Here is a 57,671-nt window from a genome sequence, read left to right on the forward strand (position 1 = left end):
CGCCGACGCGCCGGTCGAACAGGCGCAGCCCCTCGTGATCGACATCCGCGCTCTCGGCGGGCAGTTCGAGGGGAATCTCGTGCGCCGGAGGCGGCGCGACGGATGCGGGCGCCGGCAGCGGAGCCGGGGCGGGTGCGTTCGTGTCGCTGACAAGCTTCAGGACCGTCTCTGCCATTTTCGTATCGCCTTTGATCTCTCAGCTGAACGATAGCATCGGAGCCACGCCGCAGGGGGTGTTCTAACGGCGAGGCACCCTCCCGGTCGGCGGTGGACGGCTCCGCGCGCCGCCCGTGCCTCCCGGTCCGCGCCTGCCGGAACGCCCGAAACGCGGCAGCAGATCGCTGCCCGGTCGATCCTTCGCAGCCGCCCGCAACCTAGCGGCGACGCGTGCACCGCAACAGCCTCGGAAACTACGTAAGCAAGATTTACATGCCGGCTAAGTGCTTGCCGATGCAGGCCTGCCGCCCCGCGCTGCGCTCTCGTATGGGCAGGCCGCGCGGGCCGGGCGCCGCGCTGCGCAGCGGTCAAATCGCGCCAAAATCCCGCTGCCGGCGCCGGACCCGAAACGGCGGGTGGAACTTGGCCGTAGTTTCGGACTTGATACCTCTTGGCGGCGTGACACATGGATGTGCAAGAATGCGCCGATACAGACTTCCCGGGCGCCCACATCTGCCCCTGCCCGCCCCCGCCGCCGGAAATGCGCGCCGCTCGCCCGGGCGGCACGGCGGGAGCACCGCCTTCCCCACGCGAGGCCCGGCTCGGCCGCGCCTCAGATTCCAGGAGCTGTCACATGAGTGATCCCAAGTCGCAGGCGCCGAAATCCAAGAAGGCGAAGACCGAAGCCAGGGCCGAAACCAAGACCGAGGGAAAGCTCGACGCGAAGTCGCGCGTGACCGCCGCCTTGCAGACCCGCAGCAATTATTCCTCCAACGCGGTGCAGGACATCGCCGGCGCGCTGAACGGCCTGCTGGCCGATGTGTTCGTGCTTTACCTGAAGACCAAGAACTTCCATTGGCACATGTCCGGCCCGCACTTCCGCGACTATCACCTGCTGCTGGACGAGCAGAGCGACCAGATCTTCGCCATGACCGATCCGATCGCCGAGCGCGTGCGCAAGATCGGCGGTCCCACGATCAAATCCATCGGCCAGATCGCCCGCCAGCAGCGCCTGCTGGACAATGACGCCGACTATGTCACCCCCCAGGACATGCTGAGCGAATTGCGCGACGACAATGTGCAGCTCGTCGCGTCCATGCGCGAGGTGCACGATTTGTGCGACGAGAACCAGGACGTGGCCACCGCCAGCCTGCTGGAAAACTGGATCGACGAGACCGAGCGCCGCGCCTGGTTCCTGTTCGAGACCACCCGCCGCGAAGCCTGATCGCGCCCGCCCCCACAGGCCCGAGGGCCGGCCCCGGCCGCCCTCGGGCCGCGATGCGCGGCGCCCTCGGCACGCCCGCCCTCAGATCCGCCGGCCTCACGTCCGCCGCCCTCACATCCGCCGCCCTCACGCCGCCGCCCTGCCCTCGCCCGCATCCAATCCCGGGGACGCCCCATGAAGCCCAGCCTGCCCGCTATTCTCAGCCTGAACGGCGGCTATGTGGACACCGCCGGCTTCCTGGCGCTCCAGGGCTTGTTCACCGCCCATGTCACCGGCAACTTCGTCACCTTCGGCGCCGCCATGGTGCACGGCACCTCGGGCGCCTGGGCGAAGCTGCTGGCGCTGCCGGTGTTCTGCATCGTGGTGATGCTGGTGCGCCTGCTGGGCTACGGGCTCGCCGCGCGCGGCCTGCCGCAGATGCGCACCCTGCTCGGGCTGAAGGTGGTGCTGCTCGCCGCCGCCGCCATCATGGCGGTGAGGTTCGGGCCGTTCGCCGATTCCGACGCCTGGCGCGCCATGCTCACCGGCATGACCCTGGTATCCGCGATGGCGATCCAGAACGCCATTCATCGCATCCATCTCGCCAGCGCGCCGCCCACCACGCTGATGACCGGCACCACCACCCAGGTCATGATCGACCTCGTGGACCTGGCGCGCGGCCTGCCGCCGGACCAGGCGGCGACCGCGCGCGGGCGGCTCGGGCGCATGTCGGGCGCGGTCGCCGCGTTCGCGCTCGGCTGCGGGCTCGCGGCGCTGCTGTTCGTGTTCATCGGCATGTGGTGCTTCGCGGTGCCGCCCCTGCTCGCCCTCCTCGCCGCCTGGGCCGGGGCGGAGCCGGCGGCCCGCTGAGCGCGGATCTTCAAAACCATGCGGCGCCGTGCGCTCCGCCCGGTGCGCTGTCAGGCGAAGCGCGGGCCGGTGCGCCGCAATGAAACGCGGGCGCGCGCGGCGGGGCAGCCCATTCCCGTTTCCCGGGCCCCGGGAAACGGCGCCTCAAGTTCGGCCCGCGCGGCCGGGGAGCGATGATGGACCGGATCGATGCCATGCGGGTGTTCGTCACCGTGCTCGACGAAGGCAGCCTTGCCGGCGCCGGCCGCCGGCTCGGCCATTCGCCCGCGGCGGTCACCCGCGCCATCGCCTTCCTGGAAGCCCATGTGGGGGTCCAGCTGCTGCATCGCACCACCCGTTCGCTGCGCCTGAGCGAGGCCGGCGCGCGCTATGCCTCCGCCTGCCGGCGCATGCTCACCGATCTTGAGGAAGCCGACATGCTGGCCGCCGGCGAGCGGGCGGCGCCGCGCGGCACGCTGACCCTCACCGCGCCACTGGTGAGCGGCGCCAAGGTGCTGCGCCCGATTCTCGATGCCTTCCTTGACGCGCAGCCGGCCGTGCGCGCGCGCCTGCTGCTGCTGGACCGGTCGGTAAATCTGGTGGACGAGGGCGTGGACGTCGCCCTGCGCATCGCCCATCTGCCGGATTCCAGCCTGATCGCGGTCAAGATCGGCGAGGTGCGGCGGGTGCTGTGCGCGGCCCCGGCCTATCTGGCGCAGCACCCCGCCATCGCCCAGCCGGCGGATCTTGCCGCGCAGCGGTCCATCGCCATGACCAGTTTCGGCCAGGATTCCTGGACCTTCGCCGGCACCGGCGCGGCGGGCCAGACGGTGCAGATCGCGCCGCGCCTGATCGTCAACAGCGTCGAGGCGGCCATCGGCTCGGCTCTGGAGGGACACGGGGTGACCCGCGTCCTGTCCTATCAGGTGGCGGAGCATGTGCGCGCGGGACGGCTCGCCATCGTGCTGGCGCCGCACGAGCCGCCGCCTCTGCCGGTGCACCTGATCACGCCCGAGGGCCGCCTCTCCGCGCCCAAGGTGCGGGCGTTCGTGGATTTCGCCGTGCCGCGCCTCAAGACCGCCTTCGCCGGGCTGACCCTGCCGCCCTGACCCTGCTGGCCTGACGGCCTGCGACAGGTCGACCATCACGGCTCGACGCCAACGCGGGCGTCCATGCCATGCACGGGCCTGTCCCGGCCAGACGCGAAAAGCACGCCGGCCGGCGAAAGACCGTCGATTATCTACCCGCGCCGTGCCAGCGCGGAGACCGTGCCGGCGCCGGTGCGCTGCGGCGCCTCCACCAGCGCGCTCACGGCGCGGGCATAGTCGAGCACCAGGCCCGGCGTCCAGGCCATGGCCGCCGCGCGATGGCGCAGCATGCCGGCGACCCACAGCTCCACGCTGAACACCAGTTGCAGGACGAACAGGAAGGAGCGCGCACGCTCCTCGAACACCCCGTCGAGCCCCGCATCCAGCGCTTTCGCCACGACGCTCGAACAATTGCGGTTGGTGAGGTTGTACGTGGTGTCGAGGCGATAATGGGCCCAGAACGCCCGCACCGCCGTGGTGTTGAGGCCGGCGAGGCGCACCTGGAAGGTGGAGGCGCACCAATCCGCGCTTTCCTCGGCATAGCTCGGCTGGAACACGCCCGGCGCGTCGTTCTCGGCGGTGGCGCGCAGCACCCGCGAGAATTCGCTGGGCGAACGTTCGATCTCCTGGCCGGGATAATGGCTGATATAGACGTCCGGCGGCAGTTCCAGCGCCGCGTGCCCGGTGGAGATGGCGCCCTTCTCGTCCCGCGCCGCGATATAGCGGCTGACGCCGTGGTTGAGCGAAACCATGTGCCCGGTGGGGGTCCACACATGGACGATCACGATGTCGCGATCCGCTTCCTCGCTCGGCCCGTCCTCGGCGGCCGCGCCGGAACGCAGCGCCTTGCTCCAGTCCATGCGCGGCCAGCCCCGGCTGAGGATGGTGGAGATCGCCGTATCTTCCGGCAGGTGGCGGATGCGCAATGCGAGCGCGCAGATGCCGAAGCCGGAGACCATGAGCAATTGCCCCACGTCGGCGCCCACTTCCGCCTGCCATTGGGTGGGCCAGGGCACGAGCGACCACACGCCCAGCAGGAACTCCACGCCCGCGCCGAGCAGTGACAGGCGCCAGCCGGAAAAGCGCACGATATAGCCGCTCACCGCGCGCAGGGTGGCATCGGTGATGAGGAAGCCGCCGACGATGAAGCCGATGATCATGTCGCTGTGCCACGGCGAATCGATGATCAGCAGGCCGATCGCCAGGAACACCAATCCCTTGGCGAGCCGCAGCGGCCGCGTGCCGCCCACCCGGCCGAAGAAGGTGGCGACCGAGAGCGCGCCGTCCAGCAGCAGGGGAATGGCGAACACGGTCGGGGGAATGCGGATCTCGTCGATGAAGGCATCCGCGAAGAACAGCAGCCCCAGCACCAGCCAGAGCGCGCCCGCGAGCGCCAGCACCCACCAGTGGCGGCGCAGCAGCCGGGCGCCGAGAAGCAGGAGGAGAAGCTGAATCAAGGAACCGGGCTCCGATCACGCCAGGCCGGAAAGGCTCAACAGGCTTTATTTCAAGCTTCGCGCGCCGTGTCGAGTGCAATACCGGTAAAAGATACCTCCCAGGAATGCGGGGAGGCAATTTCACGGCGCCGTCCAGCCGCGCTTAAGCTCTTGCCGCACGGTGAATTTTTCCCGGGCCGATGCGGTCTTGCCGGAGCCGCGCTATGGTGGGGTCCGTACATCACGCGAGGTTCGATGTCTCATTTTCCTGCGTCCGCGCCAGAGCCGCCCGCCGATGTCGAACGTCCATGGCATCGCCTGCCCGGCGGCGTGCGGCGCGGGGGCGATGAAAGCAGCGATGGCGGGGATGCCGGCCGGGATGTCGGAGCATGAAGCCCGGCCCCAATTCCGAACGCGCGCTCATTCTGTGCCCGGATCCGAGGGAAGGCACGCTGGCCGCGCAATTGCTGGCCGATGCCCACATGCCGCGTACGCTCTGCCCGGACCTGCCGGCCCTCGTGGGCGAGCTGAAAGGCGGCGCCGGGCTCGCCCTGATCGCCGACCAGGCGCTGATCGACGTCGACCTCTCCGCGCTGCGCGATTGGATCGCGGCCCAGCCGTCCTGGTCGGATTTTCCCTTCATCATCCTCACCGATCGCGCGGAAACCGACCGCAACCCGCTGACCGTCCACCTGTCGGATATCCTGGGCAACGTCTCGTTCGTGGAGCGGCCGTTCCAGGCCACCTCGCTGCTCAGCCTCGCGCGCACCGCCGTGCGCGGGCGGCGGCGGCAGTATGAGGCGCGCGCCCGCATCGAGGAGCTGCGCGACGGCCAGGAGCAATTGCGCTTCGCGCAGGAAGCCGGCCGCATCGGCACGTTCGAGTTGGTGGCGGAAACCGGCATGGTGAACGTTTCGGAGGCGTTCTGCCGCCTCTGGGGCCTGGAAGCGCGCAACACCTTCGCCCTGGCCGAACTCTACGAGCTGGTGCTGGCGGAGGACCGGCCGCGCATCAAGACCCTCGCCAACATTCTGCCGGGCGATGCCCTCGCCTATACCGAATATCGCATCCGCCGCCCCGACACCGGCGAGGTCCGCTGGATCGCCCGGCAGGGCGAGCCGGTGTCCGACACCGCCACCGGTGCCAGCCGCTATTTCGGCGTCACCTACGACATCACCGCGCAGAAGCGGGCGGAAGCCGACCTGCGCGAGAGCCGGGACCGCCTCGCCAACGAAAGCGAGGTGCTGGAGCTGCTCAACCGCACCACCAGCGCGCTCGCCGCCGAGCTTGATCCGGACAAGCTGGTGAAGCAGGTGGTGGAGGCCGGCGTCGCGCTCACGCAGGCGGCCTATGGCGCGTTTTTCTACAAGGCGCGGGGCGCGGCGGAGGACAGTTTCACCCTGGTGTCGCTGGCCGGCGCCGATGCCGCGGCCTTCACCGCCCTCGGCGCGCCGCGCATCACGCGCATGTTCGACCCCACCTTCCGGGGGCTCGGCGTCGTGCGCTCGGCCGATGTGGCCATGGATCCGCGCTATGGCGACAACGCCCCGCACCACGGGCTGCCGGACGGCCATCTGCCGGTGCGCTCCTATCTCGCGGTGCCGGTGGTCTCGCGCTCCGGCGACGGTGTCGGCGCCCTGCTGTTCGGCCATCCCGAGCCGGACATGTTCAGCGCGCGGTCCGAGCGGGTGATGTCCGGCCTCGCCGCCCAGGCCGCCATCGCCATCGACAATGCCAATCTGTTCAAGAGCGTCCAGGCGGCGCGCGAAACGCTGGAGCAGCGGGTCGAGGAGCGCACCCGCGAGCGCGACCGCATGTGGCGCCTCTCCGGCGACCTGCTGAACGTGTTCGACGCCGAAGGCCGGCTGATCGCCGTGAACCGGGCCTGGACCAGCGTGCTCGGCTGGAGCGAAGCGGAGCTGCTGTCCTCCCGCGTGCTGGATCTCGTCCATCCCGACGATGCCGATGCCGCGCGCGAGAAGATCGCGATCCTCGACGGCGGGACGGTCACGCTGCGCTATGAGAACCGCTATCGCACCCGCGAGGGAGGATACCGCCGCATCGCCTGGACCGCTTCCCCGGAAGCCGGCCTGTTCTATGCCATCGGCCGCGACATCACCGAGCAGCGCGAGATGGAAGAGCAGCTGCGCCAATCCCAGAAGATGGAGGCCGTGGGCCAGCTCACCGGCGGCATCGCGCATGATTTCAACAATCTGCTGCAAGGCATCACCGGCTCGCTCGATATCGTCAAGCGGCGTATCGCCCAGGGCCGCATGGGCGAGCTGGAGCGCTTCATCTCGGGCGCCATGACCTCGGCCCACCGGGCCGCCGCCCTCACCCACCGCCTGCTCGCCTTCTCCCGCCGCCAGCCGCTCGACCCCAAGCCGGTGAAGGCGAACCCGCTGGTCGCCTCCATGGAGGACCTGCTGCGCCGCACCCTCGGCGAGCGGATCGCGCTCGAACTCGTGCTGGCGGGCGGGCTGTGGCAGACCTTGTGCGATCCCAACCAGCTTGAGAACGCCATCCTCAATCTGTGCATCAACGCCCGCGACGCCATGCCCGACGGCGGGCAGCTGACCATCGAGACCTGCAACGCCCATCTGGACGGCGCCTATGCCGCGAGCGTCCGCGACGTGCGGCCGGGGCAATATGTCTGCATCTGCGTCACCGATACCGGCGCCGGCATGTCGAAGGAAGTGATGAGCCGCGCCTTCGATCCGTTCTTCACCACCAAGCCCATCGGCCAGGGCACCGGGCTCGGCCTGTCCATGATCTATGGTTTCGCCCGCCAGTCGGAGGGCTATGCCAAGATTTACAGCGAGGCCGGCAAGGGCACGACGGTGAAACTCTATCTGCCGCGCTATCGCGGCGCGACGGCGGTGGAAGAGGAGCCGGAGGCGCCGGCGACCCTGCCGCGCCTGGAGCAGGACGAGACCGTGCTGGTGGTGGAGGACGAGCCGGTGGTGCGCGGCCTCATCGTCGAGGTTCTGCACGAGCTGGGCTATCGCGCCCTTGAGGCGGGAGACGGGCCGGGCGGCCTGAAGGTCCTCGAATCGGACGCGCGGATCGACCTTCTGGTGACCGATATCGGCCTGCCGGGCCTCAATGGCCGCCAGATCGCCGATGCGGCGCGGATCGTGCGGCCGAACCTGCGGGTGCTGTTCATGACCGGCTATGCCGAAAACGCGGCCATGGCCAACGGCTTCCTGGAACCGGGCATGGAAATGATCACCAAGCCCTTCCCCCTCGATGCCCTCGCCCTGCGCCTGCGGGACATGATGGAGCGCACGGAAAATCGCTGACCGGCGCCGCCGCGGGGCGCCGCTCACGAAAAGGTGATCTCCCCGGTTTTCTGCCTGAACGCGGCGCCCGGTCGCGAATTGTGGCGCGAATGCAGCCAAAACGGGGATGGCGCTCCACTGGCGGACGGCGCGCTCCGAGGTTTCCCGAGCGGGAGCCGGATGCTACCCAGAAGCGAGTGACGTCGCTCCATCCGGGGCGAGGGCGGGAGCGAGGCGGCCATCGTGCCAGGGATGCGCGCAACACAGGCATGGCTGCGACCGGGGTTCGCCCTGGCGATGGCCTATGTGTTCGTGCTTCAGACCGTGCTGGCACTGAGCCTCTTCACCACCCACACGGCCCGCGCCGCGCTCGCCGCGGACCCCGCGCAGATCCTGTGCCTCGCCAGCCATGAGTCCGGCGACGACACGGGGGGCGACCATCCCACCTCCGGCAAGACCGTGCCGGTCGCGTCCTGCGCCCTGTGCGCCTTCGCCGGCGCCGGCTTCGATGCCCCCTCCGCGGCCGATTTCGTGCCGCTGAAACGCGCCTTCATGCGCGTGACCACTGCGACGGAGCGGGCGTTCGCGCTGCGCAGCCCGGCGCCGACCCCCCGCCTCTCCCAGGGACCACCCAGGACCGCGTGATCCGAACCGGCCTCGCGCCGATCCGCACGTTCATTCCTGGAGTGTCCCATGTCCCGCCTGTTCCGCGCGGCCGGCGCCGCAGCGATGCTTGCCGCATCGTGCACGGCCGCCCTCGGCCAAACCATCGATCTGCCGGAAGTCACCGTAAACACCGACCAGAAAGCCGCCTCCGGCGTTCCGCCCATCAAGGAGAAGTTCCAGCTTCCCCAGACCAGCGCCAGCGTCACCGCCCGGCAGGTGGAGCAGACGATCAATATCGTCGACACCGAGGACGCGGTGAAATACCTGCCCAGCCTGTTCGTGCGAAAGCGCAACAATGGCGACACCCAGCCGGTGCTGGCCACGCGCACCTGGGGGGTGAATTCCTCCGCCCGCAGCCTCGTCTATGCGGACGATCTGCTGCTCTCGGCGCTGATCGCCAACAACAATTCCATCGGCGCCCCGCGCTGGGGGCTCGTGACCCCGGACGAGATCGAGCGCGTGGATTTCCTCTACGGCCCGTTCGCCGCCGCCTATCCCGGCAATTCCATCGGCGGCGTGCTGCTGATCACCACCAAGATGCCCGAGAAATTCGAGGCCAGTCTCAAGCAGACCGAGGCGCTCCAGACCTTCAGCCGCTACGACACCAACGGCAATTATCGCACCGACCAGACCAATCTCTCCACCGGCAACAAGAACGAGAATTTCTCCTTCCTCATCACCGGCAATTACCAGAACAGCTACAGCCAGCCGCTGGCCTGGATCACCACGCCCGGCGTGCCGGCCAACACCACCGGGCTGATCCCCCAGCTCAACAAGACCGGGCAGGTGGCGAACGTCGCCGGCGCCGGCGGCCTGCTGCACACCGAGATGACCAATCTCAACGGCAAGTTCGCCTGGGACATCACCCCCTGGCTGCAAGCCAAATACATGATCGGCCTGTGGGCGAACGACGGGGATTCCACCGTCCAGACCTATCTGCGCACCCTCGGCGGCGTGCCGACCTTCGGCGGCATCGCGGGCTTCGCCAATTCCAACTACACCATCAACCAGCAGCACCTCGCCAATGCCTTCACGCTGAAGAGCGACACCGGCGGCCTGTTCGATTTCGACCTCGCGCTCTCGCGCTATGATTATCTTGAGGACATCCAGCGCAGCCCCTATGGGGTGACCTCAACCGGGCCGTTCTTCACCACCAACGGCAAGATCGCCCGCCTCGACGGCACCAATTGGATGAACGGGGATGCGAAATTCATCTGGCGGCCGAACGAGGCCCATGAGGTGAGCTTCGGCCTGCATGCCGACCGCTATTATCTCAACAATCCCACCTATGCCTCGACGATCTGGAATTCCGGCCCGGATGCCACGTCGAAAATGTATACCGACAGCATCGGTGCCACGACCACCGCAGCGCTTTGGGGCCAGGATGCCTGGCGCTTCGCGCCCGATTTCAAGCTGACGCTGGGCGGGCGGCTGGAGAACTGGCAGGCGACCCAGGGCTTCAACCTCGCCACCACCGCCAATTCCGCGGGCACCATCACCGGCACCACCGCCACCTTCCAGCCGGAGCAGGACGCCACCCGCTTCTCGCCCAAGGCCTCGCTGAGCTGGGCGCCCCAGGACTGGCTGGTGACCGCTTCGTTCGGGCAGGCCTATCGCTTCCCGACCGTCACCGAACTCTACCAGATCGTGCAGACCGGCTCGGTCTATGCGATCCCCAACCCCAACCTCGCGCCGGAGAACGCGCTGAGCGAGGAACTCGCCATCGAGCGCAGCTTCGACGGCGGGAAGATCCGCGTCTCGTTCTTCAACGAGCATGTGGACGATGCGCTGATCCAGCAGACCGCCTTCCTGGCCAATTATCCGGTGCCGGTGAATTACGTCACCAACGTGCAGGCGATCCGCAACACCGGCGTCGAGATCGCCGCCTCGAAGAAGGACGTGTTCATCGCCGGCCTGGAGATGTTCGGCAGCGTGACCTATGTGGATTCGCGCATTCTCGCCGATCCCACCTGGGCCAGCGCCACCGGCACCAGCGTCGTCGGCAAGCACGTGCCCTATGTGCCGGATTGGCGCGCCACCATCGGCGCCACCTACACGCCGGATCAATATTGGGCCTATACCGTCGCCGCGCGCTATAGCGGCAAGCAATATTCGACGCTGGACAATACCGACATCATTCCCAACGTCTATGGCGCCTTCGACAAATTCTTCGTCGTGGACGTGAAGGCCCGCTACAAATTCAACGAGCAGGCCTCCATCAGCCTGGGCATCGACAATATCGGCAATGAATCCTACACGCTGTTCCATCCCTTCCCGCAGCGCACCTTCATCGCCGATGCGAAGATCACCTTCTGAGGCGCGCCGGGCCGAAGGTCATTTCCCCTTCGGCCCGGCGGCTTTGCCCGCGTCGAGACGTTTGATCGCGGGGGCGAGCGGCTTTGCGGCGGAGTCATAGTCCGCCCAGGGCCGCCGCTCCTCCAGCGAAGCGGGGGCAGTGCGGACCGTGAACCGCTTCGGATCGAGGCCGGGACGCACCTCGTCCCACAGCAGGGGCATGGAGACGGTGGCGCCGGGCCGCGCGCGCGGCGAGAGCGGGGCCACCGCCGTCGCCATGCGGTCGTTGCGCAGATAATCGAGGAAGATGCGCCCGGTGCGCAGCTTCTTCGCCATGTTCACCACATAGAGGTCGGGCGCGTCGCGGGCCATGCGCGCGCACACCTCCCGCGCGAACGCCTTCGCCTCTCCCCAATCCGGCCCGCCGGATTTCGGCGCGGCGAGCGGCGCCACCACGTGCAGGCCCTTGCCGCCCGTGGTCTTGCAGAAGGTCGGAAGGCCGAGCGCCTCCAACGCCTCGCGCAAGTGCAGGGCCGCTGCCACGACGGCGGAAAAATCCACCTCCGGCCCGGGGTCGAGATCGAACACCAGCCGCCCCGGCACCTCAGGCCGGCCGGGCGCGCAGTTCCACGGGTGCAGTTCCATGCCCGCCACCTGGGCCACCGCCGCGAGCCCCTCCACCCGGTCGATCTGGAGATAGGGCTGGCGATCGCCGGAGACGGTGACGAGGGTGAGCAGGTTCGATGTGCCCTTCATGGCGTGGCGCTGGAAGAAGGTTTCCGCGCCGATGCCATCCGGCGCGCGCACGATGGAGCACGGCCGGCCCTGGATGTGTGGCAGCATCCAGGCGCCGACGGCCTCGAAATAGCGGGCAAGGTCCAGCTTGGTCACGGGCACGCCGTCGCCCGCATCGGGCCAGAGCGGCTTTGCGGGATTGGAGAGCAGCACGCCCATCACCAGCGGCTTGCCGGACGGCGCCGGGACGGGGGCGGCCGGCGGAGCGGGGTCCTTCGCCGCCCCGGCGCGGGCAGGCTTCGCCTTGCCGCCCCGCGCTGCGCCCGGCGTCGGCTGGGGCATCTGCGTCTCTTCCACCGGGGCGGGCCGCTCGGCTTCCACCTCTCCGGCGGGCTTGTCCTCGCGCAGCGCCTTGAAAGCCGCCTGGCGCACCATGCCGGAGGTGGTCCAGCCGGCGAATTCCACCTCCGCCACCAGCTCGGGCCGGGTCCAATGCACGCCCGCGTCCTTGCGCGGCGCGTTGGCGCCGGTGAAGGGCGATGCCTGCGCCTCCACCGCCTGAAGCCGCGGCAGCAAGGCCTTCACCTTGGCCGCGCCATAGCCGGTGCCGACGCGGCCGAGATAGACGAAATGGTCCGCACGATGCACGCCCACCAGCAGCGAGCGGAATTGACCGTTGGTGGTCGCCCAGCCGCCGATCACCACCTCATGGCCGGCGCGGCACTTGGCCTTGGTCCAGGCCCCGCTGCGGCCGGAAACATATGGCGCATCCAGGCGCTTGGAGACGATCCCCTCCAGATCGAGCTGGCAGGCGGAGCGCAGCACCGCGTCGCCGCTATTCTCGAGATGCTCCACATAGCGCAGGCGCGGGTTCTCCCCCTGCGCCTCCAGCAGGGCCTGGAGGCGCTCCTTGCGGGTTTCCAGCGGCAGCGCGCGCAGATCCTCGGCGCCCTCGAACAGCAGGTCGAAGGCGAAATAGACCAGGTCCTGCGTCCGCCCTTCCGACAGCGCCACCTGGAGCGCGGGAAAATCCGGCGCGCCATGGGCGTTCAGCGCCACCACCTCGCCGTCGATCAGCGCATCGGGAAGCGCGCCCGCCGCCGCGACGATGGCGGAAAAGCGCGCGGTCCAATCGAGCCCGGTGCGGGTGCGCAGCGCCGCCTTTCCGCCCTCCACCCGCAGTTGGATGCGGTAGCCGTCGAGCTTGATCTCGTGCACCCACCCCTTGCCCGCCGGCGGGCGCTCCAATGCGGTGCAGAGCTGGGGCGGAACGAAATCCGGCATGGCCGAGGCGGCGGCGGACGCGCCTTTGCCGGACGCGCCTTTGCCGGACGTGACCTTGCCGGCACGGGCCCGTGCCTGTGGCGCCGCGCGGGCGGATCGCACCACGGCGGAGCCGGCGGCGCTGGCGCCTTTCGCCTTCACCGCGCGGGTGCCGGCGCCGCCGGACGCCTCGGCGCGTTTGTCGGCGGCCAGCCCGGCACGCGAGTCCCACACCGCGTCCGCTGCCACCTTGCCGCCGCGCGCCGTCATGAAGGGGGTGGGCGCCGGCCCTGCGCCGGCGGCGATCTCTTCCATGCTGCGGCCGGAGGCGACGGAGCGGTCCTGCTTCAGCAGGGCATCCTTGTCGCCGGGCCGAGCGTCTGCGTCGCGATGCTTGATCAGCAGCCAATTGGTGCGCTTGCCGCCGGTGCGGTCTGTCTTCATGCGCACCAGGACATAGCTGCCGTGGAGCTTTTCCCCCTGGAGGGTGAATTTCAGATCGCCCTTGGCCAGGGCCTCCTCTGCGGAAAGATCGCCCTCCACCTCCCAGGTGCCGCGATCCCACAGCATCACCGTGCCGCCGCCATACTGGCCCTTGGGAATGGTGCCTTCGAAATCGCCGTAATCGAGGGGATGGTCCTCCACCTCGACCGCGAGGCGCTTGTCTGCGGGGTCGAGGGAGGGGCCGCGCGTGACCGCCCAGGATTTGAACACGCCGTCCAGTTCCAGGCGGAAATCATAATGCAGGCGCGTCGCATCGTGCTTTTGCACCACGAACCGCAGCGCATTGGCGGGCGCCACCTCATCCGCCCCGCTGGGTTCGGCGGTCTGCCGGAAATCCCGCTTGGCGCGATATTTCGAGAGCTTGCTGGTCTGGGCCACGCGCACCTCCGTCCGATGGAACGGGAACTCGGCTTGAGCCTAAGGGTTCATTGCGCGAGGGTGCAAATCCGCACCGGAGCGCACGCCATGGCCACGCCGACCTTCTGGAAGGGCTTCCTCAAGCTCTCCCTCGTCACCTGCCCGGTGGCCATGATGCCGGCGACCACGCAGGCGGAGAAAATCCGCTTCCACACCCTCAACCGCGAAACCGGCCATCGGGTTCGCGCGCAATATGTGGACAGCGAAATCCATGCGCCGGTGGACGACGACGACCAGGTGATGGGCTATGCCCGCGACGGGGACAGCTACGTCACCTTCGAGGACGAGGAACTGGACGCGGTGGCGCTGGAAAGCACCCGCACCATCGACATCGAAACCTTTGTCGAAGACGGCTCCATCGGCTGGCTCTGGTACGACACGCCCCATTATCTTTTCCCCAACGATCCCGTGGGGGAGGAAGCCTTCGCCGTGATCCGCGACGCCATGCGGGCGACCGGGACCGCCGGCATCGCCCGCCTCGTGCTCTACCGGCGCGAACGCGCGGTGCTGGTGAAGCCCGACGGCAAGGGCATGGTGGTGTGGACCCTGCGCTACGGCAACGAGGTGCGCCCGGCGGACGAGGCCTTCGCCGCGATCGATCCCGTCAAGCCCGAGGCGGCCGCGATGAAGCTGGTCCAATCCCTCATCGCCGAACGCTCGCAGCCCTGGAGCGCGGATCTGGTGAAGGATCCGGTCCAGGCGGAACTGAAGAAGATCATCGCCGCCAAGAAGAAGGGGCGTGCCCGCCCGGCGCCCCCGCCCCCCGCCGAGGCGCCCGGCAATGTGATCGACATCATGGACGCGCTGAAGCGCAGCCTGAAAGCCGAGGAGGGAAGCGGCAAGCGCGGCAAATGAAGGGGCAAGGAGAGCGGCGAGGAGAGCGGGCGAGAGCCTGAAGGAGGCTCCCTCCCCCCTTGCGGGGGAGGGTTGGGGTGGGGGGTATGGTGTCGCCGGCACCCCCGCGCCGTCCGCCCGCGCAGCCCCCCTGCGTCAGGGCCAATGGAGAGCTGCCCCCGCCCTCCCCCTGTGTGGGATGATGACCGATCTAGGCCGCGCGCCCTCTCCCAGGTTTGCGCGCGGGCGCTGCTTTTGCCGATTTCTCCTTGCCGGCAGGTTCGGCCTTGGCCTTTAGGGTCGTGCCCGACTTGGCGGCGCCCGCTGACTTTGCGGCACCCGCTGATTTGGCGGTGGCGGCTGATTTGGCTGAACCTGCTGCCTTTGGCGCGCCCTTCGCCGCGCCCTTCTCCGCCCCTTTGGCTCCGCCGCCTTGCCCGGCGCTCGCGCGCAGCGCATCCAGGAGATTGACGACGTTCGATTTCGCCGCCGGCTTCGGCCGGGCGATCTTGCGGCCCTCCAGCTTGGCCCGCACCAGATCCACCACCGCCGCCTCATAGCGGTCCTCGAAGCCGTAGGGATCGAAGCTGCCGGCCTTGGTGGCGATGATGTGCTTGGCGAGGTCGAGCATCTCGCCCTTCACCTTCAGCGCCGGCACGTGCGAGAAGGCGTCGGCTGCGGCACGGACCTCATAATCGAAATTCAGCGTGGTCGCGATCATGCCGGCCTCGTAGGGCCGCAGCAGCACCGTGCGCATGCGGCGGAACAGCACCGTGCGCGCGATCGCCGCCACCTTCCCCGCCTCCATGCCGGCGCGGATCAGCGCGAACACCTTGGCGGCCACATCGTCGGTGGGCGCGAGATAATAGGGCCGGTCGAGATAGACGAGGTCGATGTCGGCGCAGGCGACGAAGGCCCGGATATCCAGCGTCTTGTCGCTGTCCGGAACGGCGGCGGCGATCTCCTCGGGCTCCAGCATCACATAATGGCCGTCGCCGGTCTCATAGCCCTTCACCTGCTGGTCGCGCTCCACCTCCGCGCCGGTCTCCTCGTCCACGAACACGCGGCTGAGCCGGTGGCCGCTGGTGCGGCTGACCGTGTGGAACGACACGCGCTCGGACTGGGAGACGGCGGAATAGAGGCCCACCGCGCAGCTCAGCTCCGCGATCTTGAGGAAACCCTTCCAATTGGCCCGAGGCGACACGGTGAATGCTCCCTGACGCGCACGCGCATGCCCCTCAAACGCCGCGGCAACCGTTGCGTTCCGCTTCCGCGCGCCGCGGATCGTGAACCCTCAGCTCGCGGCTGCCAAGGGGGGTGCCGAATGGGGTGACGAAGGGGGTGACGGCCGCGCGGCCCCGGAGCGATCCGCATCGAAGGTCGGATCGAGGGCGGGTCCCGCCACGATCCCGGCATCGTGCAGCCGCCCGATCGCGGCGCTGGAAAGGCCCAGCACGTCGGCCAGCACCTCGTCCGTATTCTCGCCGAGATAGGGCGCGGACCGCGTGGGATGGCGCTCCAGATCGGCGAAGCGCACCGGCGTTCCCGCCGAGATGTGCCGGCCGACGCCCTTGGTTTCGATCTGCTCGAACACCGGATTGGCGAGCGAGACGCGGGCATCCTCCGCCATCAGGCTGGCGACGGTCTGATACTTGCCCCAGCACACCGCGTGTGTGTCGAAGGTTTCCGCCACCTCGGCGAGCGTGCGCGCCTCGATCCAGAGCTTCACCAGGGCGGCGATGACGTCGCGGCCGTGGAAGCGGTCCGCCTCGCGCGCGAAATCAAGGCCGGTCGCGGCTTCCACCGCCGCGATCTGCGCGCCGAGCCCGCAGGCGCGCACCAGCGCCGCCCATTGGCGGGCGGAGATCGCCACCACCATGATGCGGCGCTTGTCCCGGGTGGCAAAATCACGTCCGAACGCCCCGAACACATCATTGCCGAGGGCCGGGCGGTCCTTTCCGGTCAATTCCACCTCGGCCATCAGGCCGAGATGGGCGAGGGTGGAAAAGGCGGCATCGGACAGGGCGAGGCGGATGTCGGCGCCGGCGCCGCTCTCGCGCCGCCGCAGGATCGCCGCCAGGATCGCGGAGGAGGCCTGGAGCGCACAGGCCACGTCCCACGCCGGCAGGGCATGGTTGGTGGGTGCGGCGAGCGAGCCGCCGCCCGTCATGGCGGGATAGCCGGTGGCGCAGTTCACCGTATAGTCCACCGCCGTCGTGCCGTCGGACGAGCCTTCGATGACGCAGGAGATGACATCCGCCCGCGCCGCCGAAAGCCGGTCGTAGGAGAGCCATTCAGACGCGATGTTGGTGAGCAGGATGCCGCCGCTCGCGCCCGGCGCGGTCACGAGGCCGCGGATCAGCTCCCGCCCCTCGGGCCGGCGGATATCCACGGCGATCGAACGCTTGCCCTTGTTGAGACTGGTCCAATACAGGCTGCGCCCGCTCGGCATCAGCGGCAGGCGGCCGTAATCGATGCCCCCGCCGATGGCGTCGCAGCGGATCACGTCGGCGCCGTACTGGGCCAGGGTCAGCCCGCCGAGCGGCGCGGCGATGAAGGCGGAGCTTTCGACGATGCGCATGCCGCGCAGGAGGTCGTAGGTCATGCCCGGCGCCGCTCCGTCGCGATGGCGCGGTCCTGGCCGGACGCGCGGTCCTGAAGGATCATGTCGGCCGCCTTTTCCGCGATCATGCAGGTGGGGGCATTGGTGTTGCCCGAGGAGATGGAAGGCATGACGGAGGCATCCACCACCCGCAGGCCGGCGACGCCGTGGACGCGCAGGCGCTCGTCCACCACCGCGCCGGGATCGCGCCCCATGCGGCAGGTTCCCACGGGATGGTACATGGACTGGGCATTCTCCCGCAGATAGCCGAGCAGATCCTCGTCGCTCTGGCAGGTGGCGCCGGGCTTGTTCTCCCCGGTCACGTGCGCGGCCAGCGGCGCGGCCGCGAACACGCGGCGGATCCAGCGCAGGCCGGCGACCATGGCCTTGCAGTCGGCCTCCTCGGTCAGGAAGTTCGCGACCATGCCGGGCGCCGCGAACGGGTCGGCGGACTTCAGATAGACCCGGCCCCGCGACTGCGGGCGGATGAAGGAGCAGGAGGCCGTCACCGCCGGGAACGGCTCGAACACGAATTTGCCGTCGGGCGCGATGAACAGGCTGAACGGGCGGAACTGGATCTGAAGGTCCGGGGTCTCGGCGTGCGGGCCGGAGCGCACGAACATGCCGGCCTGCGCCGCCGCCGAGGTTAGGAGGCCGTCGCGCTTCACCACATAGCGCACCACGTGCGGCAGGATGCGATAGGTGGAGATGATGTGGTTGACCGAGAAATCCGGCGCCACGCCCGCGAGATAATGGGCATAGAGATGGTCGTGGAAATTCTTGCCGACGCCCGGCAGGTCCCGCACCACTTCGATCCCGTGGGCGGCAAGCTCCTCCCCCGCGCCGATGCCGGACAGCATCAGGATCTGCGGCGAATTGATCGTGCCCGCGGAGAGGATCACCTCCCCCGCCCGGGCGTCCCGGCGCTCGTGCCCCACGCGGTAGCGCACGCCGACGGTGCGCCCCGCCTCGACCAGGATCTTCTCGACCTGGGCCTCCACCTCGATGGTGAGGTTCGCGCGCCCGCGGGCCGGTTCGAGAAAGGCGCTGGCGGCCGAGACCCTGCGCCCGCGCTCCATGGTGAACTGAAGATAGCCGATGCCGTCCTGCGCCTTGCCGTTGAAATCGGGATTGAACGGCAGGCCGATCGTCTGACCCGCCGCCACGAAGGCCTGCGAGGCCGGGTGCGGCTCCATGAGGTCCGAAATCCCCATTTCGCCGTCGGCGCCGTGCAGGTCGCTGGCGCCGCGCACCTGTTTCTCGCTCTTCTTGAAATAGGGCAGCACATCGTCCCAGCCCCAGCCGGCATTGCCCATCTGCCGCCAGCCGTCATAATCGCCGGGCACGCCGCGCATGTAGACCATGCCGTTGATGGCGCTGGAGCCGCCGAGCGTCTTGCCGCGCGGGCAATAGATGCGGCGGTTGTTGAGGCCCGGCTCGGCGTCGAAATAATAGCGCCAGTTCACGTTCGGGTCGTTGAACAGGCGGCCCATTCCGGCGGGCACCTTCAGCCACGGGCTGCCGCCCTTCTGCCCGGCCTCCAGCAGCAGCACGCGGCTGCGCCCGTCCGCGGTCAGGCGGTTGGCGAGGACGCAGCCGGCGGTTCCCGCCCCGATGACGATGTAATCGTACATGAATGCACCTTATGACGGGGCCGGACGGCCGACGCCTCCTGACGAAGACTTTGCTTTTTCTGAAGAGGCTCAGTCGACCGAGCCGCCTTCCATGATGTAGAGATGCGCCTCCGAGGAATCGAAGCGATAGCCGATGACGTCCTGGTAGGCGGGCGAGAAGTAGAAGTCCTTTGCCCGCGCGAGGCTCTCGAACTCCAGCAGCACCACGCGCTTCACCTCGCGGCCGCCCTCGATGACGGCGGGGTTTCCGCCGCGGATCAGGAATTTCGCGCCGTAGGCCTCGAGCACCGGTTCGACGCGGGGCATGTATTCGCGGTGGAAATACGCCTCGTCGGTCACGTCCAGCTCGGCAAAAATGTAACCCTTGTTGACGGGTCCGCTCATCCTGTCGTCTCCTCGATGTTGTTTTGTCTTCAGTGGGTGGCGCCGCCGAGATAGGCGTCGCGAACCGCCGGATCGTCGCGCAGCTGCTCCGACGGCCCCTGGAGCGACACGCGGCCGTTCTCCATCACGTATGCATAGTCGCTGACGCCGAGCGCCGCCGCCGCGAACTGCTCCACCAGCAGCATCGTCACCTTCTCCGACTTGAGGCGGGCGATGATGCGGAACACCTCCTCCACCAGGATCGGCGCAAGGCCCATGGAGGGCTCGTCCAGCAGCAGGACATCGGGGTTCAGCAGCACCGCGCGGGCCATGGCCAGCATCTGCTGCTCGCCGCCCGAGAGCGTGCCGGCGAGCTGGCCGCGCCGCTCCTTCAGGCGGGGGAAAAGCTCCATGGCGCGGTTGAGGTCCGCGTCCACGTCGCCGCGCGGCCGCCGCCGGGTGAAGCGCGGATAGGCGCCAAGCAGCAGGTTGTCGGTGACGGAGAGGGTGGGAAACACCCGCCGTCCCTCCGGCGAATGGGCGAGGCCCCGGCTCGCGATCTCGTAGGATTGGAGGCCGGAAATATCCTTGCCGTTGAGCAGGATGCGGCCTTCCTTCGGCGCGATCATGCCGGAGATCGCGCGCATGGTGGTCGTCTTCCCGGCGCCGTTGGAACCGATGAGGCTGACCACATGCCCCTTGGCCACCTCGATGGACACGCCGTGGAGGACATCGACCTTGCCGTAGCCCGCGTGCAGGTTCTGGATGCTGAGCATGGGGCGCCCTCACGCGGCCTGGGACGCGGCATGGGAGCCGCCGAGATAGGCTTCCACCACCTTGGGGTCGCGCCGCACGCTGGCGCCGTCGCCCTCGGCGATCTTCTGGCCGAAATCCAGCACGGTGACGGTGTCGCAGGCGCTCATCACGATGTCCATGTGGTGCTCGATCAGGATCATGGTGATGCCGTGGTCGCGGATCTTGCGGATCATGCGCATCAAATCCTCGATGTCGTTGGCCCGCAGCCCGGCGGCCGGCTCGTCCAGCAGGATCAGGCGCGGCGAGAGGCCGAGGGCGCGGCCGATCTCCAGCATGCGCTGCTTGCCATAGGGCAGGTTGCGCGCCTCCACATTGGCGAGGTCCCGCAGGCCGACGAAGCGCAGGATGCCGGCGGCGCGGCGGAAGGCGGCGCGCCGTTCGCGCCGGTAGCGCGGCGTGTCCAGCGCGGCGTCGAGGGCGGTGCTTCTGAAGGTGTGGTGCAGCCCCACCAGCACGTTCTCCAGGACGGTCATCTCGCCGAACAGCTGCACGTTCTGGAACGTGCGCGCCACCCCGCGCAGAGCGATGTGCGCGGGGGTCTCGCCGGAGATCACGCCATCCTGGAAGCGCACCTCCCCTTCGGTCGGGGTGTAGATGCCCGTCAGGACGTTCATCATGGTGCTCTTGCCGGACCCGTTGGGGCCGATCAGCCCGTGCACCGTGCCGGGACGCACGTTGAGGTCCACCTTGTTGAGGGCCTTCAGGCCGCCAAACGCCATCACGATGCCGCGGGCCGCCAGCAGGTCGCCGCCGGGCGCAACCGGCGTCGCCCCGTGGTCCCAGGCGTCCGCCTCCTCGCCGTGGCCGATCTCCAGATCGCCATGGCGCCGCAGGTCCATGCCCATGGCCTCCGCGAGCCCGCGCAGCCAGCCGACGATGCCGTCCGGAAGATAATAGACCACGCCCAGGATCATCAGCCCGAATATGGTGAGCCGGTGCTCGATGGGATCGTGAATGGAGAACACGAACACGTCGAATGCCGCGAGCGCGACCACCGGGATCGCCACCTGCCTGAATGTCAGCGTGCGGCGCGCGAGGCCGACGGCGACCACCGCCGCGACGATGATGGAGAGCCCCACCGTCAGCGCGCGGAACAGCGGCAGGTCGAACAGCATGTTGGGCAGGAACACCACGATCGCCGCGCCCAGGATGGCGCCCGAGCGCGTCTTGCGGCCACCCAGGATCAGCGCCAGCAGGAACAGGATCGCCAGGTCCACGCCGAACGCATTGGGGGCGATATATTCCTCCGAATAGGCGAACAGCGCCCCCGCGAGCCCGGCGAACGCCGCCGACAGGGCAAACGCGAACACCTTGTAGAGATAGACGCTCACCCCCATGCAGTCGCACGCGATCGGGCTGCCGCGCAGCGCCTCGAACGCCCGGCCGATGTGGGAGCGCAGCAGGCGCGACACCACCAGCACGGACGCCACCAGCGCCACCATCACGAAATAATAGAATTCCACCGCGTTCAGCCGGTGCCCGAGGATCTCGGGCTTGGTCACCGTGAGGCCCATGGGGCCGCCGGTGAGGAAGTCCATCTCGTTGATGAGGATCTGCACGATGGTGCCAAAGGCCAGCGTCACCATGGCGAGATAGGGCCCGGTCACGCGCAGCGCCGAGAAGGCGAGCACGGCGCCGAACAGCGTGGTGAACGCGATCGCGGCAGGAATGGACAGGTAGAACGGAAGGCCCAGCTTGGTCGCGAAGATGCCCGCCACATAGGCGCCGATGCCGAACAGGCCGGCATGGCCGAGCGAGACCTCGCCGGTATAGCCCACCAGCACGTCGAGGCCGAACAGCAGGATCGCATAGATGGCGACCACCACCACGAGATGGATGTAATAGGGGTTGCCGACCACGCTCGGGAAGGCGGCGAGCGCAAGGAGCGCCGCGCCGAGCAGGGCGAATTTCAACGCCTGAATCGTCAGACCTTTCTGCACCGTCAGACCTTTCTGATCGTGGCTTTGCCGAACAGGCCGGCGGGGGTGATGGCGAGAACGATCAGCAGCAGCAGCAGGCCGGGCACTTCCTTGTATCCGGTGGAGAGATAGAAGCCCGTGGCGGTCTCGGTGATGCCGAGGATGATGCCGCCGACGATCACGCCGAGCCCGGAATTCAGGCCGCCGATGATGGCGACCGCGAGCGCCTTCAGCCCCAGCGCCGTGCCCATTCCGGCGCCGGCCAGGGTGAGCGGCGCGATCAGCATGCCGGCGAGCGCCGCCGTGGCCGAGGACATGGCATAGGAGAAGGTGATGACCCGGTCGGTATTGATGCCCATCAGGCCCGCCGCGCCGGGGTCCGACGAGGTGGCGATGATGGCCTTGCCGAAGATCGTGCCCCGGTTGAAGAATTCTATGGCGAGCATGAGGATCAGCGCCCCCGCCACCACCATGATCTCCATGGGTAGCACCCGGGCGCCGAAGATCAGGATCGGCGTGTCGGGCAGCGGGGAGGGAAACTTATAGTCGTCCTTGCCCCAGATGTTCTCGGCCACGTTCTTGAAGATGATGCCGAGCGCGATGGTGGACATGATCCACGAGAACTCGGACTTCGACTTGCGCGCGGGGCGGATCGCCACCTGTTCCACGAACACGCCCTGCGCGGCGCCGACGAGGAAGATGATCGGGATCGCCAGCCAATAGTTCACGTAGCCGGTGAGGGAGAGCGCGACCAGCGCGCCGATCGCCAGCGCCTCGCCCTGGCCGAAGTTGAGCGTGCGCGAGGTGGCGAAGGTCAATTGATAGCCGAACGCCGTGACGCCGTAGATCATCCCGAGGGCGATGCCACTGAACAGGATTTGCGGGATGTATTGCATCGGTTTCGATCCTGCCGGAAGGTGCGGACGCGGGATCCGCCGGCGGCGTTTCACCGCCGGCGGGTATCGCGGGCTCAGTTGGTCTTCTTGCGGTCGGCTTCGTTCGCATAGACGACCTGGCCGTCCTTCACCTCGCCGATGACCGCGACGGAGCTGTCCTTGAACGCCTCGTGGTCGGTGGCGGAGAACGGCTTGTCGTAGGTCATCACCAGCCCGTCCACCTTCACGTTCAGGTTCTCCAGCGCCTCGCGGATCTTGTCGCCGTCGGTGCTGCCGGCCTGCTGGATGGCGGCGGCGAGGATGTAGACCGTGTCATAGCCCTGCGCCGCCCACACCGGGCCGGGGATGCGGGTGGTGCCGGTCGCCTTCGAGAAATTGTCGATGAAGGTCTTCTTCTTTCCGGTGGCGTCCGCGAGGATGATGGTCTGGGGCATGCGCGCGCCCTCGCCGTTGACGCCGGCGCTCTCGATGAAATTGGGCATGGAGAGGGTCCAGCTGCCGATGATCGGAACCTTCCAGCCGAGCTTGGCCATGCCGTTGGCGATCTGCGCCAGTTCCGGCCCGACGCCGTAGGTGAGCACGGCGGTGGCGCCGGCGTCCTTGGCGCGCAGGAGCTGGGGCGTCATGTCGACGTCCTTGATGTTGAACTTCTCGATCGCCACCGGCTCGATGTTCTTGGCCTTCAGCGCCGCCACCAGGTCCTCGCGGCCGAGCTGGCCGTAATTGGTAGAATCCGCGAGGATCGCCACCTTGGTCAGCTTCGCCTTGATCACCTCGTCGACGATCATGTCCACCTGGATCTTGTCGCGCAGCGAGACGCGGAAGATGTAGCTTGCCGGATTCTTCGGCGGCGCGAACTGCTCGGTCAAATTGGAGCCGGTCGGCCCCGGGGTGATGAGCGGCACCTTCGCTTCCTGGTAGAAGCGCGCGCTCGCCAGCGCCACGCCGGTGTTGATGACGCCGAGCCCGGCGACCACCTTCTCCTTGTGGATCAGCTCCTGCGCCACCTGCACGCCGCGCTCGTTCTTGGCCTCGTCGTCGCGTTCCACCAGTTCCAGCGGCCGGCCGAGCACGCCGCCCTTGGCGTTGATCTCGGCCACCGCCATGCGGATCGCGTCGCGCATGGAAATGCCCATGGGGCTCGACCCGCCGGTGAACGGGCCGGACAGGCCGATGCGGATGGGATCGGCGGCGAGGGCACTGGTGGAGAGGGCGGCAAGCGACAGGGCGAGGAGCCCGCCGCGAATGATCTTCTTGTACATGGCATTTTCCTCCAGGGTTGGATTTTGTTTTTTGCTTTGTCGTCGTCTTGGTACGCACACTTTCGGACTACGCTGCGCTGCGCGCCCGAATTCAGTGGATGTGAAGCCCGCCGTTGATGTCGAGGGTCACGCCGGTGACGTAGCGGGCAAGGTCGCTCGCCAGGAACAGGCACCCGTCCGCCACCTCGCCCGGCGCGCCGACGCGGCCCATGGGGGTTGCCGCCACCACCATCGCGCGGCGTTCGTCGGTGAGACGGCCGACGATCAGGTCGGTCTCGATCAGGCCGGGCGCCACCGCGTTCACGCGGATGCCCTCGGCGGCAAATTCGCGCGCCATGGCCTTGGTGAGCGCATGCACCGCGCCCTTGGCGGCGGAATAATGCGGCCCGCCCATCACCCCGCCGCCCCTCTGGCCGGAGACCGAGCCGATGGAGACGATCGCCCCGCCGCCCCGCGCCCGCAGGTGCGGCACCACGGCGCGCGCCATGTTGAAGGCGCCGCGCAGGCTCACGTCCATCACCAGGTCGTAGCCCGCCTCCTCGATCTCGAGCAGGGTGCGCGGCTGGCTGACGCCGGCATTGTTCACGAGAATATCGACGCCGCCGAATTCGGCGGCCACGGCCTCGACCACCTGCCGGCAGGCGTCCTTGTCCCGCACGTCGCACGGGTAGCCACGATGCGCCGGCCCGATGGCGGCGGCCGCCGCTACGGCATCGCTGCCGCGCAGGTCGAGGATGGCCACCCGCGCGCCGTTCCGCGCGAAGGTGCTGGCGGTCGCCCAGCCGATGCCGCGCTGGGACGCGCCGCCGGTGACGATCGCGATCTTGCCCTCAAGCATTGGTTTCCTCGTACGTTTCCACGGCTCTTGCGGCCGCTTCCCCAAGTTCAGTGGATGTGCAGCCCGCCGTTCACGTCGAGCACGGTTCCGGTGACGAAGCTCGAGAGGTCGCTCGCGAGGTAGAGGCAGACATTGGCGATGTCGTCCGGCTTGGCGAGACGCCCCATGGGCGTGTTGGCGATCGCCCTTTCGCGCATGTCCTCGGTGAGCGAGCCGATCAGGAGATCGGTATCCACGAGACCCGGCGCGATGGCGTTGACGCGGATGTTGTCTGCGCCCAGTTCCCGCGCCATGGCCTTCGCCATGGTCTGCACGGCGCCCTTGGCGGCGGCATAATGCGGGCCGCCGAGCACGCCGCCGCCGCGCTGGGCCGCAACCGAGCCCATGCACACGATCGCGCCGGAGCGCGCGGCGCGCAGATGCGGCGCCACCGCGCGCGACATGTTGTAGGTGCCGCGCACGCTCGAATCCATGACGAGGTCGTAATCGGCTTCGGTGGAGTCCATCAGCCGATAGGGCTGGCTGACGCCGGCATTGTTCACCAGCACGTCGAGCCGGCCAAAATCGGCTAGAATCTCCGCCACCACCCCGTTGCAGCGCGCCGCATCGCGGACGTCGCAGGCATAGCCGCGATGGGCCGGTCCGATCTCGCCGGCCGCCGCCTGCGCGCGTTCGGCGTTCAGATCCAGCAGCGCGACGCGCGCGCCGTGGTCGGCGAACAGGCGGGCGGTCGCCCAGCCGATGCCGCGCACCGAGGCCGCACCGGTGATGATGGCGACCTTTCCGGTCATCAGGGGAATGGCCATGGCGCGGCCTCAGACCGTCAGGACCACTGAGCCCAGCGTCCGCTGGGCCACGAGGTCCGCGTGGGCCTTCGGCGCATCGGCGAGCGGATAGGAATTGCCCACCTTGATGCGGATCGCGCCCTTTGCGATCAGGTCGAACAGGGCGCCCGCGCCGGTGCGGAAATCGCCCGCGTCCGCCGTATAGTGCGAGACGGTCGGCCGGGTGACGAACAGCGAGCCCTTGTTGCGCAGATTGGCGAGCGAGATCGGCTCCACGTCCCCCGAGGGCCAGCCGAAGGAGACGATGAGGCCGAACCGCGCCGCGCACTCCAGCGAGCGGTCGAAGGTCTCCTTGCCGATGGATTCATAGACCACGCTGACCCCCTTGCCGCCGGTGATCTCCTTCACCCGGGCGACGAAATCCTCCTCGGTCAGGAGGATCGCGTGGTCGCAGCCGTATTCGCGCAGCACCGCGATCTTCTCCGGCGTCTCCACCGTGCCGATGACGATGGCGCCGAGATGCTTCAGCCACTGGATCAGGATCAGGCCGACACCGCCCGCCGCCGCGTGCACCAGCACGAAGTCGCCGGGCTTGATCTCGCGCAGGCGGGTCGAGAGATACCAGGCGGTGACGCCGCGGAACAGCGCGCCGGCGGCAGCCTCGGCGGGGATCGCCTGGTCGGGCAGGCGCACCACCCGTTCGGCCGGGACCGTGCGGGCTTCCGCATAGCTGCCGGCCACCGCATAGACATAGGCCACGCGGTCGCCCGCCTTCACGTGCGTGACGCCGGGCCCCACCGCCTCCACCGTCCCCACGGCGCCGAAGCCGAGGCCGGTGGGCAGGGTTGCGGGCATGATGCCGGAGCGCATCTGGGTGTCGATATAATCGACGCCGATGGCTTCCTGGCGGATGAACACCTCGCCCGCGCCGGGGGCGGCCGCGGTCTCCTCCACGAGGCGCATCACCTCGGGCGGGCCGATCTCATCGACGATGATTTTCCTGTAGGTCGCTGACATTCTTCTTGTCCTGTTCTTTCCGACGTCCGTTTCAGGAAGCAGATGCGGCCGGGGCCGCGCTCATTGGGCGGTCCATCCCCCATCCACCAGCAGGCAGGTGCCGGTGATCATGGCGGCGGCGGGCGAGGCGAGGAAAATCGCCGCGCCCATCATGTCCTCGACCCGGGCCATGTCGCCCATGGGGATCTTGGAGACCAGGAAGGCACGCTTCTCCGGCGTATCGACGATGCGGCGGATCAGCGGCGTGTCCACGAAGGTGGGGCCGATGGCGTTCACGCGAATGCGCTGCGGCGCCAGTTCCACCGCCATGGCCTTGGTGAGGCCCTCCACCGCGTGCTTGCTCATGCAATAGACGGTGCGGTTGGGCGAGCCCACATGGCCCATCTGGGAGGAGACGTTGATGATCGCCCCGCCGGTCTGGGCGCGGTCCGGATCTTCCAGCATCTTGCGCACCGCCGCCTGGGAGACCAGGAAGCAGGCCCGCACGTTGAGGGTCATGATGGCGTCGAGATGCGCCTCGGTGACGTCCACGAACGGCTCGGGAATATTGGTCCCGGCATTGTTCACGAGGATGTCGAGGCGCGGCAGGGCGGCGACGGCCGCGGTCATGGCCGCCGTGTCCAGCACGTCGAAGGCGCTGACGCGCGCTTCGGGCAGGCCGGCGTCCGCGATGCGCGCGGCCAGCGCCTCCAGCGGCGCGCGGGTCCGCCCCACGAGAACGGTGTCGGCGCCCGCCTCGGCAAGGCCGAAGGCGATGGCTTCGCCGATGCCGGCGCCGGCGCCGGTGACGAGGGCGGTCTTTCCGTCGAGCCGGAAGGTGGGGGTGGCGAGGGTCTGCGATCTGGCGAGCATGTCCATCTCCCTCAGCGGATCACGAACGGATCGGGCACTTCGCTCGCCGTGCTGATCCACACGCTCTTGGTCTGGAGATATTCGTAGATCGCCTCGATGCCGTTCTCCCGTCCCATGCCGGAGCGCTTGTAGCCGCCGAACGGGGACATGAAGCTGACCGCCCGATACATGTTGACCCACACCATGCCGACCGCGAGCTTCTCGGACATCTTCAGCATCCGCCGCACGTCGGAGGTCCACACGCCGGCCGCGAGGCCGTAGGGACTGTCGTTGGCGATGGCGATGGCCTCTTCCTCGTCCTCGAACGGGATGCAGGAGAGCACCGGGCCGAACACCTCCTCGCGGGCGATGCGCATGCGGTTGTTCACGCCCGAGAAGATGGTGGGCTCGACGAATTGGCCGGCGCCGCATTCCGGCCGGGTGGCCGGGCCGCCGCCGAGCCGGCACTCGGCGCCCTCCCCCTTCGCGATGGCGATGTAATCCAGGATTTTCTGATATTGCGGGGGCGTGGTGACGGGGCCGACCTGGGTGTCGGTGCGCATGGGATCGCCCATGCGGGCGGTGCGCGCGAAATCCACCAGGCGCTCGACGAAGCGGTCGTAGGCCGAGCGCTGCACCAGCAGGCGCGAGCCGGCGACGCAGGTCTGCCCCGTGGCCGCGAAGATGCCGGAGACCGCGCCCTTCAGCGCATTGTCCAGATTGGCGTCGTCGAACACGATGTTGGCGGACTTCCCGCCCAGTTCCAGCGTCACGTGCTTGAAGTCGGCGGCGGCGGCCTCGTTGATCTTCTGCCCGCCCATCTCGCTGCCGGTGAAGGCCACCTTCGCGACCTTGGGATGACGCACCAGGGGGGCGCCCACATCGGCGCCGAAGCCCGTCACCACGTTCAGCACGCCGGGGGGAAAGCCCGCCATCTCGAACAATTTGGCCAGCTCCAGCGCCGAGGCGGAGGTGAATTCGGAGGGCTTCAAGACGAAGGTGTTGCCGGCGGCGAGGCCCGGCGCCAGCTTGTTCACCGCCAGCAGCAGCGGCGAGTTCCAGGCGGTGATGGCGACCACCACGCCCAGCGGCTCGTGGCGGGTAAAATTGAACGTGTCCGCCTTGTCGATGGGCAGCACCGCGCCCTGCACCTTGTCCGCGAGCCCGCCGAAATAGCGAAAATATTGCGGCAGATAGCGGACCTGGGCGGAAATCTCATTGATCAGCTTGCCGTTGTCGGCAACCTCGACCCGGGTCAGCACATCGGCATGCTCGACGATCAGGTCGGCGAGGCGATGGAGCAGCTGGCCGCGGGCGGTGGCGGTCATCCTCGGCCATTCGCCCGTGGTGAAGGCCCGGTGCGCGGCCTCCACGGCGGCGTCGGCATCGGCGGCCGTGCCGCGCGGCAGGCTCGCCCACGGCTGGCCGGTATAGGGATTGACGGTCTCGAAGACCTCCCCGCCCGCCGCCGGCACCCATTCGCCGCCGATATACATCTGGTACGTCTGCATGTGGCGTTCCTGCCCGAAGAGTTTTCTTGTCTGATCGTGTCGTGCTCAGATGACGCCGGACGCGCCGAGCGCCTCGATCTCGCTGGCCGAAAGGCCGAGAAGCCCCCCGAGGACCGCGAGATTGTCAGCCCCGAGGGCGCGCCCGGCATGCTTGAAGCGCGCCGGCGTCTGCGAGAGCTTAGGCACTGCGGAAGGAAGTACCAGCGGCCCCACCCGCGGATCGTCCACTTTCATCAGGTTCTGGCGGTCGGCGTATTGCGGGTCCTCGAAGATGTCGCGGATGGAATAGACCGGCCCGCAGGGCACTTCCCCGGCGAGCGTCAGCCTCATCACCTCGGTGAAGGGCAGGCTGCCGATCCACTTCGCCACCTGCTGGTTGATGTGGTCGCGCGCGGCGACGCGCAGTTCGCTGGTGGGATATTCGCGCGCCAGTTCCGGGCGGCCCATCACCTCGCACAGGCGCTCGAACATCTTGTCGTTTGTGCAGGCGATGGCGACCCATTCCCCGCTCGCCGTCTGGTAATGGCTGTGGGGCACCACATTGATGGTGTCCGCCCCCATGCGCTCGCGCACGATGCCGAACTTGGCATAGGCGGGGGCGATCTCGTCCAGCAGGCGGAACACCGATTCATACAGGCCGATGTCGATGAACTGGCCGACGCCCGTGGTCTCCAGCGCCTTCAGCGCCACCAGCACGCCGATGGCGCCCCACATGCCGGAAATATAGTCCGCCATGGAGGTGGACCCCGGCACCACGGGCCGGCCGTCCGCCTCGCCCGCCAGATAGGAAAGGCCGCCGAACGCGTGGGCGATGCGGGCAAAGCCCGGCTCGCCCTTCTTCGGGCCGGTCTGGCCGTAGGCGGAGACGCGCAGCATCACCAGCTTGGGGTTGATCTTGCGCAGGTCCTCGAAGCCGAGGCCCCAGCGCTCCAGCGTGCCGGGGCGGAAATTCTCCAGCACCACGTCGGATTTCGCGACCAGCTGGCGGAACAGCTCCGCCCCCTTGTTGGCCCGCAGGTCCAGCGTCACGGTGCGCTTGTTGCGGGATTCGCTGAGCCACACCAGGCTGTCGCCGCACTCCGTCGCGGTGCCGAAGCGGCGCAGGCTGTCGCCCACCACCGGCTGCTCGATCTTGATGACCTCGGCGCCGAAGTCCGAGAGAATGGTGCCGCAGAACGGCGCCGCGACGAAGGTCGCGATATCGAGCACGCGGATGCCGTCGAGCGCCCCTGCCGGCAGGCCGGAGGGCAATGTCGGATCTTGGCTGTCAGTCAGCAAGGTCGCTTCCTCAACATCTTATTTTTGTGCGGGAAAATCTTCCCGCCCGCCGCCTGTGCAGCGGTTGAGGAAACCTAGGGGGAGTGCACTGCGGCTTCAAACTCAATTATTTCAACAATTGTTCTGTTTTTCTGCATAATAGCGGAAAAGGAGCCGTCCATGGACCGCACGCCGCGCCCGCTCGCCAACGTAAACCTGAAGTTTCTCAAGACCTTCCTTCTGGTCGCCGAGCACAGCAGCTTTCGCACCGCCGCGCTTCATGCCCATCGTTCGCCCTCCGCCATCAGCACCCAGATCAAACAATTGGAGGCGCAGATCGGCGTCGCCCTGTTCCACCGCACCACGCGCAGCGTGCGGCTGACGGCGGAAGGCGAGCAATTGCAGGATTACGCGCGGCGCGCGGTGCACGAGCTGGAATTCGGCCTCGTGAAGCTGGAGGAGGCGGCGGACCTGCGGCGCGGCCGGGTGTCGCTTTCCTGTTCGCCGACCGTCGCCGGCTCGCGCCTTGCCCGCGTGCTGGCGGCGTTCGAGCGCGATTATCCCGCGATCCAGGTGTTCGTGCGGGAGCTGACCTCCGAGGCGCTGCACAAGAGCGTGCGGGAGAAGGAGGTGGATTTCGGCATCGGCCCGGTGACGGCCACCGAAGAATTCCAGTTCGAGCATCTGTTGCAGGAGGAATTGTACGCCCTCGTGCCGAAGCGCTTTCTCACCTCCAAGAAAACCAGCATTCCGCTGGAAGCCCTCCAGCACATGCCGCTGCTGCTGCTCAATCCGGCGACCGCGCTGCGGGAATTGTTCGAGCGCAAGATGCGGGAACTGGGCTTCACCTTCACCACCCATTTCCAGTTCACCCAGGCGCAGACCCTCATCTCCATGGCCGAGGCCGGGCTCGGCGCGGCGATCCTGCCGAAGATCGCCCTGCCGGAGACCATCGGCGCCACCACCCGGGCGCTGCGCATCGTCGATCCCTCGCTGATGCGCGAGCTCGCGGTGATCTCGCTGAAAGGCCAGTCCTTTTCTCCGGCCGCCTCGCGGCTGGTGGACCTGCTGCGCAAATATATCGTCTAGCGCCGCGCCCGCCTCGCGAAGAGCTGCATTGACCCGCGCGGCGTGCGATTTTACTCAGGATGCATAAGAATGGCCCGCGTCGAACGCGGCCGCATTTCGGGAGTGGGACGCGCCCCGCGCGTCGTGCCGGGAGAGGTGACGTGCTCGCCCATAATCCTTGGCTGGTGGCCCTGTCGCTGCTGATCGCGGCCCAGGGCAGCTATGTGAGCCTGCTGCTGGCGGACCAGGTGGACCGCAGCGCGGGCGTGCGCCGGCGCCTCGCGCTCGCGGCGGCGGCGGTGACGCTGGCGGTCAGCATCTGGTCCATGCATTTCGTCGGCATGCTGGCGGCGCAGTTTCCATTTGGCGTGGATTTCCTGGTGCTGCCCACGCTGGTGTCGTTTCTCATCTGCGTGCTCATGGTGGGCGCCGGCGTTCTGATCGTGCACACCTCCCATCCCCGCCCGCTGCGCATCGCCGGCGGAGCGCTCGCCATGGGCGCGGGGGTGATGGCCATGCACTATGTCGGCATGTCCGCCATCGACATGCCCGGCCACATGCACCATGCGCCGCGCTATGTGCTGGCGGCGGGGGTGGTGGCGGTGGCCGCGAGCGCGCTTGCCTTGTGGCAGATCGAGCGGCCCTTCGTCAGCGCCTCGCGCATGGCCTCGGCGGTGCTGCTCGGCCTCGCCATTTCCGGCATGCACTATACCGCCATGGCCGGCATGAGCGTGATGGCCGACCACGGCGCGCCACTCGCCGCCGCCGCGACGCCGAGCCTGTCGCACGATTTCATGGCCATGATCGTGGCGGTGGTGTCGTTCCTGATCTCCGGCGGCTTCCTGCTTTCGCTGATGCCGGAGCACGATCCCGCCCCTGCCGAACCCGCCCCCGCCGCCGCCCGCGCCGCGGACGGCCGCGCGGGGGAAGGGGCCGCGATATATACGCGGGTAGCGGACGCGAGAGCGACGGACGCGGGGCGCGCGAATCCGGGCGGGGTGGCTGCGAACGCAGCGGATCCGCATCCGCGCGATGCCGCCCCCCTTTCTCCGCCGACACCGCCGCCGCTGACGCCGGTCCCCGCGGTCGACCCGCCGCGCGAGCCCGCTTTGCCCGCGCCGTCCCCCTTCCTGGACGACGCGGGCCCCGCGCCGGCGCCCGCGAACGGTGCCGCGCGCCGATTCGCCCGCGAGATCGAGGTGGAGAAGGACGGCCACCGCCGCGCCCTGCCGGTGGGGGAGATCGTGTTCGTGCGGGCCAATGCCCGCTACACTTATATCTCCGACGGCGCGCACGAATTCTTCTGCCAGCACACCATCGGCGAGGTGGACGGCCTGCTCGACCCCGCCGCCTTCATGCGCGTTCACCGCAGCTATATCGTCGCCCTCGCCCATATCGAGGCGGTGCGGCGGGTGGGGGATGCGGGGGCGGCCGAGATCGACGCGGTCCTGCAACGCAGCATCCCTGTTGCACGTGCGCGCTTTTCCACGCTGAAGCAGCGGGTGAGCGCCGCGAAGGCCTGAATAGGTCAGTTCAGGCACCGCATTTCGTGGCGAACGGTCAGCCTTCCTGCCGCATTTCATGCGCCATCCGCCGCGCTTCATGACCACACGAAGCCGTTGATTCCTTTACTCTTGTTGCTGCAACGCGAGAGCGGCGAGCCTCTTTGGAACAAGACCAAGTCGATTGACCTGTCTGTCCAGAGGGGAAGACGCCATGATTCCCGGTCGCTTCGAATATCACCGGCCGAAAAGCCTGCCGGAGGCGGTCGCGCTGCTGGCGCGGCTCGGCGAGGATGCCCGCCCGCTGGCCGGCGGCCACAGCCTGATCCCCATGATGAAGCTGCGCATGGCGACGCCGGAGCATCTGGTGGACCTCGCCGGCATCGCCGACCTGAAGGGCATTCGCCACGAGGGCGGGCGCATCCTCATCGGCGCCATGACCACCCAGGCCGAGCTGATCGCCTCCGCCGACCTTTCCGCCGCCCTGCCGATCCTCAAGGAAACCGCGCTGCTGATCGCCGATCCGCAGGTGCGCTATGTGGGCACGCTCGGCGGCAATGTCGCCAATGGCGATCCCGGCAACGACATGCCGGCGGTGATGATGGCGCTGGACGCCACCTACCAGCTGGCCGGGGAGAAGGGCGCGCGCGAGGTCGCCGCCCGCGATTTCTACCAGGGCGCCTATTTCACCGCGCTGGAGCCGGGGGAGATGCTCGCGGCAATCTCCATTCCCGTGCCGCCGCAAGGGCACGGCGCGGCCTATGAGAAGCTGAAGCGCAAGATCGGCGATTATGCCACCGCCGCGGCGGCCGTCGTGCTCACCAAGGCGGAGGGGCGGATCGCGACCTGCGCCATCGCGCTCACCAATGTGGGCGACACCCCGCTGCTGGCGGAAGAGGCCGCGCACATCCTCACCGGCACCGGCGCGGATGCGGCGAGCATCGCCCGCGCCATCGCCGCCGCCGAGGCCATCACGCAGCCGGCCACCGACGGGCGCGGCACCGCCGCCTATCGCACCAAGATGGCCGGCATCATGCTCGAACGCGCGCTGGCGCGGGCGCTTGCCCGCGCCGCCGGCTGATCCCCAACTCCGCGAGGAAACCCAAAATGGCGAAGGTTCACGTCTCCATGACGGTGAACGGCGATGCGGTCGAAGGGCTCGTCGAGCCGCGCACGCTGCTCATCCATTTCATCCGCGAAAACCTGCTGCTCACCGGCGCCCATATCGGTTGCGACACCTCCCATTGCGGCGCCTGCACGGTGGATCTCGACGGCAAGTCGGTGAAGAGCTGCACCCTGTTCGCGGTGCAGGCCGAGGGCGCGCAGATCACCACCATCGAGGGCATGGCCGCGCCCGACGGCACGCTGCACGCCTTGCAGGAAGGCTTCCGCATGATGCACGGCCTGCAATGCGGCTTCTGCACGCCGGGCATGATCCTGCGCGCCCATCGCTTGCTGCTGGAAAATCCCGATCCGAGCGAAGCGGAAATCCGCTTCGGCATCGCCGGCAACATCTGCCGCTGCACGGGCTACCAGAACATCGTCAAGGCCATTCAATACGCCGCCGCCAAGATCAACGGCGTGCCGTTCCAGGAGGCTGCGGAATGAACGACCTCACACCGACCAAGGCGGAGCGCGAGGCGCGCCTCCAGGGCATGGGCTGCAAGCGCAAGCGCGTGGAGGACATCCGCTTCACGCAGGGTCGCGGCAATTATGTCGACGACATCAAGCTGCCCGGCATGCTGTTCGGCGATTTCTACCGCTCGCCCTATCCCCATGCCCGCATCAAGAAGCTGGACACCTCCCGCGCGAAAGCGCTGCCCGGCGTGCGCGCGGTGCTGACCGCCGCCGATCTCAAGCCGCTGAACCTGCACTACATGCCGACGCTGGCGGGCGACGTACAGGCCGTGCTGGCGGACGAGAAGGTGCTGTTCCAGAACCAGGAAGTCGCCTTCGTCATCGCCGACGACCGCTATATCGCCGCCGACGCCATCGAGCTGATCGACTGCGAATATGAGGAGCTGCCGGTCCTGGTGGATCCCTCCAAGGCGCTGCTGCCGGATGCGCCCGTGCTGCGCGAGGACATCGTGGACAAGATGGTCGGCGCCCACGGCCCGCGCCGCCATGCGAACCACATCTTCAACTGGCAAGTGGGCGAGAAGGACGGCACGGACGAAGCCTTCGCCTCAGCCCCGGTGACGGTGAAGGAGACCTTCTATTATCACCGCACACATCCCTCGCCGCTTGAGACCTGCCAGGCGCTCGCCTCCATGGACAAGATCAAGGGCGAGCTGACCCTCTACGGCACCTTCCAGGCGCCGCACGTCATCCGCACCGTGGTCTCGCTTATCTCGGGCCTGCCGGAGCACAAGATCCACGTCATCGCCCCCGACATCGGCGGCGGCTTCGGCAACAAGGTCGGCGCCTATGCCGGCTATGTGTGCGCCGTGGTGGGCTCCATCGTGCTCGGCAAGCCGGTGAAATGGGTCGAGGACCGGATGGAGAACCTCTCCACCACCTCGTTCGCCCGCGACTATCACATGACCACGGAGCTGGCCGCGACGCAGGACGGCAAGATCCTCGCCATGCGCTGCTATGTGCTGGCCGACCATGGCGCCTTCGACGCCTGCGCCGACCCGTCCAAATGGCCCGCCGGCTTCATGAACATCTGCACCGGCTCCTACGACATCCCGGTGGCGCATCTGGAGGTGGACGGCGTCTACACCAACAAGGCGTCGGGCGGGGTGGCCTATCGCTGCTCGTTCCGGGTGACGGAAGCGGTCTATGCCATCGAGCGGGCGGTGGAAGTGCTGGCGCAGAAGCTCGGCATGGACAGCGCGGACCTGCGGGTGAAGAACTTCATCCGCCGCGATCAATTCCCGTATCACGCCGCGCTGGGCTGGGAATATGATTCCGGCGACTACCATCTCGCCATGGAAAAGGCGATGAACGCGGTGGATTATCGCGGCCTGCGCGCAGAACAGGCGGCCAAGCGCGAAGCGTTCAAGCGCGGCGAGACGCGCGAGATCATGGGCATCGGCGTCTCCTTCTTCACCGAGATCGTCGGCGCCGGGCCGTCCAAGAATTGCGACATCCTCGGCATCGGCATGTTCGACAGCTGCGAGATCCGCATCCATCCCACCGGCTCGGTGATCGCCCGCATGGGCACGAAGAGCCAGGGCCAGGGGCACGAGACCACCTATGCCCAGATCCTCGCCACCGAGCTGGGCATCCCCGCCGACGACATCATGATCGAGGAGGGCAATACCGACACCGCCCCCTACGGCCTCGGCACGTACGGTTCGCGCTCCACCCCCACGGCGGGGGCCGCCACCGCCATGGCGGCGCGCAAGATCCGCGCGAAGGCGCAGATGATCGCCGCGCACCTCCTGGAAGTGCATCACAACGATCTCGAATGGGACGTGGACGGCTTCCAGGTGAAGGGCCTGCCGGAGAAGCGCAAGAGCATGAAGGAGATCGCCTGGGCCTCCTACAACCAGCCGATCCCCAATCTCGAACCGGGCCTGGAGGCGGTGAATTATTACGACCCGCCCAACATGACCTATCCGTTCGGCGCCTATTTCTGCGTCATGGACATCGATGTGGACACCGGCGTGTTCAAGGTGCGCCGCTTTTACGCCCTGGATGATTGCGGCACCCGCATCAACCCCATGATCATCGAGGGGCAGGTCCATGGCGGGCTGACGGAGGCCTTCGCGGTCTCCATGGGCCAGGAGATCCGCTACGATTCCATGGGCAACGTGATGGGAGCATCCTTCATGGACTTCTTCCTGCCCACGGCGGTGGAGACGCCCCATTGGGAGACCGACTTCACCGAGACCCCCTCGCCGCACCATCCCATCGGCGCGAAGGGCGTGGGCGAAAGCCCGCATGTGGGCGGCGTGCCGTGCTTCTCCAATGCGGTGAACGACGCCTTCTCCTTCCTCGGCACCACCCATATCGACATGCCGCACGATGCCTGGCGCATGTGGGAGACCGCCGAGAAGCTCGGCCTGCACAAATCCGCAGCCGCGGCCGCCTGATCCTCCAGGGAGGGCGCAGAGGCGCCCTCCCCTCTTTTTCGATGGCGACGCAACCATGAGCGACCGGGACATCATCGCGCAGCGCCTCGCCGAGGCCGGCTATCTCGCCGACCGCGACCTTGCGACCGCGCTTTATCTGATGGACCTGCTGCACCGTCCGCTGCTGCTGGAAGGTGCGGCCGGGGTGGGCAAGACGGCGGTGGCGCAGGCGCTCGCCAAGGTGCACGGCGCGCCGCTGATCCGCCTGCAATGCTACGAGGGCCTCGACCAGAACGCCGCCCTCTACGAATGGAACTACCAGCGCCAGATCCTCGCCCTCAAGGCCCGCGAGGGCAGCGGCGAGAGCCCGCGCGCGGTGGAGGCGGAGATCTTCTCGCAGGACTATCTGCTGGAACGCCCGCTGCTCGCGGCGATCCGCAGCATCACACCCGCCGTTCTGCTGATCGACGAGGTGGACCGGGCGGACGAGGAATTCGAAGCCTTCCTGCTGGAGATCCTCGCCGATTTCCAGGTGACCATTCCCGAATTGGGCACGGTGACGGCGCGCTCCATTCCCCGCGTGGTGCTCACCTCCAACGGCACGCGCGAGCTTTCCGACGCGCTGCGCCGGCGCTGCCTCTATCATTTCGTGGATTTCCCGGAGGTGGACCGCGAGGCCGCCATCCTGAAGACCCGCGTGCCGGGCATCGACGCGGCGCTGGCGCTGCAGGTGGCGCGCTTCGTGCGCGACCTGCGGCGCGAAGACCTGCGCAAGGTGCCGGGCGTCGCCGAGAGCCTGGATTTCGCCGCCGCCCTCACCGGCATCGGGCTGAAAGACCTGCGGCACGATCCCGAGAGCGTCTACGACCTGCTCATCACCTTGCTGAAGACCCATGAGGATCGCTGCGCCTTGCCGCGCGAGGTGGTCTCCCGCCTGCTGGAACAGGTGGCCTGATGCACGCGCCCGCGCCCTCTCCCCGTCCCGATCCGCCGCCGGCGGGCGCGATCGTGCGCACGCGGCTCGCGGGCTTCGTGCGGGCGCTGCGTGACAATGGCTTCGCCACCGGCCTTGCGGAGAGCGGCGACGCCCTGCGTCTGATCGCCGAGCCCGCCCTTGCGGACCGCACGCGACTGCGCGCGGCGTTGCGCGCCCTGTTCGCCTCGCGCCGCTCGGATTGGGAGAAATTCGACGATCTGTTCGACGCTTATTGGTTCGAGAAGCACTTGCGCGCCAGCGTCCGCCTGGCGGACCAGCGCCGCAACCCCACCAATTTGCCGCCGCGCCCAGGTGCGGATGCACCCGAGGCCGGCGGCAGCGGGCCGGTGAGCCGGGTGGACCGGGTGCCGGGCAGCACGGCGCAAGGCGATGAGGGCGATGCCGGGCAGCGCCGCGCCGGAGCTTCCCGCGCCGAGCGGCTGGAGACGACCGACTTCCGCCATATCGCCGACCCGCAGGAGCTGGAGCGCGCCTATGCGCTGGCCCAGCGCCTCGCCAAGGCCATGCGCGCACGCCTCACCCGGCGCGCCCGCGCCGCCCGCACCGGCGCCCGGCTGGACCTGCGGCGCACGCTCCACCGCAGCGTGGCGCGCGGCGGCGTGCCGGTGGAGCTGGTGCATCGCCGCCGCCGCCCGAAGCCCTTGAAGCTGGTGATCCTGCTGGATGCCTCCGGCTCCATGAGCCCCTATGTGGCGGTGTTCGTGCGCTTCATCCACGGCGCGCTGGACAGTTTCCGCGAGGCCGCCGCCTTCGTGTTCCACACCCGCCTCATCGACGTGACCGACGCGGTGAAGGAGAAGGACCCGCAGCGCGCCATGGACCGGCTCGGCCTGATGGCCCAGGGGGTCGGCGGCGGCACGCGGATCGGCGCGAGCCTCGCCACCTTCAACCGCTGGCACGCCGGGCGCACGCTCCATTCGCGCACCGCCGTGCTGATCGTCTCCGACGGCTACGACACCGGCGAACCGGAGCTTCTGGCGCGCGAGATGGCGGCCCTGCACCGCCGCTGCCGCCGCATCGTGTGGCTCAACCCCATGATCGGCTGGCGCGATTATGCCCCGGAGGCGGCCGGCATGAAGGCGGCACTGCCGTTCGTGGACCTGTTCGCGCCGGCCCACAATCTGGAGAGCCTGGAAGCCCTCGAACCCTATCTGGCCCGGCTATGACGGGAGGAAGCGCCATGACCAGTCCCATCGACATGTTCGCGCTCATGGACGGCATGAAGCAGAAGGAGCAGCCGTTTGCCCTCGCCACCGTTGTGCGCACGGTTTCCGTCACCGCCGCCAAGGCGGGCGCGAAGGCGCTGATCCTGCCGGACGGCACGGTGCTCGCGGGCTGGATCGGCGGCGGCTGCGCGCGCGGAGCGACGCTGAAGGCGGCCCGCGAGGCCCTCGCCGACGGCCAGCCGCGCCTGGTCTCGATCCAGCCGGAAGACCTGCTGGAGGATCTCGGCGTGCACGCCGGGGAGACCCGCGAGGGCGTGCGCTACGTCTCCAACATGTGCCCCTCCAAGGGCACCATGGACATCTTCGTGGAACCGGTGCTGCCGCGCCCGGAGCTGGTGGTGATGGGCGCTTCTCCCGTTGCGGTCGCGCTGGTTGCGCTGGCGCCGCAGTTCGGCTTCAGCGTCACCGCCGCCGCGCCGGCGGCGGACCATGGGAAATTCGCCGGCGCCGATCGCATGGCGGAAGGCTTTGCGCCGCCGCCGGCCAGCGGGCCGCGCTTCGTCGTGGTCTCCACCCAGGGCGCGGGCGATCTCGCCGCGCTGACCGCCGCGCTCGGCCTGGAGGCCCGGCATGTGGCCTTCGTGGGATCGCGGCGCAAGGCGGAGACGCTGGCCGGCAAGCTACGCGAGGCCGGCGTTCCGCAAGCCCGGCTCGAGGCCGTCAAGGCCCCGGCGGGCCTCGATCTCGGCGCCATCACGCCAGAGGAGATCGCGCTTTCCATCCTCGCGGAACTCGTGCTGGTGCGCAGGCGCGACCAGCGCGGCGCCGTTTCTTAGAAAAAGAGAGATATCCCATGGACATGAACGGCTCACAGCGCATCGAAGCCAGCCCGGCGGCCGTCTGGGCGGCGCTGAACGATCCCGAGGTGCTGAAGCAGTGCATCCCCGGCTGCGAGAGCATCGCCAAGACCTCGGACACGCAGATGGAAGCCGTGGTGGTGCTGCGCGTGGGGCCGGTGAAGGCCTCGTTCAAGGGCGCCGTCACCTTGTCCGACATCGTGCCGGACCAGGGCTACACCATCTCCGGCGAAGGCTCGGGCGGGCTTGCCGGCTACGCCAAGGGCTCGGCCAAGGTCCATTTGATGCCCGAGGGCACCGCGACCCTGCTCTATTACGAGGTGAGCGCGGACGTGGGCGGCAAGCTGGCCCAGCTCGGCGCGCGGCTGATCGATGCCACGGCGAAGAAGCTGGCGGGTGAATTCTTCACCAATTTCGGCGCCATCGTCGCTCCGCCGCCGGCCGCCGCGCCGGAGCCGGAACCGGACGCCGCCGCCCCCGCCGAGGGGACCGAGAAGGCCGGCAAGGGCTGGCTCGGCGGCCTGTTCGGCAAGGCGACGGCGGGCGCGCTGGTGGCCGGCGTCCTGCTGGTGCCGCCCTGCTGCCTCAATGGGACCCACGCCCATGCGGCGGGGCAGACCGCTTTCCCCATGTGCTTCGGCGCGCGCTGACGGCTCCGGCCTAAAATATCCGGGTAATATTGAAAATTTAATATTACCCGGATATAACGAGCCTCGCCAGGTGGCGCGGACGATGAGGCCGGACATGAAGAGTGAAACGCGCAAGGCGGCGGTGGCCGCCTATCGGGAGCGCAAGCGCGTCGCGGGCATTTATGCCGTGCGCTGCGCCTCCACGGGCGAATGCTGGCTCGGGCGGGCGCCGGACCTTTCCACCATAGAGAACCGCATCTGGTTCAGCCTGCGGCAGGGCGGCGGCTCGAACCGCACGCTCCAGGCGGCCTGGCAGGCCCATGGCTCGGCGGCCTTCACCTTCCATGAGATCGAGCGCCTGGACCCGGAGGACAATGCCTATGTGCGCGACGCCCTGCTGAAGGAGCGGCTCGACCATTGGCGCGCGACGCTCGGCGCCGCCCTGCTTTGAATCCAGAACGCGCCCCGCCGCCTGAACATGACCTAACGTCATGCACTGCTTCACGTATTTTCGTTCGCCCGGCCCCGCAAAAGTGCCCTCCCTAGCTGTTCGAAGGTTGACTCCCCCGTCGTTTCAGCCACGATCTGAACACTGAATTCCGAATTCAGTTAAGGCTCGCCAAAGCCGAAATGAAAACATTGCGGGAGAAACCTAATGATCGCATCACGCCTCGTGATCGCAGCCTTATGCGCCGCCGTCGCCGGACCAGCCCTCGCCCAGAGCGTGCCGCCCATCAAGATCGGCGTGCTGAACGACCGCACCGGCATCTACGCGGATTTCGCCGGCCAGGGCTCGGTCGTCGGGGCCCAGATGGCGGTGGAGGATTTCCAGAAGACCCATCCGGAAATCAAGGTGGAGATCATCTCCGCCGACCATCAGAACAAGGCGGACGTGGGCTCCGCCATCGCGCGCAAATGGTATGACGAGGAAGGCGTCGACATGATCATGGACGTGCCGAACTCGGCCGTCGCCCTCGCCGTCAACGAGGTTTCGCGCGAGAAGAACAAGGTCTTGATCGTCTCCGGCGGCGGCACGTCCGACCTCACCGGCCCGAAATGCGCGCCCAATACCATTCACTGGACCTTCGATACCTGGTCGCTCGCCCACGGCACCGGCAGCGCCATGGTGAAGCGCGGCGGCGATACCTGGTTCTTCATCACGGCGGACTATGCCTTCGGCCATGCGCTGGAACGCGACACGGCGAAAGTCGTGACGGAATCCGGCGGCAAGGTGCTCGGCAGCGCCCGCGCGCCCATGGGCGGCTCGGATTTCAGCTCCTTCCTGCTCCAGGCGCAAAGCTCCAAGGCCAAGGTGATCGGCCTCGCCAATGCGGCGGCGGATACCACCAACACCATCAAGCAGGCGTCCGAATTCGGCATCACCCAGGGCGGGCAGAAGCTCGCCGGCCTGCTGATCTTCTTGACCGACGTGCACTCCCTCGGCCTCAAGGTGGCGCAGGGCCTGGTGCTGACCGAAGCCTTCTATTGGGACCAGAATGAGGGCACGCGCGCCTTCTCCAAGCGCTTCGGCGAGCGCATGGGCGGCACCATGCCCACCATGGTGCATGCCGGCGTCTATTCGGCCGTGACCCATTATCTGAAGGCGATCGTGGCGGCGAAGTCCAAGGATGCCGCCAAGGTGGTGGCGCAGATGAAGGCCATCCCCACCGACGATCCGCTGTTCGGCAAGGGCGAGGTGCGCGCCGACGGCCGCCAGATCCATAACATGTATCTGTTCGAGGTGAAGACCCCGGCGGAATCCAAGGGCGAGTGGGACATCTACAACACCCTCGCCACCATCCCCGCCGCCGAGGCCTTCCGCCCCCTCAACGAGGGCAATTGCCCGCTCGTGAAGAGCTGAGCCGCGGGACGGCCCCCTCCCGGGCCGGGAGGGGGTCTTCGCATAAGGGCGCGCAGGCGTCGTCATGGCCGGGCCGCCGGCGCGGCCCCCGAAGCGCCGATGCCGGCGGTGCCGCGTGGATGCACGGGACGGGCCCGTGCGTGACGATGCCCTGCTGCAACGGCCTCTCAAGCCACGATTGTCGATTGGCCCTAAAGCGGCGCGCCCAGCAGCCGGGGACGGCCCAGGGGACAGGCCGAGCGCCCGTCCGCCAGCAGGATGAAGGCGCCCACCTGCGTCGGTTCCGTCAGCTTCACATGCCCGCGCCAGCCCACTTCCTGGCGCGTCACCACGGGGATCGCCGCCGGAACATCGGGCCGGCGGCCATCGGTGAGGCCGTAGCCGACGATGGTGCCGGCGGCATCGACCATGAGGATCTTCTCAGGCGCCCCGGCCCGCGCCGCATCCCAGGCCCAGCCCGTCACCCGGAAGGCGCTGCCCGGCGCCGCATCCGGCACGGCCTGCGCGCCTTCGAACGCACCGAGGCAGGACGTGGCGGGCGCGATCGCCGCATGGGCCGCCAGCGGCGTTCCCATCCAGCCCGCCCATGGGTCCGCGAACAGCGTGAGACGCTGCCGGCGCAAGAGGACCGCCCGCTCGGCGACCACCTGCGGATCGAGGAAAATCCTGCCGAATTCCGCATTGTCCCGCACGTTCGACAGCAGCGCCGTCGCGGCGCCGTTGCGGGTGACGCGCATGGCCTCCACCACGTCCTCGACCGTGCGCGCATAGCCGGCCATGAGCACCAGCGCAAAGACCGCCGAAGCCGGCGCGACCAGCCGGACGCGATCGGGCAGCAGGCTCCACCACAAGAAGGTCAGCGCGAGCCAGAAGACCAGGCTCGGCGTCAGGTAGCGGCTGGCCAGCGCCTGGCCGACGCCGAAGGTCAGCCGCCCGAGCGAGGTCAGGGCGGCGGAGGCGGCGATGAACACGATCACATGCAGCAGCACCAGCCGGGCCGGCGTCGCGACGGAGGGGCGGGCCAGCAGCACGGCGCCCGCGCCGACGCCGAGGCCCACGCCGATGCCGCCCATCACGATGGCGACCAAGTGGCGATGGCCCTGCACGGCGGCCATCTGCACCCGCAGAAGCTCTTCCAGCGGCTGGCCCAGATAGGCGAGCGTATAGCGCAGCGACGTCAGCGGCTTGAGCAGCGCGGCGAAGGGCGTCAGATCGGGATCCGGCGATTGATAGCCGAGCAGATAGAGCCCGATCAGCCCCGCCGCCACGCCCGCGAGGACGGCGGTTTCGCGCCACGGCCGGCGCAGCCAGAGGGCCAGCGGCGGCAGGAGGAGGCAGACGAGAACGCCATTCGACATGGACCCGACGGCCAGGGCGGCGCACAGCGAGGCGGCGCCGACCCCAGCCCATCCTGGCAAGGCGGCGATGGCGGCAAAGGCAAGTGTTCCCGCAAAGAAGACCGCGAAAAACTGGGTCTGGAAGCTATAGAGGAAATTCTCCCACTGCCCGCCCCAGAACATATATCCAAGCGCGATCGCTCCCGCCAGGACGACATTCAATGTTCCCCGCACCCCGGCCCAATAGACCAGCACCGTGAACGCAACGGCGTGGACCAATTGCATCGCGATGCTGACATAGAAATTGACCAGATAGGTTCCATGCGAAAGCATGTGGTCAAGAATGGAAATAAGCCGGAACACAACGATGCGATGCTCATTGTGCTGGCTGAAGAGCTGATCAATGCAATCCTGGACGGAAACGACCGCCCATTGGTCCATGAAAGGAAGCGGGATGTAAGCATCGTACATCGCCCGCAAGGTGGTCAGCACCACCAGCGCCGCGCATAGGAGAGCGATGAAGGTTAGAACATAAAGCAGGACGCGAGACATCATGACCCGGCCCCCGCCGGCCAAGGATGCAGTGTTCTCGAACGCCATCGCCCCCCCGATAATGTCGCATATTCGTAATATTACGTGAGCCCCGCACGCTTTTAGTGCTCACGATCGCGCCGCAGAGCCAGCTTTATTCCCGCGCTTGGGGGGATGCAACGCCTCGTCGGGCGGCGGATGCGGAAGCTTTCGTAATCGGGCGCGTTCATCCACCGCCGCGTGCCATCGCGGGACAGCGGCAGCCTCGACACGGACATGCAGGCGAACAGGGGGCGAACGGATCGGGCGCGAATCGGCGCGCGGCGGCGGATCGCGCTTTGTTCCGCCGATCCAGCGCCGCGATGGGGCGATGCCGCGATGGGACGCGCGGGATTGCCCGCAGCGCGGGCCATTTGGCGGTCCGGAAGGCGCGCCGGAATACGCCGCCGGGGCGACGCGCGTCAGTCCAGCGCCGGGGCCGGCGAGAGGCTCAGCGAACGGTCGAAGCGCGGTTCGGGACGGCCGGCGTCGCGATTGGCCGCGCGGGCCAGCAGGGCGAGAAGATCGCCCAGCCGGTTCACATAGGCGATGCCGGCGCTGCCCGGCGCGGGCGGGTCGATCTCGGCCTGGGAGACCAGCCGCCGTTCCGCCCGCCGGCACACCGCGCGCGCGACGGCGGCATGGGCCGCCGGCAGCGAGCCGCCGGGAACCAGCGTCGCCGCGACCACCGGAAGATCCGCCTCCAGGCGCCCGATAAGGCTGTCCAGCCGGCGCACGTAAGCCATGGACAATTGCGGCGCGCCGGGCGCCGCCACCTGCTGAAGCAGTTCGTGCACGTCGTTCCGGGCGATGGCGAGCGCCTGCCCGGCCTCGCCGGAGGCGCCGCTTTCCGCCAGCAGCGCGAGCCAGCCGGCCAGTTCCTCCACCGCGCCGATCAGCTCGATGGTGGGGCTGTCCTTCTCCACCCGCGCGCCGGTGGCGAGGCGGGTGATGCCGGCGTCTCCGGCGGAGGTGCTCCAGCCTGCAAGATTGGTCATGTCGTTTCTCCCTCGGCTCGCGCCCGGCGGCCGCCCTGTGCCGGGCGGTCCGCCTTCACGCGCCGGGCGCCATGCCCGACGCGTGACCCTGCGGTCCGCCGCTCAGGCCGGCACCGCTCTCAGTTCGTTCTGGCTGGCGAGGAAGCCGGCCGTGTAGTCGCGATAGGTGCCGATGATCCAGGGGATCATGGCGCGCTTCCTCTCATCCATGGGGGAGATCTTGCGGGCCGGGCTGCCGCCCCAGAGCCAGCCGCTCTCCAGCACCTGCCCCGGCGCGGTGCGCGCGCCCGCCGCCAGCAGAACGTCGGGCTCGAACACCGTGCCCGCCGCCACATGGCTGCCCATGCCCACCAGGACCCCGGTGCCGATGGTGCAATTCTCCAGCATCACATTGTGGCCGATGACCGCGTCCGCCGCCATGACGAACGGCCCGTTCACGCAGCGGATGATGGTGTTGTCCTGGATGTTGGAATTGGCGCCGAGCACGATCTCGCTGTCGCCGGCATCCAGCTCGCAGGAGAACAGCACGCTGGAGCGCGGACCCGCGCGGAATTTTCCCGCCACCGTGGAGGTGGCGGCGATGAAGGTCGAGGGGTCGATGTCCAGCTCCGCCGGGGCACGGGCGGGCGCGAGCACCGCGTCTGGCACCGCGCGCAGGCGCGCCGCGCGGCGCGCGATCTCGCCCGGCTCCACGGGGCGCACCGGCTTTGCGGGAATGCCGGCATAGACCATGCCCGCCTCCAGCTTGGAGCGCGGGAAGGCCACCGCGCCGGCCTCCAGGATCACCCCGTCTTCCACCACCGATCCGTCGAGGATGACGGCATCCTCCTCGATCACGCAATCGCTGCCCACGGTGCAGGCGTGCACCACGCCGTTGCGGCCCACCGTGACTCGATCGCCGACGAGGGCGGGATAAAGCTCATGGGCGATATGCACCGTGCCGCGATCGCCGATGAAGAAATCGGCGCCGATCTCCACCACATGCCCGTCCGCCCGCAGCAAGGCCAGCGCGCCGAGCGAGGCGCGCGGGCCGAGCGTGACCCGCCCGATCACGGCGGAGCGCGCGCCGGCGTGGCGCAGGTCCGGCATCACGGGAAAGATGCCCTGGTAGGGCAGGATGAAAGGCGGGGTGGAAAGAAGATCACTCATGCGGCGCTCCCGTGCAGACCATTTTGCAGGCGATCCGCCAGCACCACGGCATCACGGGCCATGGCTTTGAGTTCGTCCTGCGCCAGCCGCGCAGCGACTTGCCCGCAGAAGGCCTCGAACTCGGCGAGATCGCTTGCCCCCAGCATCCGCGCGAAGAAATAGCGACGCAAGGCCAGCCGTTCATGGCCGCAGGCCACGCTATGCGCCAGGAGCAGGCGCGCCGCCCCCACATCGCCGCCGCGCGCCCGGCTGCGCGCGGCCTTCACATCGGCCCGCTTCAGCCGCATGGTCAGAACACCGGGGTTTCGCGATAGACGCCCCACACGGTTTTCAGCTTCTCCACGATATCGCCCATGGTGGCCCCCTCGCGCACCAGGTCGATGGTGATCGGCATGATGTTCTGGGTGTCGTCCTTCGCCACCTCCACCAGGCGCTCCAGCAAGGCGTTGACCTTCACATTGTCCCGCTCGCGGCGGATGCGCTGGGTGCGCGACACCTGCCGCTCGGCCGTGGTGTGGTCGTAGGGGTGGGTCTCGATGTCGTGGACCTCTTCCTTCTCCACCAGGGTATTGACGCCGATCACCGGCTTCTCGCCCGATTGCTTGCGCAACGCTGTCTCATAGGCGAAATCGGCGACGCGCTTCTGGAACCAGCCTTCCTGGATCAGCTTGATGGTGCCGCCGCGCTCGTCCACCTCGGCGATGATGTCCATGATGCGCTTTTCATATTCGGTGGTCAGCGCCTCCACATAATAGGAGCCGCCGAGCGGGTCGATCACCTGGGTGACGTTGCTCTCCTCGGCGATCACCTGCTGGGTGCGCAGGGCCATGCGCATGGCTTCCTCGGTGGGGATGGCGAAGGCTTCGTCGAAGCCGTTGGTGTGCAGCGACTGGCAGCCGCCGAGCACCGCCGAGAGCGCCTGGAGCGCGGTGCGCACCACGTTCACCATATATTGCGGCTTGGTGAGCGAGGCGGCCGCGGTCTGGCAATGGAAGCGCAGGCGCATGCTCTCGGGGTTCTTGGCGCCGAACCGCTCCTTCATGATCTTGGCATAGCAGCGCCGCACGGCGCGGAATTTCGCCACTTCCTCGAAGAAATCGGCCTGGCAGACGAAAAAGAAGGCGAGGCGCGGGGCGAACTCGTCCACATGCATGCCGGTCTTCGTCACCTCCTCCACATAGACGATGAGGTTGGCGAGGGTGAAGGCCACCTCGTCCACCGGGGAGGAGCCGGCTTCCGAGATGTGATAGCCCGAGATGTTGATCGGGTTGTAGCGCTTCATGGTCTTGGCGCAGTGCGTGATGCAATCGCGCACGATGCGGACCGACGGCGCGATGGGATAGATATATTCCTTCTGCGCCATGTATTCCTTCAGGATATCCGCCTGAATGGTTCCCGAAAGCTTGTTGAGATCGTAGCCGCGCTTTTCCGCCAGCACGATGTACATGGCGAGCAGGATCCAGGCGGAGGGATTGATCGTCATGGAGACCGAGATTTTCTCCAGGTCGATGCCCTCGAACAGGGCTTCCATATCCTCCAGCGTGTCGATGGCGACGCCCTCGCGCCCCACCTCGCCCTCGCTCATGGGATGGTCGCTGTCGTAGCCCATGAGGGTCGGCATGTCGAAGTCGGTCGAAATGCCGGTCTGGCCCTGGGCGATCAGGTATTTGAAGCGCTTGTTCGTGTCCTCGCCGGTGCCGAAGCCGGCGATCTGGCGCATGGTCCAGTTGCGCGAGCGGTACATGGTGGGATAGGGGCCGCGCGTGAAGGGATAGCGGCCCGGCAGGCCGATATCCTCCGGCGGGGTCTCGGCGAGATCGGCGGCGGTGTAGGTGCGCTTCACCGGGAAATCGCCCAGGGTGAAGAATTGCTCCTTGCGCTCCTTCTGCTTCTTCAGGAAGGCGGCGACTTCGTTTTCTTCCCAGTCGCGCACGTCATCGCTGAGCTTGGCGAGGGTGCGGGTCTCAAGCATGCTCATCTGCGAGTTCCTTCTTTGCGGACGAGAGCAGCATCTCGTTGGCAAGGGTGTAGGGATCGCTCTCGCGGCGCTGGAGGCGCGCGGAGAGCTTGGGGGCCAGGCGCTCCGCCGCATGGGTGAAGCGCTCGATGAGGAGATTTTCCGCCGTCTTCACCAGGCGAAAGCGGGCGATGCGGGCGAGCCGGGCGGCTCCCGTCTCGGTTTCGAAGGCGACGCGGCGATGGGCGTTGATCTTGTCGAGGAGCTGCGCGAACCCCTCGCCACTGATGGCGGAGACCCCCACCACCGGCACCGCCCAGTCCCCCCGCGCGGAGGTGAGGGCGCCAAGCGTCAACATGCTCTTGAGGTCGGTCAGCGTGCGGTTGGCGTCTGAGCGGTCGCATTTCGACACCACATGGATGTCGGCGATCTCCAATATGCCCGCCTTGATGGCCTGGATCTCGTCGCCGAGGCCGGGGGCGGAGACCACCACCGTGGTGTGGGAGGCACGGGCGATCTCCACCTCGTCCTGCCCCACGCCCACGGTCTCGATGATCACCGTGTCGAAGCCGCCGACATCGAGAATGTCCACCGCATCCAGGGCCGCGCGGGCCATGCCGCCCATGGCGCCGCGTGTCGCCATGGAGCGGATATAGATGCCGGGATCGGTGGCAAGTTCCGTCATGCGCACCCGGTCGCCGAGGATCGAGCCGCCGGAGAACGGGCTGGAAGGGTCCACCGCGACGATGCCCACCTTCAGCCCCTGCTCGCGCAGGAGCTTGGCGAAATGGGCGACCAGGGTGGACTTGCCCGAGCCGGGCACACCGGTGATGCCGATCACATGGGCCTTGCCGGCGCGGCGATAGACGGTGGCGAGCGCCTCGCGCGCTTCCGGCGTGCCGGATTCCGCCCGCGAGATGAGCCGGCCGATGGCGCCCATCTCCCCGGCTTCAACGCGCGGGATGAGGTCCAGCGAGGGAACATAGCGACCCATCAGGCGCCCCCTGCTTTCAGCTGGGCATGCATGTCGCGGAACACGGCCCGGTCGTCCACCACGCGGCGGGCCTTGAAGTCCGTGCGCGGCAGGGTGCCGCCTTCCACGATCTCCACCACCGCCCGCAGGCCCAGCAGCTTCTGCATGGCCTTGGCGATGTCGCCGCGGAACTTCTCCACATGGTCGCGGCCGAGGGCGAGCGTCACCGCATCGGCTTCCACGCGCAGCACCAGTTCGTCCATTGCGGCTTCGCGGGTGATGACGATCTGGTGCTCGCCGCCATAGCCGGCGGTCTGGTTGAGCACGGAATCGATCTCGCTCGGATAGACGTTCTCGCCGCGGATGGTGAACATGTCGTCGATGCGCCCGAAGATGCCGAGCGGCAGGCGCGGATAGGTGCGCCCGCAGGGGTTGGGCGCGTCGCTCCACAAGGTGAGATCCCCCGAGGCGAGGCGGATCATGGGCTGGGAGGTGCGCTCGAGATGGGTGTAGACCGGCGTTCCCCGCTCGCCATAGGGCACGCGGCGGAAGGTGCGCGGGTCGCAGACCTGCGTATAGACCACGTCCTGCCAGCACAGCATGCCGGGGGTTTCGGCAGAGCCGCCCACATGCATCCAGGGCGTCATCTCGGCCATGGAGCCGCTGTCGAACACCTTGGCGCCGTAGAGATCCTCGATGCGGTCGCGCACGCCGGGAATGGAGGCGCCGGGCTCGCCCGAGAAGAACATCACGCGCAGGCCGAAATCGCGCGGATTGAGCCCTTCCTTGAGCGCGGTTTCCGCCAGATGCAGGGCATAGGTGGGGGTGCCGTAGAAGCCGGCCGGCTTCATGGCGGCGAGCCATTGGGCGCAGCGCACGCTCATGCCCGGCGCGCCGGCGCCGAACGGGAACGCCTTGGCGCCGAGCCGCTCGGCCCCCGCCAGAGCTCCCCAGGAGCCCATATAGAGGCTGAAGATGGCGGCGACGCACACCATGTCGCCAGGCCGCAGGCCCATGGCCCACATGATGCGGGCATGGGCATTGGCGATGGCGCGCCAATCGTTGCGGCCGATGGCAAAGGCGGTGGGCCGCCCGGTGGTGCCGGAGGTGCCGTGGACGTGGAACACCTCCGCGTCGGGCACGCACAGATAATCGCCGAACGGGGCATGCGCCGCCTGGCTAGCGCGCAGGTCCGCCTTGGTGACGACCGGGACCTTGTCCTCGAAGTCTTCCAGCGACTTCAGGTGCGAGGGGTGGAAGCCGGCCTCGTCCCATTTGCGCCGATAGAAAGGCGCGGTCTCATAGGCATAGGCGCACACCTGCTGGAGGCGGGCGAGGATCGCCGCGTCGCGGTCCGCAGGGTGCATGGTTTCGCGCTTGGCAAACCAATAGCGCGCATCCGACGGCGGCAGATAGGTTTCGTCATAGCGCGGCGGGAAGGACCAGTCTTCCATGGGACATCCTCCCGCGCTCAGCGCGCGCCGCGCTCGGTGACGAGGCGTTCCAGCGTGGCGACGATGGCGGCGGGCGGAGTGTCCTGAAGCAGGACCTCCTTCACGCCCATTTCCTTCAAGGCGACCACGTCCTCGTCCGGCATCACGCCGCCGGCCACAACGATCAGGTCGTCCACGCCCTTTTCGTTCAAGAGCTTGAAGATCTTGGGAAACACCGTGAGCTGCACGCCCGACAGCAGGCTGACGCCGAGCACGTCCACATCTTCCTGGATCGCGGCGGTGACCACTTCTTCCGGCGTGCGGTGCAGGCCGGAATAGATCACGTCCATGCCCGCATCGCGCAAGGTGCGCGCGACGACCTTCACGCCACGGTCGTGACCGTCGAGTCCCACCTTGGCGAGAAGCACTCGAATGGGTTGAGCCATTTCCATCCCTCGTACATTATTGAATTCTGAATTCCGAGTTCAACAAACGGTCGCAGGTTCCCGGGAGCGGGTCAAGATGGAAAACGGCGGGCGCACGCGATATGCAGACTTCATGGAAACTCTGGCCGCACCGAAACGCCTGGTCGAACAGACCTACGAGGTCATCCTCGACGCCATCTGCGACGGCACCCTCAAGCCGGGGGAGCGCCTGACGCAGGAGGACATCGCTGCGCGCCTCAATGTTTCGCGCCAGCCGGTGACCCATGCGCTGGTGATCCTGCGCTCCCAGGGCTTCGTCATCGAATCCGGCAAGCGCGGGGTGTCGGTGGCCCCGGTGCAGCCGGAATTATTGAAGGCGATCTATGAGTTCCGCTCGGCGGTGGAGCCGCTGGCGGCGGAGCTGGCCACCGCCCATCTCAAGCCCGAGCACATCCGCAAGGGCCGCGACCTCGTGGTGCACGGGCGCAACCTGGTGCTCGCCAACGACCAGAAGGGCGTGGTCCATGCGGACATGGAGTTCCACTCCTTCATCTACGACCTGTCCGGAAATCCCCTGGTGATCGATACGATGCGCCTCAACTGGCAGCATCTGCGCCGCGCCATGGGCGAAATCCTCTCCTTCCCCGGCCTCTCGATCCGGGTGTGGCGCGAGCATGAGGAGATTCTGGAAGCCATGATCGCCGGCGAAGCGAAGGTCGCTGCGGAACTCATGCGCAACCATCTGGTGGGCGCCTATCGCCGCGTGATGATGGGCGAGAAGGACCTGACCTGAGCCTGCCCGCAAAAAGGGCGCCAGCCCAAACCGCAGGCGCCGGCCACGGCCTGCCCCGCCGCCACCGCCGTTGCACGGAGCGCGGGCGTTCGTCCTTTCCACCCATCATGGCCGGGCGGCGCGTCCCGGCGATCCACGCGGCGCCCCCGGAGCCCGCCTTCGCGCATCGCACCGGCCTCAAGGCGTGGATGCCCGGGACAAGCCCGGCCATGACGATTGCGAGCGATCACCCTCTCCGGGCACGCCGATTGCATGCATCGGCGCAAACCGATCCGACCCCAACGGAAGTTTGACATGGCGAATTTGACGATCGACGGCGACCGCCTCTGGGCCGCGCTGATGGAAACCGCCCGTTTCGGCGCCACCGAGAAGGGCGGCATCAACCGCCTCACCCTGACCGAGGAGGACCGTCAGGTCCGCGACTGGTTCAAGGAGGCCTGCATCGCCGCCGGCTGCACCGTTTCCGTGGACGAGGCCGGCAATATGTTCGCCCGCCGGCCCGGCCGCGACAATAGCCTGCCGCCCATCTGCATCGGCTCGCATCTCGACACCCAGCCCACCGGCGGCAAGTTCGACGGCGTGCTGGGCGTGCTGGCGGGGCTCGAAGTGCTGCGCGCGCTCCAGGCCAGCGGCTACGAGACGCTGGCGCCCATCGAGGTGGTCAATTGGACCAATGAGGAAGGCTCCCGCTTCGCCCCCGCCATGCTGGCCTCGGGAGGCTTTTCCGGGGTGTTCGAGAAGCAATATGTGATGGACCAGCGCGACCGCGAGGGCATCCGCTTCGGCGATGCGCTCGACGCCATCGGCTATCGCGGCGACAAGCCGCTCGGCGGCCATCCCATGTCGGCCATGTTCGAACTGCACATCGAGCAGGGGCCGATCCTGGAGGCCGAAGGCAAGACCATCGGCGTCGTCACGGGCGTGCAGGGCATCCGCTGGTACGAGGCGACGATCACCGGGGTCGAGTCCCACGCCGGCACCACGCCCATGTCCCGCCGCAAGGATGCGCTGCTGGGCGCCGCCAAGGTGGTGGAGATCGTCCATGCGGTGGGCCTCGCCCATCCCCCGCTCGCGGTGGCGACCGTGGGGCTGATGGAGGTGAAGCCCAATTCGCGCAATGTCATTCCCGGCGAGGTCTTCCTCACCATCGAGATGCGCCATCCCGACCAGGGCGTGCTCGACACCATGCACGCCGAGCTGTGCGCGCAGATCGAGGCGGCGATCTCAGCCCTCGGCCTGACCCTTCAGCTCGACTGCATCCTGAACGCTCCGCCGGTGCATTTCGACGAGACCCTGGTCGCGACCATCCGCGCGGCGGCGGAGACGCTCGGCTACGGCCACCGCGACATCGTCTCCGGCGCCGGGCACGATGCCGCCTATGTGGCCCGCGTCGCGCCCACCACCATGGTGTTCGTGCCCTGCAAGGACGGCATCAGCCACAATGAGGCGGAGGACGCGACCCCGGCCGATTGCGCCGCCGGCGCGGCGGTGCTGCTGAACGCCGTGCTCGCCTTCGACGCCCGGCTGGAGGCGCAGGCGAAGGGATAGGCGGCGCGGGAATACGCCGCCCACGGGCGCGCGTTCGCTCTCTTTGATCCTCCCTACTGTTCCCCCTCCCCAGCCCTCCCCCGCAAGCGGGAGAGGGAGCGAAGCGGCTTCGGGCGAGATTCTCCTTCCCAAGCCATAGCGTCCCCTCTCCCGCTTGCGGGGGAGGGTTAGGGAGGGGGCACGGGGAGGGCCAGAGAGGATGCCAGCAGCGCGCCGGGAAGAGAGATCGCCGAGTCCCCGCCCGGCGCTCCGGCGATGCCGCCGCCGAGCCGGGAGAGGTGCCCATCTCGAAGCTTACGCCGCGGTGAGCGAAAAGATGCTCGCCCCGGTATCCGCCGTCCCAACCGCATGTCGGAACGGCGCAAACAATTCCCGGCCCACAGTGACGTGGGAGGCGGAAAGGTCCTCCTCCGCCTGTGCGCGGGCGGCCCATTCGTCCGCATCCACCAGCACGGTGAGATGCCCGGCGACCCCGTCGAGCCGCACCAGATCGCCATCGCGGATCTTGCCGATCGGTCCGCCGGCGGCGGCTTCCGGCGTCACGTGGATGGCCGAGGGCACCTTGCCCGAGGCGCCGGACATGCGTCCGTCGGTCACCAGCGCCACCTTCTGCCCGCGATCCTGCAACACGCCGAGCGGCGGCAGCAGCTTGTGCAATTCCGGCATGCCGTTGGCCTTGGGACCCTGGAACCGCACCACGGCGACGAAATCCCCCGTGAGGCTGCCGGCCTTGAACGCGGCCTGAAGCGCCTCCTGGGAATGGAACACCCGCGCCGGCGCCTCGATGACATGGCGCTCCGGCGCCACCGCCGAGGTCTTGATGACCGCGCGGCCGAGATTGCCGTCCAGCACCTTCAGCCCGCCCGTGGGCTGGAACGCACGGGCGACCGGGCGAAGCACCGCCTCGTCGCCGCTCGCCGGCGTGGCGTCGCGCCACACCAGGGCGCCGTTCTCGTCCAGCCCCGGCTCGGCGGTGTAGCCGGAAAGGCCGGTGCCCCACACGGTCTCCACATCCTCGTGCAGCAGACCGGCGGAGAGCAGTTCGCGGATGACGAAGCCCATGCCGCCGGCGGCATGGAAATGGTTCACGTCCGCCTTGCCGTTGGGATAGACGCGGGTGAGCAGCGGCACCACGTCCGCGAGGTCGGAAAAATCGTCCCAGGTCAAGACGATGCCCGCCGCCGCCGCCATGGCGACGATGTGGAGGGTGTGGTTGGTGGACCCGCCGGTGGCGTGCAGGCCCACCACGCCGTTGACGAACGCCTTCTCGTCCAGCATCCGCCCGAGCGGGGTGTAATGATTGCCGAGCGCGCTATTGGCGAGCGCCCGCTTGGTGCCCTCCCGCGTCAGCGCATCGCGCAGCGGCGTGTTGGGATTGACGAAGGAGGCGCCGGGCAAATGCACGCCCATGATTTCCATCATCATCTGGTTGGTGTTGGCGGTGCCGTAGAAGGTGCACGTGCCGGGGCCGTGGTAGGATTTGGACTCCGCCTCCAGCAGCGCGTCGCGGCCGATCTTGCCTTCCGCGAACAATTGCCGGATGCGGGATTTCTCGTCATTCGGCAGGCCCGAGGTCATGGGGCCGCTCGGGATGAACACCGCCGGCAGATGGCCGAACGAGAGCGCGCCGATGATCAGGCCCGGCACGATCTTGTCGCAGATGCCAAGGAACACCGCGGCATCGAACGTCTGGTGGGAGAGCGCCACCGCCGTCGACAGCGCGATCACCTCGCGGGAGAACAGGGACAGCTCCATGCCCGCTTCCCCTTGCGTGACGCCGTCGCACATGGCCGGCACCCCGCCCGCCACCTGCGCCACCCCGCCCACGTCGCGGGCGGCTTCCCGGATCAGCTCGGGGAAGCGCTCATAGGGCTGGTGGGCGCTGAGCATGTCGTTATAGGCGGTCACAATCGCGAGATTTCCGCCCTCGCCGGTGCGCAGCTCCGCCTTGTCGCCGGGCAGGCAGGCGGCAAATCCATGGGCCTGGTTGGCGCATCCGAGCGCCCGGCGACGGGGGCCGGCCTCGCCGGCGGCGGCGATGCGGTCGAGATAGCGCGCGCGGCTGTCGCGGCTGCGGTCAGCAATGCGCTGCGTCACCTCGCCGATGCGGGCATTGAGACTGGCTTGGGCGGTCATGGGGACCTCCTGGCTGGCGGGTGGGGAACGGGCGGGAAGCAGGAGCCGTCCCGGCGCGATCCGATTCAAGGACAGAGATTGCCATTTTAGCCTCGAAGCCGGATCAAGGGCATCCGCAACACATGCGCCCGATAGCGAGCATTTCAATGACAGATCCCACCCCCGCCCGCGTCGCCATCCTCGACGACTACCAGAACGTGGCCGCCGCCATGGCCGATTGGGACGCGCTGAAGCCCGGCGCCGAGACGGTCTTCTTCCACGACCACGTGGCCGATCCCGACCGCCTCGCGGCCCGCCTGTACCCGTTCGACGCCCTGGTCCTGACGCGCGAGCGCACGCCGGTGGACGCGGCGCTGATCGCCCGGCTGCCGAATCTCAAGCTCATCACCACCATCGGCATGTGGAATGCCGCCATCGATATCGCGGCGGCGCAGGCACGCGGCATCGTCGTGAGCGGGACCACCGGCGGCGATCCCCAGGCGACCCCCGCGCTCACCTGGGCGCTGGTGCTGGCGGTGACGCGCGGCCTGCACCTTGAGGCCGCCTCCGTGCGCGCCGGCGGCTGGCAGGTGGGCCTCGGCATGGACATCTCCGGCAAGACGCTGGGCGTGCTCGGCCTCGGGCGCATCGGCGCGGAGGTGGCGAAGTTCGGCCAGGCGTTCGGCATGAAGGTGATCGCCTGGAGCCAGAATCTCACCGCCGAGCGGGCGGCCGAATGCGGCGTGGAACGGGTGGAGAAGGACGAATTGTTCGCCCGGTCCGACGTGCTCACCATCCACCTCAAGCTCGGCGCCCGCACGCAGGATCTCGTCGGCGCGGCGGAACTGGGCCGCATGAAGACAACGGCCTTCCTGGTGAACACCTCGCGCGGGCCGATCGTGACCGAGGCCGCCCTGGTTGAAGCCCTGCAAGCGCGGCGGATCGCGGGCGCGGCGCTCGACGTGTTCGACACCGAGCCGCTGGCGGCGAACCACCCGTTCCGCTTTCTGCCCAATGTACTGGCGACCCCCCACATCGGCTATGTGACGGAAAACACCTATCGCACGGCCTTCCCGCAGATCGTCGAGGACATCGCCGCTTGGCAGCGCGGCGCGCCGATCCGCGTGATGGCGCCCTGAGCGGCGCCGTCGCAGGGCGTGGCGAAGGCGGCGCGATGCTCCTTCTCCGGCAGCCCTTCCCGCCCCTCCCCCGCACGCGGGAGGGGCGGGAGGGTGCGGCGGCAAACCGGTGCCGCCTCAGGCGGCGGAATCTTCCGGCAGCATTTCCAGCATGCGCTGGCGCCCGCCGAGCACATGGCGCTCGAAGGCGCGGGCCGCCCGTTCGCCGTCGCGGCTGCGGATGCAGGTGAGGATGCGCTCGTGCTCCTGGATCGAGATGTCGAGATAGGGCGCGCGGGCCATGTTGCGCCGGTTGAACAGGTTCAGCTCGTTGTTGATCATCTCGTTCAGCAAGGTGAGTCGCTCGTTGCCCGCGGCCGCGAAGATGACCGCGTGGAAGCGCGTGTTGAGGTCGAAATAGCCGGGAAAATCCAGCGCGGTACGGCACGCCATCATGGCCGCGTGCAGCGCGTCCAGCTCGCCGATCTGCGCCTCGCTGGCGCGCAGGGCCGCGAGCCGGCCGGCGGTGCGGGCGAAGCCGGCGCGCACGTCGAACAGATCGAGCGCCTGCTTCACGCTGATGCGCCGCACGAACACCCCGCGGCCGGGCTCCACCACCACCAGCCCCGCCTGTTCCAGCAGCCGCACCGCCTCCCGCAGCGCCGTGCGGCTGACGCCGAACTGCTTGGAAATG

General features: G+C 68.2%; 48 protein-coding genes (2 of these 48 cut by a window edge). 21 read left to right on the forward strand and 27 right to left on the reverse strand.

Translation table 11 applies throughout. The features are described from left to right. Window positions 1-175, reverse strand: partial view of a PHA/PHB synthase family protein gene (locus V5F84_RS21380; protein WP_394042846.1) — the start only. Its footprint begins 1,682 nt before the window's first position; only the first 175 of its 1,857 coding nucleotides appear in the window; its start codon is at window positions 173-175; the stop codon falls past the left edge of the window. Between the two features lie 615 nt (window positions 176-790). Between V5F84_RS21380 and V5F84_RS21385 the strand changes: the two genes are divergently transcribed. The 3 genes from V5F84_RS21385 (at window position 791) to V5F84_RS21395 (ending at window position 3,318) form a co-directional block, all read left to right on the forward strand. Next, window positions 791-1,381: a Dps family protein gene (locus V5F84_RS21385; protein ID WP_394042847.1), complete on the forward strand. Its 591-nt coding sequence runs from the start codon at window positions 791-793 to the stop codon at window positions 1,379-1,381. Window positions 1,382-1,555: 174 nt separating this feature from the next. Beyond that, complete coding sequence (locus tag V5F84_RS21390) at window positions 1,556-2,230, forward strand: YoaK family protein (protein WP_394042848.1); 675 nt, start codon at window positions 1,556-1,558, stop codon at window positions 2,228-2,230. 176 nt (window positions 2,231-2,406) lie between these two features. Continuing rightward, entirely contained in the window at window positions 2,407-3,318 is a 912-nt protein-coding gene (locus V5F84_RS21395) for a LysR family transcriptional regulator (RefSeq protein ID WP_394042849.1), read from the forward strand. A 131-nt stretch (window positions 3,319-3,449) separates the two neighbouring features. Here V5F84_RS21395 and V5F84_RS21400 read toward each other — a convergent pair whose 3' ends face one another. Further along, window positions 3,450-4,754 carry an HdeD family acid-resistance protein gene (locus V5F84_RS21400; RefSeq protein WP_394042850.1) on the reverse strand — a complete coding sequence of 435 codons (1,305 nt, stop codon included), beginning with the start codon at window positions 4,752-4,754 and terminating at the stop codon, window positions 3,450-3,452. 368 nt (window positions 4,755-5,122) lie between these two features. Here V5F84_RS21400 and V5F84_RS21405 point away from each other — a divergent pair, with 368 nt between their 5' ends. The 3 genes from V5F84_RS21405 to V5F84_RS21415 all read left to right on the forward strand — a co-directional run bounded on the left by V5F84_RS21405 (window position 5,123) and on the right by V5F84_RS21415 (window position 10,996). Then, window positions 5,123-8,035: a GAF domain-containing hybrid sensor histidine kinase/response regulator gene (locus V5F84_RS21405; protein ID WP_394042851.1), complete on the forward strand. Its 2,913-nt coding sequence runs from the start codon at window positions 5,123-5,125 to the stop codon at window positions 8,033-8,035. A 231-nt stretch (window positions 8,036-8,266) separates the two neighbouring features. Further along, the gene (locus V5F84_RS21410) at window positions 8,267-8,659 is read left to right on the forward strand and encodes a DUF2946 family protein (protein ID WP_394042852.1); all 393 of its coding nucleotides are present in this window, start codon (window positions 8,267-8,269) and stop codon (window positions 8,657-8,659) included. A gap of 48 nt (window positions 8,660-8,707) precedes the next feature. Next, window positions 8,708-10,996 (forward strand): TonB-dependent receptor, encoded by a 2,289-nt coding sequence (locus V5F84_RS21415; RefSeq protein WP_394042853.1) that lies wholly within the window; start codon window positions 8,708-8,710, stop codon window positions 10,994-10,996. An 18-nt stretch (window positions 10,997-11,014) separates the two neighbouring features. Here V5F84_RS21415 and ligD read toward each other — a convergent pair whose 3' ends face one another. Continuing rightward, window positions 11,015-13,855, reverse strand: a complete 2,841-nt coding sequence (gene ligD, locus V5F84_RS21420; protein WP_394042854.1) for a DNA ligase D — start codon at window positions 13,853-13,855, stop codon at window positions 11,015-11,017. Window positions 13,856-13,942: 87 nt separating this feature from the next. Between ligD and ku (V5F84_RS21425) the strand changes: the two genes are divergently transcribed. Further along, window positions 13,943-14,749 carry a non-homologous end joining protein Ku gene (ku, locus tag V5F84_RS21425; RefSeq protein ID WP_394042855.1) on the forward strand — a complete coding sequence of 269 codons (807 nt, stop codon included), beginning with the start codon at window positions 13,943-13,945 and terminating at the stop codon, window positions 14,747-14,749. Between the two features lie 190 nt (window positions 14,750-14,939). Here ku (V5F84_RS21425) and ku (V5F84_RS21430) read toward each other — a convergent pair whose 3' ends face one another. The 14 genes from ku (V5F84_RS21430) to V5F84_RS21495 all read right to left on the reverse strand — a co-directional run bounded on the left by ku (V5F84_RS21430) (window position 14,940) and on the right by V5F84_RS21495 (window position 30,480). Beyond that, on the reverse strand, window positions 14,940-15,932 hold the full coding sequence (gene ku, locus V5F84_RS21430) for a non-homologous end joining protein Ku (RefSeq protein WP_394042857.1): 993 nt from the start codon (window positions 15,930-15,932) through the stop codon (window positions 14,940-14,942). A 90-nt stretch (window positions 15,933-16,022) separates the two neighbouring features. Then, complete coding sequence (locus V5F84_RS21435) at window positions 16,023-17,333, reverse strand: CoA transferase (RefSeq protein WP_394042858.1); 1,311 nt, start codon at window positions 17,331-17,333, stop codon at window positions 16,023-16,025. Next, window positions 17,330-18,964, reverse strand: coding sequence for a GMC family oxidoreductase (locus tag V5F84_RS21440; RefSeq protein ID WP_394042860.1), 1,635 nt, complete (start codon window positions 18,962-18,964; stop codon window positions 17,330-17,332). The genes V5F84_RS21435 and V5F84_RS21440 overlap by 4 nt, the downstream gene beginning before the upstream one ends. Window positions 18,965-19,033: 69 nt before the next feature. Further along, window positions 19,034-19,348 (reverse strand): DUF1330 domain-containing protein, encoded by a 315-nt coding sequence (locus V5F84_RS21445; RefSeq protein WP_394042861.1) that lies wholly within the window; start codon window positions 19,346-19,348, stop codon window positions 19,034-19,036. A gap of 29 nt (window positions 19,349-19,377) precedes the next feature. Beyond that, complete coding sequence (locus V5F84_RS21450; protein WP_394042862.1) at window positions 19,378-20,103, reverse strand: ABC transporter ATP-binding protein; 726 nt, start codon at window positions 20,101-20,103, stop codon at window positions 19,378-19,380. Between the two features lie 9 nt (window positions 20,104-20,112). After that, window positions 20,113-22,083 carry a branched-chain amino acid ABC transporter ATP-binding protein/permease gene (locus V5F84_RS21455; RefSeq protein ID WP_394042863.1) on the reverse strand — a complete coding sequence of 657 codons (1,971 nt, stop codon included), beginning with the start codon at window positions 22,081-22,083 and terminating at the stop codon, window positions 20,113-20,115. A gap of 2 nt (window positions 22,084-22,085) precedes the next feature. Continuing rightward, window positions 22,086-22,958 carry a branched-chain amino acid ABC transporter permease gene (locus tag V5F84_RS21460; protein ID WP_394042864.1) on the reverse strand — a complete coding sequence of 291 codons (873 nt, stop codon included), beginning with the start codon at window positions 22,956-22,958 and terminating at the stop codon, window positions 22,086-22,088. A 74-nt stretch (window positions 22,959-23,032) separates the two neighbouring features. Continuing rightward, window positions 23,033-24,220, reverse strand: a complete 1,188-nt coding sequence (locus V5F84_RS21465) for an ABC transporter substrate-binding protein (protein ID WP_394042866.1) — start codon at window positions 24,218-24,220, stop codon at window positions 23,033-23,035. A gap of 91 nt (window positions 24,221-24,311) precedes the next feature. Then, window positions 24,312-25,058: an SDR family NAD(P)-dependent oxidoreductase gene (locus V5F84_RS21470; RefSeq protein WP_394042867.1), complete on the reverse strand. Its 747-nt coding sequence runs from the start codon at window positions 25,056-25,058 to the stop codon at window positions 24,312-24,314. 47 nt (window positions 25,059-25,105) lie between these two features. Next, window positions 25,106-25,864 carry an SDR family NAD(P)-dependent oxidoreductase gene (locus tag V5F84_RS21475; protein WP_394042868.1) on the reverse strand — a complete coding sequence of 253 codons (759 nt, stop codon included), beginning with the start codon at window positions 25,862-25,864 and terminating at the stop codon, window positions 25,106-25,108. 9 nt (window positions 25,865-25,873) lie between these two features. Then, a complete protein-coding gene (locus V5F84_RS21480; protein ID WP_394042869.1) occupies window positions 25,874-26,860 on the reverse strand; it encodes a quinone oxidoreductase family protein in 987 nt (328 codons plus the stop codon). A 60-nt stretch (window positions 26,861-26,920) separates the two neighbouring features. Next, a complete protein-coding gene (locus tag V5F84_RS21485; protein ID WP_394042870.1) occupies window positions 26,921-27,712 on the reverse strand; it encodes an SDR family NAD(P)-dependent oxidoreductase in 792 nt (263 codons plus the stop codon). A gap of 11 nt (window positions 27,713-27,723) precedes the next feature. Next, a complete protein-coding gene (locus V5F84_RS21490; RefSeq protein ID WP_394042871.1) occupies window positions 27,724-29,202 on the reverse strand; it encodes an aldehyde dehydrogenase in 1,479 nt (492 codons plus the stop codon). A gap of 45 nt (window positions 29,203-29,247) precedes the next feature. Further along, a complete protein-coding gene (locus V5F84_RS21495; protein WP_394042872.1) occupies window positions 29,248-30,480 on the reverse strand; it encodes a CaiB/BaiF CoA transferase family protein in 1,233 nt (410 codons plus the stop codon). Between the two features lie 159 nt (window positions 30,481-30,639). Between V5F84_RS21495 and V5F84_RS21500 the strand changes: the two genes are divergently transcribed. The 11 genes from V5F84_RS21500 to V5F84_RS21550 all read left to right on the forward strand — a co-directional run bounded on the left by V5F84_RS21500 (window position 30,640) and on the right by V5F84_RS21550 (window position 42,561). Beyond that, window positions 30,640-31,548, forward strand: a complete 909-nt coding sequence (locus tag V5F84_RS21500) for a LysR family transcriptional regulator (protein WP_394042873.1) — start codon at window positions 30,640-30,642, stop codon at window positions 31,546-31,548. 140 nt (window positions 31,549-31,688) lie between these two features. Next, window positions 31,689-33,050 (forward strand): MHYT domain-containing protein, encoded by a 1,362-nt coding sequence (locus V5F84_RS21505; RefSeq protein WP_394042875.1) that lies wholly within the window; start codon window positions 31,689-31,691, stop codon window positions 33,048-33,050. A 193-nt stretch (window positions 33,051-33,243) separates the two neighbouring features. After that, entirely contained in the window at window positions 33,244-34,110 is an 867-nt protein-coding gene (locus V5F84_RS21510; RefSeq protein ID WP_394042876.1) for an FAD binding domain-containing protein, read from the forward strand. 26 nt (window positions 34,111-34,136) lie between these two features. Next, window positions 34,137-34,637, forward strand: a complete 501-nt coding sequence (locus V5F84_RS21515) for a (2Fe-2S)-binding protein (RefSeq protein WP_394042877.1) — start codon at window positions 34,137-34,139, stop codon at window positions 34,635-34,637. Further along, window positions 34,634-37,072 carry an aerobic carbon-monoxide dehydrogenase large subunit gene (locus V5F84_RS21520; RefSeq protein WP_394042878.1) on the forward strand — a complete coding sequence of 813 codons (2,439 nt, stop codon included), beginning with the start codon at window positions 34,634-34,636 and terminating at the stop codon, window positions 37,070-37,072. Before V5F84_RS21515 ends, V5F84_RS21520 begins: the two co-directional genes overlap by 4 nt. Window positions 37,073-37,127: 55 nt before the next feature. Next, the gene (locus V5F84_RS21525) at window positions 37,128-38,006 is read left to right on the forward strand and encodes an AAA family ATPase (protein WP_394042879.1); all 879 of its coding nucleotides are present in this window, start codon (window positions 37,128-37,130) and stop codon (window positions 38,004-38,006) included. After that, window positions 38,006-39,214, forward strand: coding sequence for a vWA domain-containing protein (locus V5F84_RS21530; protein ID WP_394042880.1), 1,209 nt, complete (start codon window positions 38,006-38,008; stop codon window positions 39,212-39,214). The genes V5F84_RS21525 and V5F84_RS21530 overlap by 1 nt, the downstream gene beginning before the upstream one ends. A 14-nt stretch (window positions 39,215-39,228) precedes the next feature. Beyond that, window positions 39,229-40,050 (forward strand): XdhC family protein, encoded by an 822-nt coding sequence (locus V5F84_RS21535; RefSeq protein WP_394042881.1) that lies wholly within the window; start codon window positions 39,229-39,231, stop codon window positions 40,048-40,050. Between the two features lie 17 nt (window positions 40,051-40,067). Then, window positions 40,068-40,721 carry an SRPBCC family protein gene (locus tag V5F84_RS21540; protein ID WP_394042883.1) on the forward strand — a complete coding sequence of 218 codons (654 nt, stop codon included), beginning with the start codon at window positions 40,068-40,070 and terminating at the stop codon, window positions 40,719-40,721. A gap of 94 nt (window positions 40,722-40,815) precedes the next feature. Beyond that, window positions 40,816-41,151 (forward strand): GIY-YIG nuclease family protein, encoded by a 336-nt coding sequence (locus V5F84_RS21545; RefSeq protein ID WP_394042885.1) that lies wholly within the window; start codon window positions 40,816-40,818, stop codon window positions 41,149-41,151. A 204-nt stretch (window positions 41,152-41,355) separates the two neighbouring features. Beyond that, window positions 41,356-42,561: an ABC transporter substrate-binding protein gene (locus V5F84_RS21550; protein ID WP_394042886.1), complete on the forward strand. Its 1,206-nt coding sequence runs from the start codon at window positions 41,356-41,358 to the stop codon at window positions 42,559-42,561. Window positions 42,562-42,752: 191 nt separating this feature from the next. On the opposite strand, the gene V5F84_RS21555 is transcribed toward V5F84_RS21550, so the two are convergent. The 8 genes from V5F84_RS21555 to V5F84_RS21590 all read right to left on the reverse strand — a co-directional run bounded on the left by V5F84_RS21555 (window position 42,753) and on the right by V5F84_RS21590 (window position 51,424). After that, window positions 42,753-44,453, reverse strand: coding sequence for a hypothetical protein (locus V5F84_RS21555; protein WP_394042887.1), 1,701 nt, complete (start codon window positions 44,451-44,453; stop codon window positions 42,753-42,755). A 437-nt stretch (window positions 44,454-44,890) separates the two neighbouring features. Further along, entirely contained in the window at window positions 44,891-45,466 is a 576-nt protein-coding gene (locus V5F84_RS21560) for a cob(I)yrinic acid a,c-diamide adenosyltransferase (RefSeq protein ID WP_394042888.1), read from the reverse strand. Window positions 45,467-45,568: 102 nt separating this feature from the next. Beyond that, on the reverse strand, window positions 45,569-46,615 hold the full coding sequence (locus V5F84_RS21565) for a gamma carbonic anhydrase family protein (protein ID WP_394042889.1): 1,047 nt from the start codon (window positions 46,613-46,615) through the stop codon (window positions 45,569-45,571). Next, window positions 46,612-46,902: a hypothetical protein gene (locus tag V5F84_RS21570; RefSeq protein ID WP_394042890.1), complete on the reverse strand. Its 291-nt coding sequence runs from the start codon at window positions 46,900-46,902 to the stop codon at window positions 46,612-46,614. Before V5F84_RS21570 ends, V5F84_RS21565 begins: the two co-directional genes overlap by 4 nt. Before the next feature lie 2 nt (window positions 46,903-46,904). Continuing rightward, on the reverse strand, window positions 46,905-48,593 hold the full coding sequence (locus V5F84_RS21575) for a methylmalonyl-CoA mutase family protein (protein ID WP_394042891.1): 1,689 nt from the start codon (window positions 48,591-48,593) through the stop codon (window positions 46,905-46,907). Further along, a complete protein-coding gene (meaB, locus tag V5F84_RS21580) occupies window positions 48,580-49,566 on the reverse strand; it encodes a methylmalonyl Co-A mutase-associated GTPase MeaB (protein WP_394042892.1) in 987 nt (328 codons plus the stop codon). Before meaB ends, V5F84_RS21575 begins: the two co-directional genes overlap by 14 nt. Next, complete coding sequence (locus V5F84_RS21585) at window positions 49,566-50,999, reverse strand: phenylacetate--CoA ligase family protein (protein WP_394042893.1); 1,434 nt, start codon at window positions 50,997-50,999, stop codon at window positions 49,566-49,568. Before V5F84_RS21585 ends, meaB begins: the two co-directional genes overlap by 1 nt. Before the next feature lie 17 nt (window positions 51,000-51,016). Then, complete coding sequence (locus V5F84_RS21590) at window positions 51,017-51,424, reverse strand: cobalamin B12-binding domain-containing protein (RefSeq protein ID WP_394042894.1); 408 nt, start codon at window positions 51,422-51,424, stop codon at window positions 51,017-51,019. 112 nt (window positions 51,425-51,536) lie between these two features. On the opposite strand from V5F84_RS21590, the gene V5F84_RS21595 reads away from it, so the two are divergent. Continuing rightward, the gene (locus V5F84_RS21595; RefSeq protein WP_394042895.1) at window positions 51,537-52,196 is read left to right on the forward strand and encodes a GntR family transcriptional regulator; all 660 of its coding nucleotides are present in this window, start codon (window positions 51,537-51,539) and stop codon (window positions 52,194-52,196) included. 294 nt (window positions 52,197-52,490) lie between these two features. Then, window positions 52,491-53,744: a Zn-dependent hydrolase gene (locus V5F84_RS21600; RefSeq protein WP_394042896.1), complete on the forward strand. Its 1,254-nt coding sequence runs from the start codon at window positions 52,491-52,493 to the stop codon at window positions 53,742-53,744. A 294-nt stretch (window positions 53,745-54,038) separates the two neighbouring features. On the opposite strand, the gene edd is transcribed toward V5F84_RS21600, so the two are convergent. Beyond that, entirely contained in the window at window positions 54,039-55,880 is a 1,842-nt protein-coding gene (gene edd / locus V5F84_RS21605; RefSeq protein ID WP_394042897.1) for a phosphogluconate dehydratase, read from the reverse strand. 146 nt (window positions 55,881-56,026) lie between these two features. On the opposite strand from edd, the gene V5F84_RS21610 reads away from it, so the two are divergent. Beyond that, complete coding sequence (locus V5F84_RS21610) at window positions 56,027-56,998, forward strand: D-2-hydroxyacid dehydrogenase family protein (protein WP_394042898.1); 972 nt, start codon at window positions 56,027-56,029, stop codon at window positions 56,996-56,998. A gap of 117 nt (window positions 56,999-57,115) precedes the next feature. Here V5F84_RS21610 and V5F84_RS21615 read toward each other — a convergent pair whose 3' ends face one another. Then, window positions 57,116-57,671, reverse strand: partial view of a GntR family transcriptional regulator gene (locus V5F84_RS21615; protein ID WP_394042899.1) — the 3' portion only. Its footprint extends 140 nt past the window's final position; only the last 556 of its 696 coding nucleotides appear in the window; the start codon falls outside the window, past its right edge; the stop codon is at window positions 57,116-57,118.

Origin of the sequence: Roseixanthobacter liquoris, assembly GCF_043195135.2 — a bacterium.
GTDB lineage: Bacteria > Pseudomonadota > Alphaproteobacteria > Rhizobiales > Xanthobacteraceae > NCEH01.

Coding starts and splice junctions, on each gene's coding strand:
- V5F84_RS21510 (WP_394042876.1), top strand. CDS start 33,244: ATGATTCCCGGTCGCTTCGAATATCACCGGCCGAAAAGCCTGCCGGAG.
- V5F84_RS21385 (WP_394042847.1), top strand. CDS start 791: ATGAGTGATCCCAAGTCGCAGGCGCCGAAATCCAAGAAGGCGAAGACC.
- edd (WP_394042897.1), bottom strand. CDS start 55,880: ATGACCGCCCAAGCCAGTCTCAATGCCCGCATCGGCGAGGTGACGCAG.
- V5F84_RS21485 (WP_394042870.1), bottom strand. CDS start 27,712: ATGCTCGCCAGATCGCAGACCCTCGCCACCCCCACCTTCCGGCTCGAC.
- V5F84_RS21545 (WP_394042885.1), top strand. CDS start 40,816: ATGAAGAGTGAAACGCGCAAGGCGGCGGTGGCCGCCTATCGGGAGCGC.
- V5F84_RS21540 (WP_394042883.1), top strand. CDS start 40,068: ATGGACATGAACGGCTCACAGCGCATCGAAGCCAGCCCGGCGGCCGTC.
- V5F84_RS21480 (WP_394042869.1), bottom strand. CDS start 26,860: ATGTCAGCGACCTACAGGAAAATCATCGTCGATGAGATCGGCCCGCCC.
- V5F84_RS21475 (WP_394042868.1), bottom strand. CDS start 25,864: ATGGCCATTCCCCTGATGACCGGAAAGGTCGCCATCATCACCGGTGCG.
- V5F84_RS21550 (WP_394042886.1), top strand. CDS start 41,356: ATGATCGCATCACGCCTCGTGATCGCAGCCTTATGCGCCGCCGTCGCC.
- V5F84_RS21590 (WP_394042894.1), bottom strand. CDS start 51,424: ATGGCTCAACCCATTCGAGTGCTTCTCGCCAAGGTGGGACTCGACGGT.
- V5F84_RS21520 (WP_394042878.1), top strand. CDS start 34,634: ATGAACGACCTCACACCGACCAAGGCGGAGCGCGAGGCGCGCCTCCAG.
- V5F84_RS21410 (WP_394042852.1), top strand. CDS start 8,267: ATGCGCGCAACACAGGCATGGCTGCGACCGGGGTTCGCCCTGGCGATG.
- V5F84_RS21515 (WP_394042877.1), top strand. CDS start 34,137: ATGGCGAAGGTTCACGTCTCCATGACGGTGAACGGCGATGCGGTCGAA.
- V5F84_RS21595 (WP_394042895.1), top strand. CDS start 51,537: ATGGAAACTCTGGCCGCACCGAAACGCCTGGTCGAACAGACCTACGAG.
- ku (WP_394042855.1), top strand. CDS start 13,943: ATGGCCACGCCGACCTTCTGGAAGGGCTTCCTCAAGCTCTCCCTCGTC.
- V5F84_RS21525 (WP_394042879.1), top strand. CDS start 37,128: ATGAGCGACCGGGACATCATCGCGCAGCGCCTCGCCGAGGCCGGCTAT.
- V5F84_RS21490 (WP_394042871.1), bottom strand. CDS start 29,202: ATGCAGACGTACCAGATGTATATCGGCGGCGAATGGGTGCCGGCGGCG.
- V5F84_RS21535 (WP_394042881.1), top strand. CDS start 39,229: ATGACCAGTCCCATCGACATGTTCGCGCTCATGGACGGCATGAAGCAG.
- V5F84_RS21450 (WP_394042862.1), bottom strand. CDS start 20,103: ATGCTCAGCATCCAGAACCTGCACGCGGGCTACGGCAAGGTCGATGTC.
- V5F84_RS21610 (WP_394042898.1), top strand. CDS start 56,027: ATGACAGATCCCACCCCCGCCCGCGTCGCCATCCTCGACGACTACCAG.
- V5F84_RS21470 (WP_394042867.1), bottom strand. CDS start 25,058: ATGCTTGAGGGCAAGATCGCGATCGTCACCGGCGGCGCGTCCCAGCGC.
- V5F84_RS21460 (WP_394042864.1), bottom strand. CDS start 22,958: ATGCAATACATCCCGCAAATCCTGTTCAGTGGCATCGCCCTCGGGATG.
- V5F84_RS21585 (WP_394042893.1), bottom strand. CDS start 50,999: ATGGAAGACTGGTCCTTCCCGCCGCGCTATGACGAAACCTATCTGCCG.
- V5F84_RS21435 (WP_394042858.1), bottom strand. CDS start 17,333: ATGACCTACGACCTCCTGCGCGGCATGCGCATCGTCGAAAGCTCCGCC.
- V5F84_RS21395 (WP_394042849.1), top strand. CDS start 2,407: ATGGACCGGATCGATGCCATGCGGGTGTTCGTCACCGTGCTCGACGAA.
- V5F84_RS21390 (WP_394042848.1), top strand. CDS start 1,556: ATGAAGCCCAGCCTGCCCGCTATTCTCAGCCTGAACGGCGGCTATGTG.
- V5F84_RS21445 (WP_394042861.1), bottom strand. CDS start 19,348: ATGAGCGGACCCGTCAACAAGGGTTACATTTTTGCCGAGCTGGACGTG.
- V5F84_RS21465 (WP_394042866.1), bottom strand. CDS start 24,220: ATGTACAAGAAGATCATTCGCGGCGGGCTCCTCGCCCTGTCGCTTGCC.
- V5F84_RS21415 (WP_394042853.1), top strand. CDS start 8,708: ATGTCCCGCCTGTTCCGCGCGGCCGGCGCCGCAGCGATGCTTGCCGCA.
- V5F84_RS21600 (WP_394042896.1), top strand. CDS start 52,491: ATGGCGAATTTGACGATCGACGGCGACCGCCTCTGGGCCGCGCTGATG.
- V5F84_RS21565 (WP_394042889.1), bottom strand. CDS start 46,615: ATGAGTGATCTTCTTTCCACCCCGCCTTTCATCCTGCCCTACCAGGGC.
- V5F84_RS21570 (WP_394042890.1), bottom strand. CDS start 46,902: ATGCGGCTGAAGCGGGCCGATGTGAAGGCCGCGCGCAGCCGGGCGCGC.
- V5F84_RS21555 (WP_394042887.1), bottom strand. CDS start 44,453: ATGATGTCTCGCGTCCTGCTTTATGTTCTAACCTTCATCGCTCTCCTA.
- V5F84_RS21440 (WP_394042860.1), bottom strand. CDS start 18,964: ATGTACGATTACATCGTCATCGGGGCGGGAACCGCCGGCTGCGTCCTC.
- meaB (WP_394042892.1), bottom strand. CDS start 49,566: ATGGGTCGCTATGTTCCCTCGCTGGACCTCATCCCGCGCGTTGAAGCC.
- V5F84_RS21500 (WP_394042873.1), top strand. CDS start 30,640: ATGGACCGCACGCCGCGCCCGCTCGCCAACGTAAACCTGAAGTTTCTC.
- V5F84_RS21575 (WP_394042891.1), bottom strand. CDS start 48,593: ATGAGCATGCTTGAGACCCGCACCCTCGCCAAGCTCAGCGATGACGTG.
- V5F84_RS21405 (WP_394042851.1), top strand. CDS start 5,123: ATGAAGCCCGGCCCCAATTCCGAACGCGCGCTCATTCTGTGCCCGGAT.
- V5F84_RS21530 (WP_394042880.1), top strand. CDS start 38,006: ATGCACGCGCCCGCGCCCTCTCCCCGTCCCGATCCGCCGCCGGCGGGC.
- V5F84_RS21560 (WP_394042888.1), bottom strand. CDS start 45,466: ATGACCAATCTTGCAGGCTGGAGCACCTCCGCCGGAGACGCCGGCATC.